Here is a 57,671-nt window from a genome sequence, read left to right on the forward strand (position 1 = left end):
ACCGGCGCGGGCCAGCACGGCGTCGCCACCGCGACCGCCTGCGCCCTGTTCGGCCTGGAGTGCACCATCTACATGGGCGAGATCGACACCCAGCGCCAGGCGCTCAACGTCGCCCGGATGCGGATGCTGGGAGCCGAGGTCGTCCCCGTCGCCTCCGGCAGCCGCACCCTGAAGGACGCCATCAACGAGGCGTTCCGCGACTGGGTCGCCAACGTCGACCGCACCCACTACCTCTTCGGCACCGTCGCCGGCCCCCACCCCTTCCCGGCGCTGGTGCGCGACTTCCACCGCGTCATCGGCGTCGAGGCCCGGCGGCAGATCCTCCAGCGCACCGGGAGGCTGCCGGACGCCGCGCTGGCCTGCGTCGGCGGCGGCTCCAACGCCATCGGCCTGTTCCACGCCTTCATCCCCGACACCTCCGTGCGCCTGATCGGCCTGGAGGCCGCCGGGCACGGCGTGGCCTCCGGCGAGCACGCGGCCACCCTGACGGCCGGCGAGCCGGGCATCCTGCACGGCTCGCGCTCCTACGTCCTGCAGGACGACGAGGGGCAGATCACCGAGCCGTACTCCATCTCCGCCGGACTGGACTACCCCGGCATCGGCCCCGAGCACTCCTACCTCAAGGACATCGGCCGCGGCGAGTACCGCCCGGTCACCGACGACGAGGCGATGCGGGCACTGCGCCTGCTGTCGCAGACCGAGGGCATCATCCCGGCCATCGAGAGCGCGCACGCGCTGGCCGGCGCGCTGGAGGTCGGCCGCGAGCTGGGGCCGGAAGGGCTGCTGCTGGTGAACCTCTCCGGCCGCGGCGACAAGGACATGGACACCGCCGCCCGCTACTTCGGGCTGTACGACGGTGCGGACACCGCGAAGGGGACCGAGTGATGGCGGGCCGGGCGGAACTGCTGGGACGCGTCCTGGCGACGGCGAAGGACGAGGGCCGGGCCGCGCTGGTGGGCTATCTGCCCGCGGGCTTCCCCACCGTGGACGGCGGCATCGCCGCCTGCACCGCCCTGCTGGAGGGCGGCTGCGACATCGTCGAGGTCGGGCTGCCGCACAGCGACCCGGTGCTGGACGGACCGGTCATCCAGACCGCCGACGACATCGCCCTGCGCGGCGGGGTGCGCATCGCCGACGTGCTGCGCACCGTGCGCGAGACGCACGCCGCCACCGGCGCGCCGGTGCTGTGCATGACGTACTGGAACCCCGTCGACCGCTACGGCGCCGAGCGGTTCGCCGCCGAGCTGGCCGAGGCGGGCGGCGCCGGCTGCATCCTGCCCGACCTGCCGGTCGAGGAGTCCGAGGTGTGGCGCAAGGCCGCCGAGCAGCACGGCCTGGCGACCGTCTTCGTGGTCGCCCCCAGCAGCCGCGACGAGCGGCTGGCGAGGATCACCGAGGCCGGCAGCGGCTTCGTCTACGCGGCCTCCCTGATGGGCGTCACCGGCACCCGCGAGTCGGTGGGGCAGGAGGCACAGGAACTGGTGCGCCGCACCCGCGCCACCACCGACCTGCCGGTCTGCGTCGGACTGGGCGTCTCGAACGCGCGGCAGGCCGCGGAGGTGGCGGCCTTCGCGGACGGCGTCATCGTCGGCTCGGCCTTCGTCAAGCGGCTGCTGGACCACGAGGAAGACCCGGACGCCGGCCTGGCCGCGGTCCGCGAGCTCGCGGGCGAGCTGGCCGGGGGCGTACGGCGCCGCGGCTGAGCGGGGCCAAAGAGGCGAACGGCACGAGAACGGGCCCGGGGGCGTACGGCGAACGGCCGCGCGCCCCCGGGCCCGCGCGTTTCCCGGGGGCTCGCGTACCCCCTCGGGGCCGTGCGCCGGTCAGGGAGCGTGCAGCCGCAGCACGGCACGCTCGGACCAGTCGGCCGGAACGCCGCGCAGCGAGACCGCGGTCATGGTGAGGAACGCCAGCGGAACGGTCCAGGCGGCGGGCTGGGCCAGCAGCACGGTCAGCCAGGCCGACGACGGCTGCGTCAGGGCGGACAGCACCGCGGCCCCCGTCGCCGTGACCACCCCGGTGGCCAGCCCGGCCGCCGCGCCCGCGACCGTCAGCCGCGTCCACCAGATGCCCAGCACCAGCAGCGGGCAGAACGTGGAGGCCGCCACCGCGAACGCCCAGCCGACCACCACGTTGATGTCCAGGTGCGCCGCCGGCAGCGACAGCAGCACCGCCACCAGCGCACCCGCCGCCACCGCCAGGCGCAGCCTGGTCACCCCGCCGCCGAACAGATCGTGGGAGAGCCCGCCGGCCAGGGCCAGCAGCAGCCCGGAGGAGGTGGACAGGAACGCGGCGAACGCGCCGGTGGCCACCAGCGCCGTCAGCACGCTCCCCAGCGTCCCCGGCACGGCCACCCCCGGCAGGACGACGGAGACGGTGTCGGTGGCGTTGCTGTGCACCAGGTGCGGGGTCAGCACCCGCCCCAGCAGCCCGTAGACGGCCGGGAACAGGTAGAACAGGCCCAGCAGGCCGATCACCAGCACGGCCACCCGCCGGGCGGCCCGGGCCGTGGGGCTGGTGTGGAAGCGCATGATCACATGGGGCAGCCCGATGGCGCCCAGCGTGGTGGCCAGCAGCACCGACCAGGTGGACAGCAGCGGCATCCCCGCCCCCTGGATGTCGATCAGCGGGCGGGTCCACTCCTCGGCGGCCGGGCCCGTCTCCCGGACCGGCCGCAGCGCCTCGGTGCGCGTGTCCGCGCCGACGTGCACGATCAGGTAGATCGCCGGCACGGCGATGAAGGCCAGCTTGACCAGGTAGTGGAACGCCTGCACGTAGGTGGCCGACCGCATGCCGCCCACCGCGATCGACGCGCTCACCACCAGTCCGGCCAGCACCACGCCCACCCAGTACGGAGTGCCGCTGACCAGGCTCAGGACCACCCCGGCGCCCTTGAACTGCGGCACCAGGTAGAGCCACATGATCACCAGCACGATCACCCCGCACAGCTTGCGGATCGCAGGCGAGCCCAGCCGGTACTCGGCGAAGTCGGGCACCGTGAACGCCCCCGAGCGCCGCATCGGCCCGGCCACCAGTGCCACCACCGCGACATACCCGGCGGTGAAGCCGACGGCGTACCACATCGCCCCGACGCCGTCCTTGAGCATCAGCCCGGCCAGACCGAGCACCGAGGCGGCCGACACGTACTCCCCGGCGATCGCCATGGCGTTCCAGCCGGGGGCGATACGGCGGGAGGCGACGAGGAAGTCCGGGCTGGTGCGGGCGGCGTGGACGCCGTACAGGCCGATGGCCAGGCTGGCGGTCAGGACCAGGCCGATCGCGGTCACGGCGGTCACGGGCCGTCCCCCGTGCCCGCACCCGTACCGGGCACCGCGCCCGTGTCCACGCCCGCGGAGCTCTCCGCGCGCTCGGCGCGGCGCACATGGCACAGGGCGAGCAGCAGCAGCACCGGGTAGGTGGCCACCACCAGCACCAGCCACGACACCGGCACGCCCGCCACGTGGAGCCGGTCCAGCACCGGCAGCGCCGCGATCGTCCCGCTGGAGCCGAACAGCACCGTCCCCAGCAGTGCCACCGTCCGCAGCGCGGTGCGGCGCTGCGCGGCGAACACGGCTCGGGCGGCCTCGGCGTCGGCCGGCGCGGGCAGCGGCAGCAGCTGCGGATGGCGGCGGTGCCCGCGGGCCAGGGCGATACGGGTCTGCGGACTGGTGACCTTCACCCGGCGCGGTCCGCCGAGCTGACCGCCCTTGACCGGGCTCTTCACCGGGCCGCCCGGCCCAGCCGGCCGCTGCGCGCCGCCTCCAGCAACTGCTCCTTCAGGCTCCGGGCATGCCGGCGGCTGACCGGCACGTCACCGGCCGGAGTGCACGCCACCAGCCCCGACGAACTGGTGACCCGCAGGTCGTGGACCCAGCCGACGGCCACCAGATAGCCGCGGTGCACCCGCACGAAGCCCGCCGGAGCCCATATCTCCTCCAGATACGACAGCGACAGCCGGATCAGATGCGTGCCCTGCCCGGTGTGCAGCCGTATGTAGTCGCCGTGCGCCTCCACGAACTGGACGTCGTCGCGCCGCACGAACACCGTCCGGCGGCCGTGGTCGATCTGCACGACCGCCAGCTCGTCGCGCGGCCCCTCCGCGCCCTCCGCGCCGTCCGCGCCGCCGGACGACGCGGCCCGCCGGGAGGTGCCGATCCGGGCCACCGACTCGGCCAGCCGCTCGGGCCGGACGGGCTTGAGCAGGTAGTCCACCGCCCCGATGCCGAACGCCTCGATGGCGTGGGACTCCGAGGCGGTGACGAAGACGATGGAGGGCGGCGCCGAGAGCTGGCTGATGACCCGGGCCACGTCCATGCCGTCCAGCCCCGGCATGGAGATGTCCAGGAAGACGGCGTCGAAGGCGGTCGCGCCCAGCAGCTGCACCGCCCGGGCGCCGCTGTCGGCGGCGTACACCTCGCCGACCTCGGGTGTGTCCGCCAGGAGGTCGGCGAGCTCCTCGCGGGTGGACGCCTCGTCCTCGACGACGAGGACCTGAAGGGCCCGCGGCGCGCTGCTCATTCCGTAACCACTCCTCGCATGAATCGCGGCACCCTGATGGTCACCTTGGTGCCGTTGCCGGGCGCGGTCTCGATGACGAGGCCGTACTCCGGGCCGTACACGGTACGGAGCCGCCGGTCCACGTTGGCCAGACCGACGTTCTTCGCGGGAGGGCCGACTCCGGCGAGGATCGCCCGTGCGAGTTCCGGCTCCATGCCCACGCCGTCGTCCTCGATCTCGATGACGCACAGCGGGCCCTCGCCGAACCCCGAGACGCCGATGTGTCCGGGTCCGGCCTTCTTCTCCAGACCGTGGCGCACGGCATTTTCCACTATGGGCTGGACGACGAGGAAGGGTATGGCGACGGGAAGAATCTCCGGCGCCATCCGGACGGTGATCTCCATCCGGTCGTCGAACCGGGCGCGCTGCAGCTCCAGGTACGTCTGGGTGGCCTGGAGCTCGTCGGCGACCGTCACGTAGTCGCCGGCCGTGGAGAAGCTGTAGCGCAGATAGTCGGCGAAGTCGGTGAGCAGGCGGCGGGCGCGGCCGGGATCGGTGCGGATGTGCGCGGCGATGACGGCCAGGGAGTTGTGGACGAAGTGCGGGGAGATCTGGGCCCGCAGGGTGCGCAGGTCCGCCGCCGCGATCCGGGCGCGGGCGCTGCGCAGCTCGGTGTGGTCCAGCGCCTGCGACACCAGCTCGGCCACCTCGGCCACCTCGGCCTCGTCCAGCGCCCGCTCGTCCGCCGAGCCGCTGACCACCAGGCAGCCCGTCAGCTCGTCCGCCACCAGCAGCGGGGCCGCGCACAGCGGGGACTTGCGGAAGACGGTGCCGTGCTCGTACACCTGGGCGAGTACGGCGTCCAGATCGGTGCCCGGAGGCAGCGCGCCGTGCCGGGCGACGGGCCCGTCGAGATCGGCGAGCACGACGGCCTCGGCGCCCACCAGCCGCCGGATGCGGCGGGCCGCGGCCAGGGCCCGGCTGCCGTGCAGGCCGTCCTGGAGGTCCGCGCCGATCAGCCGCACCTCCCGCAGGACGCCCATGGTCCCGGGCAGGCCGGATCCGGCCGGGCCCGCCCGGCCCGCCCGCCCGCGGCGGGCGCCGATCCACGATCTCCTGGCCACAGTGCGACCGTATAACGCGACAAATGGCGATGGGGAGTCCTTCGAACCTGCTTCGAAGGACTCCCCAAGGGCCCGGTGGCGGGACCGGCGCCATGATGTGGGGGGTCACGCCGGTGCACAAGCACCCGCCACCGGGGGCCCGAAGGGCCCGCCGGGGGGATGGGCGGGCCCGGTCCGGGGTGCGGTCAGTGCTTGGCCGCGCCCTCGGCGCCGGCCCCGGTCAGGGCCCGCACCTGGAGCTCGGCGAAACGCCGCGGGTTGCTCTCGCCCGAGGACAGCGTGCCGACGATCGCGCACAGCAGACCGAGCGGGATGGACACCAGGCCCGGGTTGGTCAGCGGGAACCACGCGATGTCGATGCCCGGGAGCAGCGCCTTCTCGGTGCCGGAGAACACCGGCGAGAAGACCACCAGACCGACCGCGCTGATCAGACCGCCGTAGATACCGGCGACCGCGCCCCGGGTGTTGAACCTCTTCCAGAACAGGCTCAGCAGCAGGGTCGGCAGGTTGGCCGAGGCGGCGATGGCGAAGGCCAGACCGACCAGGAAGGCCACGTTGAGGCTCTGGGCGAAGATCGCCAGGACGATCGACGCGGCGCCGATGCCGAAGGCCGACAGACGGGCGACCTTGATCTCCTCGTGCTCGGACGCCCGGCCCTTGCGCACCACGCTGTTGTAGAAGTCGTGCGCCAGGGACGAGGAGGAGGCGATGACCAGGCCGGCCACCGTGGACAGGATCGCCGCGAAGGCGACGGCCGCGATGACCGCCAGCATCACCGAGCCGAAGAACTCGCCGCCGAAGTGCTCACCGACCTCCCGGGCCAGCTGCGGCGCGGCGGTGTTGCCCGCCGCGTCCTGGGCGGTGATGGCCTCCTTGCCCACCAGGGCCGCGGCGCCGAAGCCCAGGATCAGGGTCATCAGGTAGAACGAGCCGATCAGGCCGATGCCCCAGTTGACGGACTTACGGGCGGCCTTGGAGTCCGGGACGGTGTAGAAGCGGATCAGGATGTGCGGCAGACCCGCGGTGCCCAGCACCAGGGCCAGACCGAGGCTGATCAGGTCGAGCTTGTTCCACATCGTCTGCAGGGCGTCACCGGGCACCTCGACGCCGAACCGCAGCCCCGGTTCCAGGAAGGACTGCCCGGCGCCGCTGGCGTTCGAGGCGTCGCTCATCAGCTCGCCGAAGTCGAAGCCGTAGATGGCCATCACCAGGGCGGCCAGGACGATGGTGCCGCCCATCAGCATGCCGGCCTTGATGATCTGCACCCAGGTGGTGCCCTTCATGCCGCCGAAGGTCACGTACAGGGTCATCAGGATGCCGACGACGACGATGCCCACGATCTTGGCGGTGTCGGCGTCCATGCCCAGGTACGTCTCGCCCGGCTGGATGCCCAGCAGAAGGGCGACGACCGCACCGGCGCCGACCATCTGAGCCAGCAGGTAGAAGATCGACACGGTGATGGTGGACACGGCCGCGGCGGTGCGCACCGGGCGCTGCTGCATCCGGTACGACAGCACGTCCGCCATGGTGAACCGGCCGGAGTTCCTCAGCAGCTCGGCGACCAGTAGCAGGGCCACCAGCCAGGCGACGAGGAAGCCGATGGAGTAGAGGAAACCGTCGTAGCCGAACAGCGCGATCATGCCCGCGATGCCCAGGAAGGAGGCGGCGGACATGTAGTCGCTGCCGATGGCGAAGCCGTTCTGCATACCGGAGAACTCGCGCCCCCCGGAGTGGAAGTCGGCCGCGGACTTCGTCTGGCGACCCGCCCACACCGTGACGCCGAGCGTCACGGCGATCATGACGATGAACACCAGGATGGTCAGGGTGCGGCTGCTGGAGCTGACCTCTTCGGCCGCCAGGAGCACGCTGGAAGCGGCGGTCGTCATGCCCGTCCTCCCGCCCGGCCGGCGGACGCGCCCGCGGGCGCACCGGTCAGTTCGGCCCTCAGGCCGTCCGCGAGCGGGTCGACCTTCCGGTCGGCGTAGCGCGCGTACATGATCGCGATGCCGAAGGTGCTGACGAACTGGAGGATCCCGAACACCAGGGCCACGTTGACATCGCCGAACAGCACCGTGGACATCACGTCACGGGCATAGGCGGACATCAGCACGTACAGCAGGTACCAGGCGAGGAAGCCGACGCTCACCGGGAGCACGAACCTCATCAGGCTCCGCCTGAGCTGGTCGAAACGCGGATCGCCGTGCATGGCCACCATGCGGTCCTCCGCGTCCCCGGCGGGGTCCAGGGTTTGTTGTGGACGGTCTGCGGACACTGCCGCCTCCTTCATCGACACGACGCGATACGACACGACGTACGGGAGCGGAAAAGGAATGCGGGGAACGTAAGGTGCGTCACACTCGCGGTGAAGAAGCTGATCGCGGTGTGCGGCGAACGCCGGATACGCGCGCCGAACGGTAGACCGTCGTGCGCCGAACGGTCGTCTTTCCGCGCCGAGCGGTCACCCCCGCGGGGGGAGCGGCGGTGGAGCGCACGCCGGACGCGGGCCGTCCCCGCACCGCCTCTCGTGCGCGCCGCGGGGCTTCACACCACCCGCACGCGCGTTACGCACCCGTTGCCGGGTGAAGCGGCCCCTTCGGGGCCCGGCACGGTAGCGTTCGTGGGGTCATGGAAACCCTTGCCTTCATCCCCAGCCCGTCGTCGGGCGAGATCGTCATCGGACCGATCCCGCTGCGGGGCTACGCGTTCTGCATCATCCTCGGCGTCTTCGTCGCGGTCTGGCTCGGCGGGAAGCGCTGGGTCGCCCGCGGCGGACAGCCCGGCACGGTCGCCGACATCGCCGTGTGGGCGGTGCCGTTCGGCCTGGTCGGCGGCCGTCTCTACCACGTCGTCACCGACTACCAGTTCTACTTCGGCGAGGGCCGTAACTGGGTCGACGCCTTCAAGATCTGGGAGGGCGGCCTCGGCATCTGGGGAGCGATCGCGCTGGGCGCGGTGGGCGCCTGGATCGCCTGCCGCAGGCGGGGCATCCCGCTGCCCGCCTACGCGGACGCCATCGCGCCCGGCATCGCGCTCGCCCAGGCCATCGGCCGCTGGGGCAACTGGTTCAACCAGGAGCTGTACGGGCGCCCCACGGACCTGCCGTGGGCCGTGGAGATCGACCCGGGGAACCGTCCCCCGGAAACCCCTGAGCTGGCCACTTACCACCCCACCTTCCTGTACGAGTCGCTGTGGTGCGTGGGCGTCGCCCTGCTGGTGATCTGGGCCGACCGCCGCTTCCGCCTCGGCCACGGCCGCGCCTTCGCGCTGTACGTCGCGGCCTACACGGCGGGGCGTTTCTGGATCGAGTACCTGCGCGTCGACGAGGCGCACCAGATCCTGGGCCTGCGCCTGAACAACTGGACCTCGATCGCCGTCTTCCTGGCGGCGGTGGCCTACATCGTCCTCTCGGCCAGGCTCCGTCCGGGGCGTGAGGACGTGGTGGAGCCGGTGGCCCAGAAGACCGGCGGCAGCGCGGATGACAGCACCGACAGCGACAGCACCGACAGTGACATCGACGGCGGCGCCGAGGGATCCGCCGAGGGGTCCGCCGAGGGGGAGAAGGACGCCGCGAAGGGCCCGGAGGCCGGACCGGGGCGCGCGGAGTCCGCCGGGTCCGCACAGACTCCCGAATCCTCCTCCGCCGGCGGGACGTCCGCCTCCACCGCCGGCTGACCCCGGCCACGGGGAGAGAACCGCACCGGCCCCGGCCGCGCCCCTGTGGCGCGGCCGGGGCCTTCCCGTGAGGCGGCGAAAGCCCAGGTCAGCGAGGTAAGTTCGGCCTGCCTTGCTGGAACCGCACCCCGGGGTGGACGTACGGTCGAGACATCGGGCACCAGACGGGGGAAACAGGAGGCGCAGACGGATGTCGTCCATGGCCGGAGACGGGACCGAGATCACCCTGAGGCCCGGAGTTCCGAACTCCGCGCACCGTGACAACCACACCCACCGCGACGTGACCGGCGGCTGGCTGCGTCCGGCCGTCTTCGGGGCGATGGACGGACTGGTCTCCAACCTCGCCCTGATGACGGGCGTCGCCGGCGGCGACGTGGACCGCAACGTGATCATCATCAGCGGTCTGGCCGGACTGGCGGCCGGCGCCTTCTCCATGGCGGCCGGCGAGTACACCTCGGTGGCCTCCCAGCGCGAGCTGGTCCTGGCCGAGCTGGACGTGGAGCGGCGCGAGCTGCGCCGCAACCCCGAGGACGAGCAGCGGGAGCTGGCCGAGCTGTACGTGGGCCGGGGCGTGGAACCCAAGCTGGCGGCGGAGGTCGCCGAGCAGCTGTCCCGGGACCCCGAACAGGCCCTGGAGATCCACGCGCGCGAGGAGCTGGGCGTGGACCCGGGCGAGCTGCCCTCGCCCGCGGTCGCCGCGGTGTCCTCCTTCGGCGCCTTCGCGGTGGGCGCGCTGATACCGGTGCTGCCCTATCTGCTGGGGGCCGCCGCGCTGTGGCCCGCCGTGCTGGTGGCGCTGCTGGGCCTGTTCCTGTGCGGTGTGCTGGTCTCCAAGATCACCGTGCGCCCGTGGTGGTACAGCGGACTGCGGCAGCTCACCCTGGGCGGCGCGGCCGCCGCGGTGACCTACGGGCTCGGTACCCTGTTCGGGGTGGCAGTGGGGTGACGAGTCCGCCGCGCGGGCCCGGACCCGGCCCGGCCCACCCGGTGTGACCTGTTCAACTCCGGAATCCTCCGCTCATCTGTTACCCGCCGGTTTCAGCCGTGTCACCGTTGGGAATGAACAACGAGCGCTTCTGGCAGTGTCGCCGGCGCCGCCCGGATCCACGCAGCGGCCATGCGCCGTATGCCCGATTCGACCCCCATCGCAGGTCCGCATGATGGACCGAGGTGTCCGCCCTTCGGAAGAAACCTCATCATGTAACCTGCACGAAAATTTGTTCCGCAGAGGGCCAACGTCGTCCCTCGGCGCCCTTCGGACCCGGTCCGGAAGGCGCCACCAAGCCCCACGAGACGACGGGAGAGCCGATGCGTGCTGCGCCCCTGACGGCCTACCCTGCCAAGCAGGGAATGTACGACCCGCGCGACGAGCACGACGCCTGCGGCGTCGGCTTCGTGGCCACCCTCACCGGTGAGGCGAGCCACACGCTGGTCGACCAGGCGCTGACCGTCCTGCGGAATCTGGAGCACCGCGGCGCCACCGGCGCCGAGGCCGACTCCGGCGACGGCGCGGGCATCCTGGTCCAGATCCCCGACGCCTTCCTGCGCGAGACCGCGGGCTTCGAGCTGCCCGAGGCGGGCTCGTACGCCGTGGGCATCGCCTTCCTCCCCACCGGCGAGGCCGACAGCGCCGAGGCCACCGCACGCATCGAGGCGATCGCCGCCGAGGAGGGACTGACCGTCCTGGGCTGGCGCGAGGTCCCCGTCACCCCGCAGCTGCTGGGCAACGGCGCCCGCGCCACCATGCCCGCCTTCCGCCAGCTGTTCGTCGCCGACGGTGTGAACACCGGCCTGGCCCTGGACCGCAAGGCGTTCGTGCTGCGCAAGCGGGCAGAGCGCGAGGCCGGCACCTACTTCCCGTCGCTGTCCGCGCGGACGATCGTCTACAAGGGCATGCTGACCACCGGGCAGCTCGAACCCTTCTTCCCCGACCTGTCCGACCGCCGCTTCGCCAGCGCCATAGCCCTGGTCCACTCGCGGTTCTCCACCAACACCTTCCCCAGCTGGCCGCTGGCCCACCCCTACCGCTTCGTCGCCCACAACGGCGAGATCAACACCGTCCGCGGCAACCGCAACTGGATGCGCGCCCGTGAGTCCCAGCTGGTCTCCGACCTCTTCGGCGACAAGGACGCCGGGGACCTCGCGCGGATCTTCCCCGTGTGCACCCCGGACGCCTCCGACTCCGCCTCCTTCGACGAGGTCCTGGAACTGCTCCACCTCGGCGGCCGCTCCCTGCCCCACGCGGTGCTGATGATGGTCCCCGAGGCGTGGGAGAACCACCCCTCCATGGACCCCGCCCGCCGCGCCTTCTACCAGTACCACTCCACGATGATGGAGCCCTGGGACGGACCGGCCTGCGTCACCTTCACCGACGGCACCCGGGTCGGCGCCGTCCTGGACCGCAACGGACTGCGCCCGGGGCGCTACTGGGTCACCGACGACGGCCTGGTCGTCCTCTCCTCCGAGGTCGGCGTCCTGGACATCGACCAGGACAAGGTCGTCCGCAAGGGCCGCCTCCAGCCCGGCCGCATGTTCCTGGTGGACACCGCCGAGCACCGCATCATCGAGGACGACGAGATCAAGGCCTCCCTCTCCGCCGAGCACCCCTACCAGGAGTGGCTCGAGGCCGGGATCATCGAGCTGGAGGACCTGCCCGAGCGCGAGCACATCGTCCACACCCACGCCTCGGTCACCCGCCGCCAGCAGACCTTCGGCTACACCGAGGAGGAACTGCGCGTCCTGCTCGCCCCGATGGCCCGCACCGGCGCCGAGCCGATCGGCTCGATGGGCACCGACTCGCCCATCGCCGCGCTCTCCACGCGCCCGAGGCTGATCTTCGACTACTTCACCCAGCTGTTCGCCCAGGTCACCAACCCGCCGCTGGACGCCATCCGCGAGGAACTGGTCACCTCGCTGATCTCCTCCCTCGGCCCCCAGGGCAACCTGCTGGAGCCCACCGCCGCCTCCTGCCGCAGCGTCACCCTGCCCTTCCCGGTGATCGACAACGACGAACTCGCCAAGCTCGTCCACATCAACGCCGACGGCGACATGCCGGGCATGAAGGCCGTCACCCTCTCCGGTCTCTACCGCGTCGGCGGCGGGGGAGCGGCCCTGGCCGAGCGGATCGACGAGATCTGCGCCGAGGCCGAGACCGCCATCACCGACGGCGCCCGCCTGATCGTCCTGTCCGACCGCCACAGCGACGCCGAGCACGCCCCGATCCCGTCGCTGCTGCTCACCTCCGCCGTCCACCACCACCTCATCCGCACCAAGCAGCGCACCCAGGTGGGCCTGCTGGTCGAGGCCGGAGACGTCCGCGAGGTCCACCACGTCGCCCTGCTCATCGGCTACGGCGCCGCCGCGGTCAACCCCTACCTGGCCATGGAGACCGTCGAGGACCTGGTGCGCGCCGGAACCTTCCTGCCCGCCGGCACCGACCCCGAGACCGCCATCCGCAACCTGATCAAGGCGCTCGGCAAGGGCGTGCTGAAGGTCATGTCCAAGATGGGCATCTCCACCGTCGCCTCCTACCGCGGCGCCCAGGTCTTCGAGGCCGTCGGCCTGGAGCAGGACTTCGTCGACACCTACTTCCACGGCACCGCCACCAAGATCGGCGGCGCCGGCCTGGACGTCGTCGCCAAGGAGGTCGCCGCCCGCCACGCCAAGGCCTACCCGGTCTCCGGCATCGCACCGGCCCACCGCAACCTGGACATCGGCGGCGAGTACCAGTGGCGCCGCGAGGGCGAACCGCACCTGTTCGACCCGGAGACGGTCTTCCGCCTCCAGCACGCCACCCGCACCCGCCGCTACGACATCTTCAAGCAGTACACCCGGCGCGTGGACGAGCAGTCCGAACGCCTGATGACACTGCGCGGCCTGTTCGGCCTCAAGTCCGACCGGCCCTCGATCCCCGTCGAGGAGGTCGAGCCCGTCTCCGAGATCGTCAAGCGGTTCTCCACCGGCGCCATGTCCTACGGCTCCATCTCCCAGGAGGCCCACGAGACCCTCGCCATCGCCATGAACCGGCTGGGCGCGAAGTCCAACACCGGCGAGGGCGGCGAGGACCCCGAGCGGCTGTACGACCCGGCCCGCCGATCCTCGATCAAGCAGGTCGCCTCCGGCCGCTTCGGCGTCACCTCCGAATACCTGGTCAACTCCGACGACATCCAGATCAAGATGGCCCAGGGCGCCAAGCCCGGCGAGGGCGGCCAGCTGCCCGGCCACAAGGTCTACCCGTGGGTCGCCAGGACCCGGCACTCCACCCCCGGCGTCGGACTCATCTCCCCGCCCCCGCACCACGACATCTACTCCATCGAGGACCTCGCCCAGCTCATCCACGACCTGAAGAACGCCAACCCCGGCGCCCGCATCCACGTGAAGCTGGTCTCCGAGGTCGGCGTCGGCACGGTCGCGGCCGGCGTGTCCAAGGCCCACGCCGACGTCGTGCTGATCTCCGGCCACGACGGCGGCACCGGCGCCTCCCCGCTGACCTCCCTCAAGCACGCGGGCGGCCCCTGGGAGCTGGGCCTGGCCGAGACCCAGCAGACCCTGCTGCTCAACGGCCTGCGCGACCGCATCGTCGTCCAGACCGACGGCCAGCTCAAGACCGGCCGCGACGTGGTCATCGCCGCCCTGCTCGGCGCCGAGGAGTACGGCTTCGCCACCGCCCCGCTGGTCGTCTCCGGCTGCGTGATGATGCGCGTGTGCCACCTGGACACCTGCCCCGTGGGCATCGCCACCCAGAACCCGGTGCTGCGCAGCCGCTACAGCGGCAAGGCCGACCACGTGGTGAACTTCTTCGAGTTCATCGCCGAGGAGGTCCGCGAACTCCTGGCCGAACTCGGCTTCCGCACCCTGGACGAGGCCATCGGCCACGCCGAGGTCCTCGACGTCAGCCGCGCGGTCGACCACTGGAAGGCCCAGGGACTCGACCTGGCCCCGCTGCTGCACGTCCCCGAACTGCCCGAGGGCGCCGCCCGCCACCAGGTCGTCCCCCAGGACCACGGCCTGGCCAAGGCTCTGGACAACCAGCTCATCAAGCTCGCCGCCGACGCCCTGTCGGCCGACACCGCCGAGGACGCCCGCCCGGTACGCGCCCAGGTGCCCATCCGCAACATCAACCGCACGGTCGGCACCATGCTCGGCCACGAGGTGACGAGGAAGTTCGGCGGCGCCGGCCTGCCCGACGACACCATCGACATCACCTTCACCGGCTCCGCCGGCCAGTCCTTCGGCGCCTTCCTGCCGCGCGGCATCACCCTCCGCCTGGAGGGCGACGCCAACGACTACGTCGGCAAGGGCCTCTCGGGCGGACGCGTCGTCGTCCGCCCCGACCGCGGCGCCTCCCACCTGGCCGAGTACTCCACCATCGCGGGCAACACCCTCGCCTACGGCGCCACCGGCGGCGAGATGTTCCTGCGCGGCAGCGTCGGCGAACGCTTCTGCGTCCGCAACTCCGGCGCGCTGGTGGTCTCCGAGGGCGTGGGCGACCACGGCTGCGAGTACATGACCGGCGGCACGGCCGTCGTCCTGGGCCGCACCGGCCGCAACTTCGGCGCCGGCATGTCCGGCGGCACCGCGTACGTCATCGACCTCGACGCCGGCGACGTCAACCCCGACGTCGCCGCGGCCGTCGAACCCCTCGACGACACCGACCGGCAGTGGCTGCACGACGTCGTGCGCCGCCACCAGGAGGAGACCGGCTCCACCGTCGCGGGCAAGCTGCTCGCCGACTGGGAGGCCGCCGCCGACCGCTTCAGCAAGATCATCCCCCGCACCTACAAGGCAGTGCTCGCCGCCAAGGACGCCGCCGAGCGAGCCGGACTGTCCCAGGACGAGACCCACGAGAAGATGATGGAGGCGGCGACCAATGGCTGATCCCAAGGGCTTCCTCAACAACGACCGCGAGGTCGCCGAGACCCGCCCCGTACCCGAGCGCGTCAAGGACTGGAACGAGGTCTACGTCCCCGGCTCCCTGCTGCCGATCATCGGCAAGCAGGCCGGCCGGTGCATGGACTGCGGCATCCCGTTCTGCCACAACGGCTGCCCGCTGGGCAACCTCATCCCCGAGTGGAACGACTACGCCTGGCGCGGGGACTGGCAGGCCGCCGGCGAACGGCTGCACGCCACCAACAACTTCCCCGAGTTCACCGGACGGCTGTGCCCGGCCCCGTGTGAGTCCGCCTGTGTGCTGGGCATCAACCAGCCCCCGGTGACCATCAAGAACGTCGAGGTCACCATCATCGACAGGGCCTGGGAAGCCGGCGGCGTCACCCCGCAGCCGCCCGAGCGCCTGTCGGGCAAGACCGTCGCCGTCATCGGCTCCGGCCCCGCCGGCCTGGCCGCCGCCCAGCAGCTCACCCGCGCCGGCCACACGGTCGCCGTCTACGAGCGCGCCGACCGCGTCGGCGGACTGCTGCGCTACGGCATCCCCGAGTTCAAGATGGAGAAGCGCCACATCAACCGCCGCATCGAGCAGATGCGCGCGGAGGGCACCAAGTTCCGCACCGGAGTGGAGATCGGCCGCGACATCGACGCCGCCGACCTGCGCAGGCGCTACGACGCCGTCGTCATCGCCGCAGGCTCCACCACCGCCCGCGACCTGCCCGTCCCCGGCCGCGAACTGAACGGCGTCCACCAGGCGATGGAGTACCTGCCCCTGGCCAACAAGGTCCAGGAAGGCGACTACATCACCCCGCCGATCACCGCCGAGGGCAAGCACGTCGTCGTCATCGGCGGCGGCGACACCGGCGCCGACTGCGTCGGCACCGCCCACCGCCAGGGCGCGGCCTCCGTCACCCAGCTGGAGATCATGCCCCGGCCGAACGACGAACGCGACCCGGTCGACCAGCCCTGGCCCACCTTCCCCATGCTCTACAAGGTCACCTCCGCGCACGAAGAAACCGCGGTGCTGGCCCGGATGAAGGAGGGCGCCGACCCCGGTGAGGGACCCTCCTCGCCGAAGGCGGGCGAGGAGGGACGGATCTACTCCGTCTCCACCACCCACTTCGAGGGCGACGAGGACGGCAACGTCCAGGCCCTGCACCTGGTCGAGGTCGAGTTCATCGACGGCAGGCCGACGCCCAAGCCGGGCACCGAGAAGCGCATCCCGGCCCAGCTCGTCACCCTGGCCATGGGCTTCACCGGCATCGACAAGGACAACGGCCTGGTCGAGCAGTTCGGCCTGGAACTGGACCAGCGCGGCAACGTCGCCCGCGACGCCGACTACGCCACCAACGTAGACGGCGTCTACGTCGCCGGCGACGCCGGCCGCGGCCAGTCCCTGATCGTGTGGGCCATCGCCGAAGGCCGCTCCGCGGCCAGGGCCGTGGACCGCTACCTGACCGGGACCAGCTCCCTGCCGGCCCCGATCAGGCCGACCGACCGCGCACTGACCGTCTGACCCACCCCGACCGTCCGTACGGCGCGGACCGGCCGGCCACCCCGGCCGACCGGCCCGCACCGCCACGGACACACACCCCGCGGCGCCGACCCCCTCCCCGACCGGGGGCCGGCGCCGCGGCACGTCCGCGCACCGGTCAGCCACCCTCCGCCAAGCGCGCCGGGAAACCTCCCGTGGCCACCGGACCCCAGCGCACCGGAGTGATCCGCAACAGCGACTTGCCCTGCCGCACCATCGCCTCGCGGTACTCGTCCCAGTCCGGATGCTCACCCGCGACCGCCCGGTAGTACTCCACCAGCGGCTCCACCGCCTCGGGCACGTCCAGCACCTCGGCGGTGCCGTCCACCTGCACCCACGGACCGTCGAAGTCCTCCGACAGCACGATCACGCTCACGGCCGGATCACGGCGCGCGTTGCGCGCCTTGGCGCGCTCGGGATACGTCGACACCACGATCCGCCCCGCGCCGTCCACCCCGCACGACACCGGCGACCCCTGCGGGGAGCCGTCGGCACGGCGGGTCAGCAGCACCGCCCGGTGGCGAGGGCGCACGAAGTCCAGCAGCTCGTCGAGTCCGACACGGGTGTTGGTGGCGATGGAAGGGCTCATGATTCCGAGCCTATGCCGCACCGCACGGAGCACCGCACCCCCGGCACGCCCCGGCACGCCCCGGCACGCACAGCCCGTATCCGCCCACCGGAACGGGCGGGGAGGCTGAGCCGAAAACGCATAGAGTCGGTGACCATGACGAACAGCGAGATCGACCCGTCGGTGCAGGCAGAGCTCACCCGGCTGCGCGACAGCATCGACAACATCGACGCCGCCGTGGTGCACATGCTCGCCGAGCGGTTCAAGTGCACCCAGCAGGTCGGCCGCCTCAAGGCCGAACACCGACTGCCCCCCGCCGACCCCGCCCGCGAGGCCCAGCAGATCGCCCGGCTGCGCTCACTGGCCGAGAACGCCAAACTCGACCCGGCCTTCGCCGAGAAGCTGCTGAACTTCATCATCGCCGAGGTCATCCGCCACCACGAGACCATCGCCCGCTCCTGACCACTGCCGGCCGCACGGCCCCGGGCCGCACAACCCCGGCCGGAAGGCACGGCACGGGACACCCGGTGCGCCCCGCACGGCCGATACGGCAGCATGAGCGCCATGCCCGCACTGACCCGAGAAGAGGCGCGGAGCCGAGCCCGGCTCATCGACGTCCGGCACTACACCGTCGACCTGGACCTGACCCGGGGCGAAGAGGTCTTCGGCTCCACCACCACCGTCCGCTTCACCACCCGCGAAGCGGGCGACACCTTCGTCGAGGTACGGCCCCGCACCCTCCACCGGGCCGTCCTCGACGGACACGCACTCGACACCGCCCCCCTCACCGACGGGCGCCTGCCGCTGACCGGCCTGAACGCGGGCGAACACGAACTGCGCATCGAGGCCGACATGGCCTACTCGCGCACCGGCGAGGGCATGCACCGCTTCACCGACCCCGCCGACGGCCGCACCTACCTCTACACCATGTGCTTCCAGACCGAAGCCCCCCGCGTCTTCGCCGCCTTCGACCAGCCCGACCTCAAGGCCCCCTTCACCGTCACCGCCACCGCCCCCGAGGAATGGACCGTCCTGGGCAACGGCACCACCCACCGCGTCGAAGGAGAACCCGGCCGCTGGGAGTGCGCCACCACCCCGCCGCTGAGCACCTACCTCATGGCACTGGCCGCCGGCCCCTGGCACTCGGTGCGCACCGAGCACGCCGGCATCCCCTTCGGCCTGCACGTACGCCAGTCCCTCGGCAGCCACCTCGACGACGACGCGCAGGAACTGCTCGACATCACCCGCGCCTGCTTCGACCGCTACCACCAGATCTTCGACGAGCCCTACCCCTTCGACTCCTACGACCAGGCCTTCGTCCCCGAGTTCAACGCCGGCGCCATGGAGAACCCCGGACTGGTCACCTTCCGCGACGAGTACGTCCACCGCTCCGCCGTCACCGACACCCAGCTCCAGAGCCGCGCCGTGACCATCGCCCACGAGATGGCCCACATGTGGTTCGGCGACCTGGTCACCCTGCGCTGGTGGGACGACATCTGGCTCAACGAGTCCTTCGCCGAGTACATGGGCTACCAGATCGTCACCGAGGCCACCTGCTTCACCGGCACCTGGACCGAGTTCGCCGTCGACCGCAAGTCCTGGGGCTACGACGCCGACCAGCGCCCCTCCACCCACCCCGTCGCCCCTGAGCCCCAGGACGTGCCCGACACCGCCACCGCCCTGCTCAACTTCGACGGCATCTCCTACGCCAAGGGCGCCTCCGCACTGCGCCAACTGGTCACCTGGCTCGGCGAGAAGGCGTTCCTCGCCGGCATCAACGACCACTTCGCCCGCCACCGCTTCGGCAACGCCACCCTCGCCGACTTCCTCGACTCCCTCGCCCGCGCCTCCGGCCGTGACGTCCACGCCTGGGCCGACCGCTGGCTGCGCACCACCGGCGTCGACACCCTCACCCCGCACATCACCACCGACGGCCGCCACTGGCGCCTGGAGACCACCCACACCGGCAACCGCCCCCACCGCCTCACCATCGGCCTCTACGACCTCGACGGCACCGAAACAGAAGGCCGCCCGACCCCCCGCGAACCCCTCACCGCCGACCTCCCCGCCGACGACGGCCACACCCTCACCGCCGACGGCCCCCGCCCCGACCTCGTCCTCCTCAACGACCGCGACCTCACCTACGCCAAGGTCCGCCTGGACACCGACTCCTGGCACACCGCGCGACGCGCCCTGGCCCACCTGCCCGACCCGCTCACCCGCGCCACCGTCTGGAACGCCGCACGCGACATGGTCCGCGACGGCGCGCTGCCGCCCGCCGACTACCTGGACACCGCACGCGCCCACCTGCCGTACGAGAAGGACGACGCCATCGTCGCCGGCGTCCTGGACTTCGCCCGCCACGAGATCGCCGACCGCTACCTGCCGCCGGAACAGCGCACCGCCGCCCTGGAGACCCTCACCGACCTCGCCCGCGCCCTGCTGGAGCGCGAACCGGCCGGCGCCGGACGCGACGGGGGAGTACAGCTGACCGCCGTACGCGCCGCCATCGACAGCGCCACCACCCCCGGCGACCTCCACCACTGGTGGACCACCGGCACCCTCCCCGGCGGACGCCCCCTCGACCACGAACTGCGCTGGCGACTTCTGCACCGCCTCGCCGTCCTCGGCGCCGTGAACACCTCCGACATCGGCGCCGCCCACGACGCCGACCCCAGCGCCACCGGCACCGAGGGAGCCGCCCGCTGCCGCGCCGCCCTGCCCGACCCCGCCGCCAAGGAAGCCGCCTGGCAGGCCCTGTTCGACGAGGCCGACACCCTCTCCAACTACCTGCTCAAAGCCACCTTCCAGGGCTTCTGGCACGCAGAGCAGCACAACCTGCTGCGCGACTACGTCCCCCGCTACTTCGAGCAGGCCCCCGCCCTCGCCGCCCGCCGCGGCCCCGCCATCGCCCAGGCACTGGGACGGCACGGCTTCCCCCGCCCCTTCACCGACCCCGGCACCCTGGCCCTGGGGCAGCGGTGCCTGGCCGACGACTCCCTCATCCCCGCCCTGCGCCGCCCCCTCGCCGACGAACTCGACGACCTCGCCCGCGCGTTGCGCGTGCGCGCGGCGCACTGACGCCCGTGGGTGCCGGGGCCCGTCCACGGACGGGCCCCGGCACCCACGGGCTGCTCATCGCATGTCCGCGCAGGGATCGCTTTTCAGAAAATCATCGCGGTACGCGACAATGAACTTCTCCATGCCTTTGGCTCCAGCGGTGTTCTCATTCGCCTTGGCCACGAGAAAAAGGTCTCGGTCGCCCCCCTGATCGGTACACCGCACTGTGGCCACCGCGCCATTCTCCGAGTACACGTAGGAATTGTCCGCAGCCTCATGCGTCGGCTTCACATAGGCGTGTCTGACGGCGAAGCGCCGTGCGGACCAACCTGGTTCCCAGTTGTCACGGCTGATGCGGAAGACATCCTTACCGTCCACCGATACCTCGCAGGTCCAGACGATGAGACCCGCTTCACTCTCCGTCTGTTGAATCCACTTTCCCGGAGGCATGAAGGGGTCGACCAGATCCGTGTCGATATTCACGCCGCACAGAGACTCTGGGAGAGAGTACTCCCTTCGCTGCTCTTCGCTGTCCCCGCAACCAGACAGTGTCAGAAGCGGGACGGCTATCAGTGAGGCGAACGCGCTTCTCGAGCCTTCTCTCCCTGCCCTCATGACGCATCCCCAGAGGCTTCCCACATGGATCCCTCGCCATAACTATTGCCCGCCTGAGTGGTTGCCGCCTCCCTGATGTCCCAGGCGGTTTCGGAATTGATGTCGGAGCGGTCGAGGAGTGCACGCCTGACGATTTCGTCAGTCGCTTCGATGGTGGCGCTTCGAGCCTTGCCGTAGTCGCGGCTGCCCTCCTGTTCCCCTGCGGTCACAATATCCTTCTCGGCGCTCTTCACCACGCTCTCAGTGATGTCCTCGGCTGCCCAGTTAATAGCCTCTCCCGCCACTGGAACCCGGGGCGGAATGAGCGAGGTACCCAACTCGACGACACGGGTGACCCACTTACCTCTGTCCGCCGCTGCCTCGTTGTAATCCTTAGCAGATGCCGAGTGGTAGTCGAGGATGGCGTCTGCCCGGGCCTCGCTCATAATGCCCGCGATCACGGCACCGGGAGCGACCGCATTACTGATCCTCTGATCCATATGCACCGTCGATTCGCTCTCACCATTGACGACGCCGTCCACCAACAGGGTCGTATATGCCTGCTGGGCACTGGTGATCGTGGCGTACGCCTCCGGATCCTGACCCACTTCGGCAAGGAACCGCTGTGCCTGACCGGAGTCGAAGACTGCAGGTTCGCCATGGACGGGGAAGCGCCCCGACAGCGGATCACTCCCATACATCACCCGCTGGAAGTCGCCGATGTACTCCGCCGTGATGTTGCCCAGACTGTCCCGCAGCACATGGAGGGGCCCGGACTTCAGATCCTCGAACTTCTCGTCCTTCAGATTCTCGTTGTGGCGGATCAGCTCGGGATGCTCGCCGAAGTGCGCCACCAGACGCTCGGTGAACTCCGCACGCTCCGAGGTGTGCTCGATCGGCTCCGTCGACTGACTGTCGTACGCGCGCCCGGTCGCCGCCGCCTCCAGCGCGTGCCCCAGCGCGTTCGGCCCGTGCTCGAGAGCGTCCTTCAAACCGTCCGCACCCGGCTTCGCCAGGCTGTCCGGCGGCCACTCGAAGTCCTCCCTGAGGAACTCGTCGAAGTACTGGTAACCCAGCTTCCCGTTCTTGTCGACGATGCCGTCCTCCCGGTACACCGTCGGGTCACCCGTGAAGAACCTCTCCGCGGCCTCCGGGCTGTGCCCCAGCGCCTCCAGCACACTCGTCAGCGGGTCGTAACCGGCCCCGCCCCTGCCCGACGGGTTGTAGCCGAGATCCGCATCGCCCATGCCCGCCGGCCTGTTCGACGTGAACCGCATGGGCTCGTCGTGGTGGAGCTGGGTGATGTGCTCCGCGATGGGGGTGAGGAAGTCCGCGTCGTACTCCCCGTAGCGCATGATCCCGCCGAGAACCTGGTAGCCGTACGGCTGCGGGCCGAACGGGCCCGGCTCCAGATCGAGCTGCTGAGTGCCGAGCCTGCGGAACTCCTCTCCCCACCTGGCAGGCAGGTGCGTCTTGTTGTCCGGGTCGGTGGCGGTGGCCAGCGCGATGCCCATGTTCCGCTGGAGGTCCCGGGACAGCGCCAGCCGCCCCTCGTTCTCCTCCCCGTCCCCCAGGGTGCCGTCGACCGACATCCGGGCGTAGAACCGCAGGGCCTCCTCGGGGCCGCCCAGCCCCCTGTAGAAGGCCGTGGAGAACTCCGGGTCCTCGGCGTTCGCGCCCACCAGGCCGTTGAACTCGCGGTACTGGGCATCCGACATGTCCGGGCCCAGCTTCGCCAGCTTCACGGCGCGCTCGGCCTCGACCTCGTCCAGGGAGCCGTACTGGACGTGCCCGAAGTTGTAGGGATCGCCGCCGTGGACCCTCTTCAGCGCCCGCGCCGCCAGGTCGTCGAGCTCATCGGCCCGCGCGATCAGCCGGTCGATCCGGTCCGCCAGGTCCCTGCCCGCCCGGCGCTGCTCCTCGGAGGGGGCGCTGTTGTCCGGCCGGCGGTCGAGGGAGAAGCCCACCGTCCCGTCGCCGTTGTCCCTCACCCGGATGCCCTGCTCACGGCCTCCCTCGACCTCCTTGATCAGGTCGGCCTGAACGGACTTCAGGTCCGTGTGCACGTCCCTGAGGATGTTCCTGATGCTCCTGGCCTGGGCCGCCGCGTCGTCGAACTCCTTGGCCGTCTTGCGGACGAACGGCTTGGTGACGGTGGCGTTCTCGCCCTTCCAGTCGGTCTTCTCGGCCTTGGCGGCCATACCGGTGCGGGCCTCGTCCGCCAGTTCCCCCAGTTCGGTGACCACCGACTCCCAGTCCGACACCGCGTCCGACAGGCCGGAGAAGGAGAAGCCGTACAGATCGGTGAAGGTCAACTTGGCCATGGTGCCGTTTCCCCGTTCCCCGTGCTTATTTGCAGTAGTGCTCGATCTCCGACACCGACATGGCCGAGCCGTCGCGGTGCCGCATCTGCGCCTCGATCTCCTTGTCCTGCTTGGTGTAGGAATTCGCGCTGTAGTCGAGGTGGTTGGAGATGTGCGCACAGGACTGCAGCAACGTCCTGAGCTGGGAGTCCCACACCCCGACGGTGAGGCCGAGCTCCTCACCCAGGGTGAAGTTGGCGTTCTTCAGAGCGGTGGCGGCACCGTCGCTGGACTCGCGGGCGAGGTCGCCGTCCTTCCGCAGCCGCCCGAACAGTACGTAGGCGTCGTGCCCGATGGCCCCCAACTCGTCCTGGACGGCCGACAGGTCGTGCCCGCCACCCCCGCCGCCACCCGGGTCGGCCACCTCGTTCAGCCGCGTCCCGGCACCGCTGCGCTCCGATGCCTTCGCCACCAGAGCGGCCCACTCCTCGTCGAACGACACACATCCTCCCCCGAGTCGGTCAGTGCACTGCGTAACCAGACGATAACAGCCGGGAGTGGGTGCGAGTACGGCCCGAAGCGCAGGCCCGCACGCGCCGTCGTATGCCGTCGTGGAAAACGGAAATGCTCATCCGAGCAACCTCGCGCCCATTTCACAAGTTGTTAACGGCCCTATATGAAACGGCCGTTGAACAGTTCCCTTCCCACAGTCCCCTACCTGCGGGTAAGTCATAGGCTCACTGCCATGCGCCGCGCGAAAATCGTCTGCACCCTGGGCCCCGCCACCGACTCGTACGAGCAGATCAAAGCGCTCGTCGAAGCCGGAATGGACGTCGCCCGCCTCAACCTCAGCCACGGCGCCCACGCCGAGCACCAGGAGCGCTACCACCGCGTGCGCCGCGCCTCCGAGGAGACCGGCCGCAGCGTCGGCGTCCTCGCGGACCTTCAAGGCCCGAAGATCCGGCTCGGACGATTCCGCGAAGGCCCCGTACTCCTCGAACGCGGCGACGAGTTCACCATCACCACCGAGGACGTCGAGGGCGACCGCGAACAGTGCGGCACCACCTACGAAGGACTCGCCGACGACGTCACACCCGGCGAACTCGTCCTCGTCGACGACGGCCGCGTCACCCTCAAGGTCACCGCCGTCGACGGACCCCGCATCCGCACCGAGGTCACCGAAGGCGGCATGGTCTCCGACCACAAGGGCCTCAACCTCCCCGGCGTCGCCGTCTCCGTGCCCGCCCTCTCCGACAAGGACATCGACGACCTGCGCTGGGCCCTGCGCACCGGCGTGGACCTCATAGCCCTCTCCTTCGTCCGCAGCGCACGCGACATCGCCGACGTCCACCGCGTCATGAAGGAGGAGGAGCGCCACCTCCCCGTCATCGCCAAGATCGAGAAACCCCAGGCGGTGGAGAACCTCCCCGAGATCGTCGACGCCTTCGACGGCCTCATGGTCGCCCGCGGCGACCTCGGCGTCGAGATGCCCCTGGAAACCGTCCCCCTGGTGCAGAAACGCGCCGTCGCCCTCGCCCGGCGCAACGCCAAGCCGGTCATCGTCGCCACCCAGATGCTCGACTCGATGATCGACTCCTCCCGGCCCACCCGCGCCGAGGCCTCCGACGTGGCCAACGCCGTCATGGACGGCACCGACGCCGTGATGCTCTCCGGCGAGACCAGCGTCGGCAATTACCCGACGGAGACGGTCAGGACCATGGGCCGCATCGTCGCCGCCGCCGAGGAGGACATGCTCTCCCAGGGCCTGCGCCCGCTCGCCGAGAGCGCCAAACCCCGCACCCAGGGCGGCGCCGTGGCCCGCGCCGCGGCCGAGATGGGCGACTTCCTCGGCGCCGAGTTCCTCGTCGCCTTCACCCAGTCCGGCGACACCGCCCGCCGCCTGTCCCGCTACCGCTCACCCATCCCCGTCCTCGCCTTCACCCCCGACCCGGCCACCCGCGCCCAGCTCAACCTCACCTGGGGCGTGGAGACCTTCCTCGGGCCCACCGCGCGCAGCACCGACGAGATGGTGGAGCAGGTCGACGAGCGGCTGCTGGAGATGGGGCGCTGTGCCAGGGGCGACAAGGTGATCATCACCGCCGGCTCCCCGCCCGGCGTCTCCGGCACCACCAACATGGTCCGCGTCCACCGCATCGGCGACGGGCACCCCGCCCGCTGACCCGGCCCCGTGCGGCCCGACCGGCCGCCCTCGAACCGGGAGGCCCCGGCCGCCGCCTCGCGCCAGCGGCGGCCGGGGCCTCCCCCGTACCGCCTTTCAGTGCTTCGGCCCGATGTGCGCGTCCATCAGTGCCACGGACGCCCGGCGGGCGACGGAGACGTTGTACGCCCCGGTGGGGCGGCGTACGGCCCGCCACTCGACTCCCAGCCGGTCCAGGGTCTCGCCGTAGACGCGCACGATGTCCCCGGAGGTGTTGGTGAAGAAGTACCGCGGGTACTCGTAACGCTTCCGTACGCCGCCCACGGGACGTGTCGTCCAGTTGGTGATCCGGCAGCCGTCGGAGTGGATGAGCCCCCGGACCAGTTCCCAGGGGTGCTCGTCGGTGACCTCGCACTGCCAGGGCTCCAGAGCGATGCGCCGCTCGTGCTTCCTGCCCGGCCCGTGCTGGGGGAACAGGCAGGGCCAGTGCCGGCTGTAGGAGGTGACCATGACGCACCCCTGCGCCTGTACGAGGTAGGCGCTCCGGTCCGGCAGGACGGCGGTGATCGCCTCGCGGCATGCGGCGATCAGCCCGGGCCAGGCGTCAGCACAGGCGATCCGCAGATAGTGACCGTCGCGCCGGGGGTGCGCGCTGACGCAGCCGTCGCCCAGGTAGAGGCCGAGCAGGTAGGCGTAGGCGGGCCGGTCGGCGGGGAGGGACGGCTCGGATCCACAGCGGAAGCAGTCCGTCTCCCGGGAGATGCCCGGGAGCGGCTGGATGCGTGTCTGCCAGGCGCGGATCGCGGAGCGGGATATTCCGGTCTGCCTGCTGACGGAGTTGAGACTGCGGCCCTGGTCGACGAGGGCGAGGACGCGCTTCCGCGTGGCGAGGCCGTACATGCTCGCGAGCATGTACGCGGAACCTTCTCGATAGGGGCAATCGAAGATTCGTTCACCTTAAAGCGTGAAGATTCCCAAGCGGTGGACGCTTTGGAAAATAAGGCAATGTGCCCCGGGTGGGATTCGAACCCACGCTGTCGGTGGTTTGAGCACCGTGTCTCTCGCCGCTGGACTACCGGGGCTTCCTTCAAAACGAAGGTTAGCGGACGACCGCCGTACCTCAAACATACAGGAGGTAGGTAGGCTCTTGTGGTCCACCTGGCCGGAAAACGAGGAGCCCAGTGAGCACCGCGGACATCCCCGAGCCCATCAGCACCGACGACGGCGCCGACAGCACGGCCGGCGCGGCCGGCGAGCGGGCGCATGTGCCTCCGGAGACGACGCGGGTCGTCATCGCGGAGGACGAGGCGCTGATCCGCCTGGACCTCAAGGAGATGCTGGAGGAGGAGGGCTACACCGTCGTCGGCGAGGCCGGGGACGGGCAGCGGGCCGTGGATCTGGCCCGGGAGCACCGGCCGGATCTGGTGATCATGGATGTGAAGATGCCCGTGCTCGACGGGATCTCGGCGGCCGAGCAGATCGCCGAGGAGTCGATCGCCCCGGTGCTGATGCTGACCGCCTTCTCGCAGCGCGAGCTGGTGGAGCGGGCGCGGGACGCGGGTGCGATGGCGTATCTGGTGAAGCCGTTCAGCAAGAGTGACGTGGTGCCCGCCATCGAGATGGCGGTGTCGCGGTTCAACGAGATGAAGGTGCTCAGCCGGGAGGTCGCCGATCTGGCGCAGCGGCTGGAGACGCGGAAGCTGGTGGACCGGGCCAAGGGGGTGCTGCAGACGCAGTACGGGCTGAGTGAGCCGGCCGCGTTCCGGTGGATCCAGAAGACCTCGATGGACCGCCGGCTGTCGATGCGGCAGGTGGCCGAGGCCGTGATCCAGGACGCGGAGGAGAAGAAGCAGCAGCGGTGACGCCCGTGCGGGGCCGCTTGGTTCCGGCCGGTTCCGGCCGGGGCGTCGCCAGTGCCGGGGCGCGGGGGGCGGGGGGTGGGGCCGTTCGCGGCCCGGCACCGGCCCCGCGTGAGCCGGGGTGTTGGCGGGGGACGGAGGATTGCCGGATCCCCGTGCGGGCCGTGTGCGGTGGCGGGCGGGGCGCGGGGGTGGGCATTTGCGGTCCGGGGTCGAAGAATTCACGAGTCCGACCCCTGATGATCTTTCCCTTTCTGTCCGTTCTCCGGTAAGGAGTGTTCTGTTTCCGGCGCATGGCGCAGGTCACAGGGAGATCACATCTGCCGCTCTCACCTATCTGGTCTGCTTCTGGGGCAATAGATTCCGGGCCACGCCGCACGTACGTACGTGCGGACCGCGACGCCGGAACGGTACGGCGATCGTCGTGATCTGAGCAGGCTCCAGGGGGTTCCACGTGCTCAACAAGACCATCGTCAAGCTGGCCATTCCCATGGCCGTCGGCGCGCTCGCGCTGACCGGTTGCGGCGGAGGGGACAGTGGCAGCGGCGACGCGTACAAGATCGCCTTCCAGGGCCCGCTCTCCGGCGACAACGTGCAGCTCGGCCAGAACATGGAGAACGGCATCAAGCTGGCGATCGACCAGGCGAACGCCGAGGGCGACCTCGGGTTCGAGGTCGAGTACGTGCCGGTCGACGACCAGGGCCTGCCGGACAAGGCGACCACCGCCGCGCAGAAGGCGATCGACGACGAGGACGTCGTCGCGGTGATCGGCCCGGCGTTCTCGGGCCCGGCGGACACCGCCGCCGAGATCTACGGGGCCGCGGGCCTGGTGGCGCTGTCGTCGTCGGCGACGCGCCCGGACCTGACGACCAAGGGCTACGAGACGTTCCTGCGCGCGGTGCCCAACGACAGCGCCCAGGGCGCCGGGATGGCGAAGTACCTGTCGGCCAAGGTCAAGGCCGAGAAGGTCGTGGTGGTCGACGACAAGACCGACTACGGCATCGGCCTGGCGGACGTCGCCGAGAAGGACCTGAAGGCCGCCGGTGTCGAGGTGGTGCGCCAGAGCGTGCCGCAGAAGACGCCGGACTACAGCGCCGCGGCGAAGAACGTCACGAAGAACAAGCCGGACGCGCTGATCTACGCGGGCTACTACCAGGACGCCGGCCCGTTCGCCAAGAAGCTCAAGGAGGCGGGCTTCGACGGTGTGGCGATGTCGGGTGACGGCACCAACGACGCGCAGTTCATACAGCTGGCGGGCGACGCCTCGGACGGCTGGCTGCTGACCTGCCCGTGCACGGACGCCACCAAGGAGGACGCGACGAAGAAGTTCGCCGCGGACTACGAGAAGGAGTTCAAGCAGGCTCCGGGTACGTACTCGGCCGAGTCGTACGACGCCGCGATGATGATCATCGAGGAGATCAAGAAGCTCCACGAGGACGGCGGTGTCGAGCGCCAGGCGCTGGTGGACGCTCTGCGCGCGGCGAAGTACAAGGGTCTGACGAAGGAGTTCTCCTTCGACGACAAGGGTGAGTTCACCAACCAGACCATCTACCTGTACCAGGTCAAGGGCGAGGGCATCGAGTACCAGGGCAGCATCGACGAGCTGGCCGGCTGAGCCGGCCGACGCTTCCGGCCGGCCGGCGCGGTGGGTTCGCTCCCGCGCCGGCCGGTGTGACACCCGGCGGACACCGCCTTCGTACCGGGCGTCCGCCTCCGTGATCCTCGCGCCGCCCGTTCCCCGAGTGCTGAACGCACGGCCGGGCGGCACATTCCCACAAGGAAGACAGTTCGATGTCCCTCAGTGAGTTCTGGGACTTCCTCGTCCTAGGGGTGGTGCTCGGCAGTCTCTACGCCGTCATCGCCATCGGCTACACGCTGGTGTACGGCGTGCTCCAGCTTCTGAACTTCGCGCACAGCGAGGTCTTCATGTTCGGCGGTTACGGGGGCCTGCTGGCCCTGACCGCCCTGATTCCCGAGTCGACGCCCTCCGGCATGGGCTCGGTCGCCTACGTCCTGATCGGCATGCTGGCGGGTGCCGCGCTGGGCGGTGCGGTGGCCTTCGGTCTGGAACGGGTGGCGTACCGGCCGTTGCGCAGGCACCGTGCGCCGCGCCTGGTGTTCCTGATCACCGCGATCGGCGCCTCGTTCTTCCTGTACAACCTGGCGGGCAAGCTGTTCGGCCGCAATCCGCTGCCGATGCCGTCGATGTACGAGAACAAGAAGGTGCTGAGCGTCTTCGGCGCCGAGCTGACGATCACGCAGGTGCTGATCCTGGTGTCGGCGGTGGCGATGATGATCGGCCTGGACTACGTGGTGAACCGCACGAAGATGGGCTCGGGCATCCGCGCGGTGGCGCAGGACCCGGAGGTCGCGTCGCTGATGGGCGTGGACATCGACAAGGTGGTGTCCCGGACGTTCGTGCTCGGCGGTCTGCTGGGCGGTGCGGCCGGCTTCCTGTTCGGCACCAACAGCCAGGTCTGGTACACGATGGGCTTCCTGCCCGGTATCACGGCCTTCGCGGCGGCGGTGCTGGGCGGTATCGGCAATGTGCGCGGCGCGATGCTGGGCGGCCTGATGCTGGGCGTGGTGGAGACCATGACGGTGGGCCTGTGGGGGGATGACTGGCGTTACGTCGGCGCCTTCGTGGTGCTGGTGCTGGTGCTGATGGTCCGTCCGACCGGAATTCTCGGCGAGCGTGTGGGGAGGACGGCGTGAGCATCAAGACATCGGCTGCGGAAGGCGCCGGGCAGGACTCGCCGAAGAGCGCGACGGCGCCGCTGTCGGCGGCGGCCCGGCTGCGGAAGGTGCACTGGTACCAGGAGCCGCGCTGGCGGCGGCTCGGGGCCCTGCTGGCGCTGGCGGTGACGCTCAGGCTGATGACGGGCGAGGAGGGCACCACCCAGGATCTGTTCCTGGCACTGCGCGAGGACTTCACCGGTGTCGGCCTGTGGATCTGGCTGGCGATCGCGTTGGCGGTCTGGGCGGTGCGGGAGTTCCTCACCGATCAGACCTCCCGTGCGGTGGAGGGCACGAAGAAGGTCTCCGCCGGCCCGCTGGAGCAGATCCGGCAGGTGTGGTCGGCCGACAAGCGGGTCCGGATGGGCGTGCTGACGGCCGTGCTGGCGCTGGTGGTGTTCGGGCCGCTGGGGGTCGAGCGGTACTGGCAGCAGGTGCTGGTGGACCAGATCGCGATCTTCGTGCTGCTGGCGATCGGCCTGAACGTGGTGATCGGCTGGGCGGGTCTGCTGGACCTGGGCTTCATCGCGTTCTTCGCGATCGGCGCGTACAGCGCGGCGTACTGGACGGGGGCGCTGCCGGTCCAGCCGCCGGTGGCGCTGAACAACTTCCTGGTGCTGCCGATCGCGGTGCTGACCTGTCTGGTGGCGGGGGTGATCCTGGGTGCTCCGACGCTGCGGTTGCGGGGCGACTACCTGGCGATCGTGACGCTGGGCTTCCACGAGATCGTCTACCTGATGGCGAAGAACGCCGACGGGGTGACGGAGGGCGCGCGCGGTGTGAAGGTCGAGCGGTTCAGCGTCGATGTGGGCTTCTTCTCCTACGAGTGGAAGCTGGACCCGATGCCGTACTACTGGCTGCTGGTCGTCTTCATCGTGCTGGCCATCTTCCTGTTCCTGCGGCTGGAGCACTCCAAGGTGGGCCGGGCGTGGACGGCGATCCGCGAGGACGAGGTGGCCGCGGCGGCCACGGGTGTGCCCACGGTGCGCTACAAGCTGATGGCGTTCGCGATCGGTGCGTCGACCTCCGGTGTGGCCGGGGTGGCGTACGCGAGCAAGGCCGGGTACTTCAATCCGGAGAACTTCGCGATCCTGCTGTCGATCCTGGTGCTGGCCTATGTCATCTTCGGCGGCATGGGGTCGATCCCCGGGGTGCTGTTCGGCGCCGCGTTCCTGGTGTGGCTGCCGGAGTACCTGCGCGAGTGGGTGGATCCCAAGGACCGGTACATGTACCTGGGCGCTCTCCTCGTCATCATGATGATCTACCGGCCGCAGGGCGTGCTGCCCTCCCGCCGCCGCAAGCGTGAGCTGCGGATGGCGGAGGTGGGAGTCGGCGGAGCCGACGCGACCGGCCCGGCGGAAGGCAGGCAGCCGTGACCACCGAGACGGTGAAGAAGGAGCAGGGACCGGCGGGCGGTTCGGCCGGCGCCGGTGAGCTGGTGCTGGAGACGTCGGGCGTGACGCTGCGGTTCGGCGGTCTGACCAGTCTGGACAACGTCGAGCTGCGGATGCGGCGCGGTGAGGTGCTGGCGGTCATCGGGCCCAACGGCGCGGGCAAGACGTCGCTGTTCAACTCGCTGACGGGCGCGTACGTGCCGCAGGAGGGGCGGATCGTCTTCCGTCCGCGCGAGGGCGGTGAGCACTCGCTGCTGGGCGCCAAGCCGCATGTGGTCAGCCAGTGGGGTCTGGCGCGCACGTTCCAGAACATCCGGTTGTTCGGGGCGCTGACCGCGCTGGAGAACGTCAAGATCGCGGCGGAGACGCGGCTGAAGGCCGGCCCGGTGTCGATCATGCTGGGGCTGCCGAACGCGCGGAAGGCGGAGCGGGCCAGTGACCGCCGGGCGCACGAGGTGCTGTCGTACGTCGGTCTGCTGGGGAAGATGAACGAGCTGGCGGGGTCGCTGAGCTACGGCGACCAGCGGCGGCTGGAGATCGCGCGGGCGCTGGCGACGGATCCTCAGGTGCTGCTGCTGGACGAGCCGGCGGCGGGCACCAACCCGACGGAGAAGCTGGAGCTGGAGGAGCTGATCCGGCGGATCAACACCGAGCTGGGTGTGAGCGTGCTGCTGATCGAGCACGACATGCGGCTGGTGATGTCGGTGGCGGACCGGGTGATGGTGCTCAACTTCGGCAAGAAGATCGCCGAGGGTTCGCCGTCGCAGGTGCAGCGGGATCCGGCGGTGATCGAGGCGTACCTGGGCGCGGTGGCCGAGGATGACGGGGCCGCGGTGGCCCCGGCCGCCGCCGAGGGGGCCGGGGCGCAGGAGGACGCCGGGTCCGGAGCCGACACCGACACCGGTTCCGGGGCCGATGCCGGTTCCGGGGCCGATGCCGGGGCGCCGCAGCGGGACACCAAGGAGCACAAGTGAGCGTCACCACGGATCTGAAGAAGGAGCCGCAGGGCGGCGAGCCGGCCGCCCCGGTGGTGCTGGAGCTGCGTGATCTGCGGGTGTTCTACGGCGCCATCGAGGCGCTCAAGGGCGTCAACCTGACGGTTCGCAGCGGGGAGGTGGTCGCGCTGCTCGGCGCCAACGGCGCGGGCAAGACGACCACGCTGCGGACGGCGTCGGGGATGATCGCGCCGCGCGAGGGGCAGGTGCTGCTGCACGGGGAGCGGATCGATGGCATCAAGCCGCACGATCTGGTCCGGTTCGGCATCGGCCACGTCCCCGAGGGGCGCGGGGTGTTCCCGCGGATGACGGTCCGGGAGAACCTCCAGATGGGGGCGTACCGGTTCAAGTCGGTGGACAAGGCCGACATGGACCGGGTGTTCACGCTGTTCCCGCGGCTGGGGGAGCGCAAGAGCCAGCTGGGCGGGACGCTGTCGGGCGGTGAGCAGCAGATGCTGGCGATCGGCCGTGCCCTGATGGGCAAGCCGGAGGTGCTGCTGCTGGACGAGCCGTCGATGGGTCTGGCGCCGCTGATCGTTCAGCAGATCTTCGAGATCGTCAAGGAGATCAACGAGCAGGGCACCACGGTGCTGCTGGTGGAGCAGAACGCCGCGCAGGCGCTCCGGATGGCCGACCGCGGCTATGTGCTGGAGACCGGTGCGGTGGCGATGGAGGGTGGGGCGTCCGAGCTGCTGTCGGACCCGCGGGTGCGGGCGGCCTATCTGGGCGAGGGCGCCTGACGACTCCCCTCATCGGCCGTGGAAACGGCGGTGCCGCGGCGACCAGGAGGTCGCCGCGGCACCGCCGTTTTTGTCTTCGGTCCAAGGGCGGCCGGAGACGGTGCGCCGGTCAGGGCAGGTCGGTGTAGGGGGCGAGGAAGGCGCGGGCGCCGGGCGCGTCGATCCGGTAGGCGACGTTCGTGGCGTAGCAGGGGGAGTCACCGGTGATGGTGGTGCCGACCAGGACGCGTTCGCCGCCGATCTCGGCGAAGTTGGGGCCGCCGGAGTCGCCGTAGCAGGCGCCGCCGTTGCCCTGCGGGGCGGTCATGGCCACGCGTACCCACGCCTCGTTGAGGGCGTTGAAGGAGGTGGGGGCCTTCAGCCGTACGCCGCCGCCGGGGTGGGTGTGGCCGCCGGGGCCGCGCTGGGCCTCCTGGGTGCCGTAGCCGGCGACGGTGAAGCCGGTGCCGTCCAGTGCCCGGGGGCCCATGGTGTCGAGCTGTCCGGCGGTGGGCAGGGTGGCCGGGGTGAAGTCCCAGCGGCCGGCCATCTCGTCGGCGGGGACCTCCACGACGGAGATGTCGCGGGTGTCGGTGGCGGGGCCGGGGTACTGCGGGTGGTTGTGCGCGGTGCCCTCGACGGCGACGGCCGCGGCGACGGCGGCCGGGTCGCCGGGATGCTCCCGTGCGGCCGCGTCGAGGGCGGCCCGTACGTCCTGCTCCAGGGAGACGTGGAAGCGGGCGCCGGCCGGCCAGTCGGTGGTGCAGTGGGCGGCGGTGAGGAAGGTGTCGCGGTCGATCATGGTGCCCGAGCAGAACCAGTCGACGCGGTCGGGGGTGGTGGCGTCCTCGTCGTGGTCGTAGGTGACGACCAGCGCCCCGACCTCGGTCCGCTCCGGGGCGGGGGAGGAGTTGTAGGTGCTGATGGCCGCGGCGGGGAGCGCGGCGGCCATGGCCAGAGCGGCCGCGGCCGTGGTGACGGCGGCGGCGCGCTTCCGGGATGTCAGGCGTGTGGCCCGCACGATCGGTGCCCTTTCGTCCCTGGCCGCCCCGGTGGCGGCCCGGAGAGGTATCAAAGCGCACCGACCGGGCTCTGCAGAACCCCGTGACCTGTGGTTTTTCGGTGAGGGTCGTCAGTTGCCCCAAGCACCGGCGGGTGCGTCGCGCAGCAGGCAGGTGAGCCGGGCGCTGCACACGCGGCGGTCCTGCTCGTCGGTGACGACGACCTCGTAGGTGGCGGTGGACCGGCCGCGGTGCACGGGCGTGGCGGTACCGGTGACGGTGCCGGAGGTCAGTCCGCGGTGGTGGGTGCAGTTGAGGTCCACGCCGACGGCGATCCTGGTGGGGCCGCCGTGGAGCATGGCGCCGACGGAGCCGAGGGTCTCGGCCAGGACGGCGGAGGCGCCGCCGTGCAGCAGCCCGTAGGGCTGGGTGTTGCCCTCGACGGGGAGGGTGCCGACGACCTTCTCGGGGGCGGCGTGGGTGATGACCAGGCCCATGCGCTCGCCGAGGCGGCCGGCCGAGAAGAGGGCGGGCAGGTCGATGCCGAGCCCGGCCCACTGGTCGAGGATCTCCTGGGGGAAGACGGTGCTGGTCGGCTCGCCCATGGGCGCGTGGCTCCGATCGTCGTGCCGGGGCCGGTGGGGCACGGCCGTGCGGCGGGTGATGGATGTGCTCTGCACCGTCTTACTTATCAGAGGGGCCGGCGGGCCCGGGGGCGGGGGTGAGGCGGATCACCACGGACTTGCTGGCGGGGGTGTTGCTGGTCTCGGCGGTGGCGTCGAGGGGGACCAGGACGTTGGTCTCGGGGAAGTAGGCGGCCGCGCAGCCGCGGGCGGTGGGGTAGTGGACGACGCGGAAGCCGGGCGCGGTGCGTTCGCGTCCGTCGTCCCACTCGCTGGTGAGGTCGGCGTAGGAGCCGTCCGGCAGGCCCAGTTCCGCGGCGTCGCGGGGGTGGACGAGGACCACGCGGCGGCCCCCCTTGATGCCGCGGTAGCGGTCGTCGAGGCCGTAGACGGTGGTGTTGTACTGGTCGTGGGAGCGCAGGGTCTGCAGCAGCAGGCGGCCGGGCGGCAGATGCGGCCAGGTCAGCGGCGCGGCGGTGAAGTTGGCTCTTCCGGTGGCGGTGGGGAAGCGGCGCTCGTCGCGTGGGGCGTGGGGCAGGGTGAAGCCGCCGGGGCGGGCGGCGCGGGCGTTGAAGTCGGCGAAGCCGGGGATGGTGCGGGCGATGCGGTCGCGGATCGTGGCGTAGTCGGCCTCGAACTCCTCCCAGGGCACGGGGTGGGCGGGGCCCAGGGCGCGGCGGGCCAGCCGGCAGACGACGGCGGGCTCGGACAGCAGGTGCCCGCTCGCGGGGGCGAGGCGGCCGCGGGAGGCGTGGACGACGCCCATGGAGTCCTCGACGGTGACGAACTGCTCGCCCGATGCCTGTACGTCGCGCTCGGTGCGGCCGAGGACGGGCAGGATCAGGGCGCGGGCGCCGGTGACGCAGTGGGAGCGGTTGAGCTTGGTGGACACGTGCACGGTCAGCCGGGCCCGCCGCATCGCGGCCTCGGTCACCTCGGTGTCGGGGGAGGCGGCGACGAAGTTGCCGCCGAGGGCGAAGAACACCTTCGCCCGCCCGTCGCGCAGGGCGCGGATGGAGTTCACCACGTCCAGGCCGTGCTCGCGCGGCATGGGGACGCCGAACTCCGACTCCAGCGCGTCCAGCAGGGCGCCGGAGGGCTTCTCGACGATGCCCATGGTGCGGTCGCCCTGGACGTTGCTGTGGCCGCGCACCGGGCAGACCCCGGCGCCGGGGCGGCCGACGGCGCCGCGCAGCAGCAGGAGGTTGACGATCTCGCGGATGGTGGGTACGGCGTGCCGGTGCTGGGTCAGGCCCATGGCCCAGCACACCACGGTGCGCTCCGAGGCCAGCACCAGCTCGGCGGCGCGGTCGATGTCGGCCGGGGCGAGCCCGGTGGCACGCAGCACACCGGCGGGGTCGGTGGCGCGGGCCGCGGCGGCGAACTCCTCGTAGCCGTGGGTGTGTTCGCGGACGAAGGCCTCGTCCACCCCGCCGTCGGCCTCCAGCACCCGGCGGCACAGCTCACGGAAGAGGGCCTGGTCGCCGCCGATGCGGATCTGCAGGAACAGGTCGGTCAGCGGTGTGCCGGAACCGGCCAGGCCGCGCAGGGTCTGCGGGTTGTCGAACCGCTCCAGGCCGGCCTCGGGCAGTGGGTTGACGGTGATGATCCGCGCGCCGCCCCGCTTGGCCTTCTCCAGCGCGGAGAGCATCCTGGGGTGGTTGGTGCCCGGGTTCTGCCCGGCGACGATGACCAGATCGGCGCGGTGGAGGTCCTCCAGCAGCACGCTGCCCTTGCCGACGCCGAGGGTCTCGGTCAGCGCGGCGCCGGAGGACTCGTGGCACAGGTTGGAGCAGTCGGGCAGGTTGTTGGTGCCCAGGCAGCGGGCCAGGAGCTGGTAGAGGAAGGCGGCCTCGTTGCTCGTGCGGCCGGAGGTGTAGAAGACGGCCTCGTCGGGGGAGTCCAGGGCGCGCAGTTCGCCGGCGACGATCTCGAAGGCCTCGTCCCAGCCGATCGGCTCGTAGCGGCCGGAGCCCTCGGCCAGGTACATCGGGTGGGTGAGGCGGCCCTGCTGCCCCAGCCAGTACCCGGAGCGCGTCGCCAGGTCGGCCACGGGGTGCTCGGCGAAGAAGGCGGGGGTCACCCGCCGCAGCGTGGCCTCCTCGGCGACGGCCTTGGCGCCGTTCTCGCAGAACTCCGCGGTGTGCCGCCGCTCCGGCTCGGGCCAGGCGCAGCCGGGGCAGTCGAAGCCGTCCTCCTGGTTGACCCTCAGCAGGGTCAGCGCGGTGCGCCGCACCCCCATCTGCTCCCCGGCCATGCGCAGGGAGCGGGCGACGGCGGGCAGCCCGGCGGCGCTTCGGCGCGGGGCGCCGACCCGGGGGGCGTCCTGGACGGGATCGGTGGCGGGCGGCCTGCGTCTCATGGCCGCAGATCCTGCCACGCTCCACCGGGACGCGACAGTGGCTCCAGGGCGGCCCGTGATCCGGTGTCGGTGGTGCGTGGCAGGATCGGGGCGTGGCCAACAAAGCATCGAAAGCGACCGCAGCGAACTCCTCCGAACCGCCCGAGTCCCAGGACCGGCGCCTGCTCCTGCTGGACGGGCACTCCCTCGCCTACCGGGCGTTCTTCGCGTTGCCCGAGGAGAACTTCTCCACCACCACCGGGCAGCCGACGAACGCGATCTACGGTTTCGCCTCGATGCTGGCGAACACGCTGCGCGACGAGGACCCCACCCATCTGGCGGTCGCCTTCGACGTGTCACGCACGACCTGGCGCACCCAGGAGTTCGCCGACTACAAGGCGAACCGCTCCAAGTCCCCGGACGGCTTCAAGGGGCAGGTGGAGCTGATCGGCGAGCTGCTGGACGCGATGGGCGTCCGGCGGTTCGCGGTGGAGGGCTTCGAGGCGGACGACATCATCGCCACCCTGGCCACGCAGGCGGTGGCCGAGGGCTTCCACGTCTCGATCGTCACCGGTGACCGCGACTCCCTCCAGCTCGTCAACGACGCGACGACGGTGCTGTACCCCACGCGGGGAGTGTCGGAGCTGACCCGCTTCACCCCCGGGAAGGTGGAGGAGAAGTACGGCCTGACCCCCGAGCAGTACCCGGACTTCGCGGCCCTGCGCGGCGACCCGTCGGACAACCTGCCCGGCATTCCCGGGGTGGGCGAGAAGACCGCCGCGAAGTGGATCAGGCAGTTCGGCTCCCTCACCGAGCTGCTGGAGCGGGCCGACGAGGTCAAGGGCAAGGTCGGGGAGAAGCTGCGCGACCACCTCGACAGCGTCCGGCTCAACCGGCGGCTGACGGCGCTGGTGTGCGACGTCGAGCTGCCGGCCGGCCCGGCGGACCTGGCGCGGGCGCCGTACGACCGGGGGGCGCTGGAGGTGGTGCTGGACGCGCTGGAGTTCCGCAACACCGGCTTCCGCGACCGGCTGTACGCGGTCGACCCGGGCGCGTCCGGCCAGGAGGAGGCGGCCCCGGCGGACGGCGTGGAGGTCGACGGGGTGGTCGCCGGCGCGGGTGAGCTGGCCCCCTGGCTGGCCGAGCACGCCGCGTCCGGCACCGATCCGCTGGGCGTGGCCACCGTCGACAGCTGGAAGCTGGGCGCGGGAAGCGTCGGCGAGATCGCCCTGGCCACAGGACGGGGGCCGGCGGTGTGGTTCGACCCCGCCCAGCTGGACGAGGCCGACGAGCGGGCGTTCGCGGAGTGGATCGCCGACGGGGACCGGCCGAAGGTCATGCACGACGCCAAGGCGGTGATGCGGGTCTTCGCCGAGCACGGCTGGAGCGTCGCCGGCGTCACGATGGACACCGCGCTGGCCGCCTACCTGGTGCAGCCGGGCCGCCGCTCGTTCGCCCTGGAGGCGCTGTCGGTGGAGTTCCTGGGCCGGGAGCCGGCCCGGCCCGCCGAGAGCAGCGGGCAGCTGGCGCTGGGCGCGGACGAGGAGGCCGAGGCGGACGCGCTGATGGCCCGGGCCCGCACCGCCCTGGACCTGGGCGGGGCGCTGGCCGGGCGGCTGACGGAGGTCGGCGCGTCCGGTCTGCTCCAGGACATCGAGCTGCCGACCTCGGGCCTGCTGGCGCGGATGGAGCGGGCGGGCATCGCCGCGGACCGCGAGTGGCTGGGCCGTATGGAGCAGCAGTTCGCCGCGGCCGTCCAGCAGGCGGTGCGCGAGGCGCACACCTCGGTGGGCCACGAGTTCAACCTCGGCTCGCCCAAGCAGCTGCAGGAGGTGCTCTTCGGCGAGCTGGGCCTGCCGAAGACGAAGCGGACCAAGACCGGTTACACCACGGACGCCGACGCGCTGACCTGGCTGGCGACGCAGACCGAGCACGAGCTGCCGGTGATCATGCTGCGCCACCGCGAGCAGTCCAAGCTGCGCACCACCGTCGAGGGCCTGATCAAGACGATCGCCGCCGACGGCCGCATCCACACCACGTTCAACCAGACGGTCGCCGCCACCGGCAGGCTCTCCTCCACCGACCCCAATCTGCAGAACATCCCGGTGCGCACCGACGAGGGCCGGGCCATTCGCCGGGGCTTCGTGGTCGGCGAGGGCTACGAGTCGCTGCTGACGGCCGACTACAGCCAGATCGAACTGCGGGTGATGGCGCACCTGTCGGAGGACGAGGGCCTGATCGAGGCGTTCACCTCCGGCGAGGACCTGCACACCACCGCCGCCTCCCAGGTCTTCGAGGTCCCCAAGGACCGGGTGGACCCGGAGATGCGCCGCAAGATCAAGGCCATGTCGTACGGGCTGGCCTACGGGCTGTCGGCCTTCGGCCTGTCGCAGCAGCTCGGCATCACCGCCGACGAGGCGCGCAGGCTGATGGACGCCTACTTCGAGCGCTTCGGAGGGGTGCGCGACTACCTGCACCGGGTGGTGGAGGACGCCCGGGCCACCGGCTACACCCACACCATCCTGGGCCGCCGCCGTTACCTGCCCGACCTCAACAGCGACAACCGCCAGCGCCGCGAGATGGCCGAGCGGATGGCGCTCAACGCCCCGATCCAGGGCACCGCCGCGGACATCGTGAAGATCGCGATGCTGAAGGTGGACCGGGCACTGGGCGAGGCGGAGCTGCGCTCGCGCATGCTGCTCCAGGTGCACGACGAGATCGTGCTGGAGGTCGCCCCGGGCGAACGGGAGGCGGTGGAGGAGCTGGTGCGCCGGGAGATGGCCGGAGCCGTCCGGCTGAGGGCGCCGCTGGACGTCTCCGTGGGCTCCGGCGGGAACTGGGAGGACGCCGCCCACTGAGGCGGTCGCGGAGGGCCGTGTGCCGCCCGGGGGCCGGCGCCGGCCCCCGGGCGGCACACGGCGGTGAACGTCCGGTGGAACGGTCGTGTGCGTTGCCGCGTCGTCCTCGGATGTGGTGGATCGGGTGCCGAACTTGCCGTAGTGTCCCGTTCGTTACGCCTCACGAGGGAGGCGGTGCGGCCGGGGCACGGACATGCGGCAGGTGCCGGGGGAACCGGGCACACAGGACGTACACAACCGTACAGAGCGTCTGAGGGACGCCACATCCGGCGGATGCGGCGCGGCAGCGCGTGACATACAGCGTGGAGGGTCTGGCAGATGGCGGCTCGGCGGCTCGTGGGCAGGGTCCGAAGGGGCGTTACCAGCACCGCGGTGGCGGCGGCGGCGATGGCCGCGCTCACCGCGTCCCAGGGGCCCGGCCTGGAACTGGTGCAACCCGGCGGCAGGGAGGCGGCCGGCTCCCCGGAGTCCCCCGACCTTCCCGCCGACGGCAACTCCCCTTACCACACCGAGCTTCCGCCGCTGGTCAAGCCGGACAAGCCCGAATCCTCCAGCGATCTGCCGGACGTCACCGGTCCCGCCGAGTCCGGCATACCCGCCACCGTTCTGGCCGCCTACAAGCGGGCGGAGCGGACCCTGGGCGAGGAGCGGCCCGGCTGCAACCTTCCCTGGCAACTCCTGGCCGCGATAGGCAAGGTGGAGTCCGGGCAGGCGCGCGGCGGAGCCGTGGACGCCCGGGGCACCACCCACAAGCCGATCCTCGGGCCCGCGCTCAACGGTGTGGGCTTCGCGCACATCTCGGACACCGACGGCGGTGCGTACGACGGCGACACCCGCTACGACCGGGCCGTCGGGCCGATGCAGTTCATCCCGTCCACCTGGGCCAACTGGGGCGCGGACGGCAACGGCGACGGCCGTGAGGACCCGAACAACATCTACGACGCCGCCCTCGCCGCGGGGCGCTACCTGTGCGCGGGCGGCAGGAACCTGTCGGACCCGGCCGATCTGGAACGGGCCGTCCTCAGCTACAACCGGTCGCGGGAGTACCTGCGGACGGTGCTGTCCTGGCTGGACTTCTACCGCAAGGGCGTCCACGAGGTGCCCGACGGCGAGGGAACGCTGCCCGACAGCCCCGGCGCGGGCAACGAGTCGCGGCCCGCACGGCCGGGCGGCGAGCCGGCCGGCGGCTCCACCGGGGGACCGGGGGAGAAGGCCGACGACCGCAGGGGCGGCGACGGCGGTGAGAAGGGGGAGGACGGGAAGCCCTCCCCGAAGCCGCCCGTCTCCGAGGACGGTACGGTCACCCCTCTTCCGCCCGACGACTCCGAGAAGCCCGGGGAGGAACCGGACAATCCCGGGGAGCCCGGGGAACCCGGGGAGGACCCGGACGACCCCGGGGAGGGCACGGACGAGCCGGGCAACCCGGAGGAGCCCGGCGAGGAGCCTGAGAAGCCCGGGGAGGAACCGGACAACCCCGAGAAGCCCGGGGAAGAGCCCGAAGAGCCCGGGGAGGAACCGGACAACCCCGAGGAGCCTGGAGAGGAGCCGGAGGAGCCCGAGAACCCGGACGAGCCCGGCTGCCCGGCGGAGCCGGACGACCCCGAGAGCCCGGACGGCCCCGAGAGCCCGGAGGAGCCCGGCGGGAGCACCGAGGAGCCGGCCGACCCGTCCTCCCCCGCCCCGACCGGGGAGCCGGGCGAGGACTCCGAGGACCCGGAGGAATCCGAGAACCCGGACGAGCCCGCCGAGGACCCGGAGAACCCGGAAGACCCGGAGAACCCCTGCGGGGACGAGGAGCCGGAGGACCCGGACGAGCCCGGGGAGCCGGGCGAGGACGGCAGCGGCCAGCAGGACGACGGGGAGCAGACCCCCGCCCCGACCGCCGGCCCCACCGTCCAGGCCCGCCAGGAGGACTGAACCGCCGTGCCGCGGGGTCCGGCGGCCACCGGACCCCGCGGCACGGCGGGCGCCGCTCAGCCTCCCCGCCCGGAAGCCCGCCGCGCCGCGGCGGTCGTACGCCCGGTCGGCCGGGCGGCCGCCGGGTCCTCGGGCCAGGGGTGCTTGGGGTAGCGGCCGCGCAGTTCGGCCCGCACCGAGCGGTAGCCGTCGCGCCAGAACGACGCCAGGTCCGCGGTCACGGCCGCCGGCCGCCCCGCGGGCGACAGCAGATGGACCAGCAGCGGCACCCGGCCGCCCGCCAGGCGGGGCGCCTCCTGCCAGCCGAACAGCTCCTGGAGTTTGACCGCGAGCACCGGCCGCTCCCCGCCGTAGTCCACCCGTACCCGCGAGCCCGAGGGCACCTCGATCCGCTCCGGCGCCAGTTCGTCCAGCCGGGCGGCGTCCCCGAAGGTCCAGGGCAGCAGCGCGTTCAGCAGCCGGCCGGCGTCCGCGTGCTCCAGATCGGCCCGCTGCCGCACCGGGCCCGGCAGCCCGTCCAGCCACTCGTCCGCCCGTGCCAGCAGCGCCTCGTCCGACACGTCCGGCCACGGCTCGCCCAGCTCCCGGTGGAGGAAGGCCAGCCGCTGCCGCAGCGACGCGGCCTCCCGCGTCCAGCGCAGCAGCCCCACGCCCTCGCGCCGCAGCCCCTCCAGCAGGGCCGCACGCACCGGCGCGGGGCCGGGGTCGCGCAGGGGGCGGGAGGACAGTTCGATCGAGCCCAGCCGTTCCACGCGCCGGGCCACCACATCGCGCCGCCCGGCGGACCAGCCGATCTCCTCGGCCTCCGAGTACAGGGCCCCGGCCGCCTCCCGCACCGTCTCCTCGTCGGCCGCCGCGGCCAGCCGTATCCGCGCGGAGGCGGCCCCCACGGGCCGGTCGGCGACGGCGACCGCCAGCCAGGTGGCGTCGCGCAGCCCGGACCCCGGGGCGAGTTCGGCGCGGGTGCCGGAGGCCATCAGATACGCCCGTTCGCCGCGCGAGCGCGCCACCCGCTCGGGGAAGGCCAGCGCCACCACCAGGGCGGCGGCCGCGTCGTCGGCCGCTCCCGCGGACTCCTGCCCGCCGCGCCCGCCGGGCAGGGCGCCCTCCAGCCGGCGCGCCTCCCGGCGCCAGCGGGCGGCGTAGGCGTCCCGGCCCCGGCGCGCGGTGCGCCACACCGCCGCCATCTCGTCGCCGTACTCCCGGGGCGGCTCCTCGCTCAGCAGCGCCACCACCTCGGCCGCCGGCCGCGCCCCCACCCGGGGAGCGGCGTCCAGCAGGGCGCGCGCCAGCCGGGGGTGCAGGCCCAGCGAGGCCATCGCCTTCCCGCGTTCCGTGGCCCGCCCCCGCGCGTCCACGGCGCCGATCGCCCGCAGCACCTCGCGGGCCGCCGCCATCGCGCCCTGCGCGGGCGCGTCGGGCAGCGCCAGTCCACGCGCGTCCGGATCCCCCCAGCAGGCCGCGCGCAGCGCGAAGGCGGTGAGGTCGGCGACGGCGATCTCGGGGGAGGGGAAGCGCGGCAGCCGGTCGTGCTCGGCCTCCGGCCAGCAGCGGTAGACCACCCCCGGCGCCTCACGTCCGGCCCGTCCCGCGCGCTGCCGGGCCGATGCCCGCGAGGCCCGCACCGTCGCCAGCGCGCTCAGCCCCCGGGCGTGGTCGGTGCGCGGCTCGCGGGACAGCCCGGCGTCCACCACCACCCGCACCCCGGGCACCGTCAGGCTGGACTCGGCCACCGCCGTGGCCAGCACCACCCGCCGCCGTCCGGCCGGACCCGCCAGCACCGCGTCCTGGACGGCGGCCGGGGCCCGCCCGTGCACCTGGAGCACCTCGGCGCCGGCACCTGCGTCCAGCAGAGCCGCCACCCGGGCGATCTCCCCGGTCCCCGGCAGGAAGCACAGCACGTCGCCCTCCTCCTCCCGCAGCGCCCGGCGCACCGTGTCCGCGACGTGCTCCAGCAGGGCCGGATCCACCCGCGTGCCGTGGGCGGGGCGCACCGGGCGGGCCGGGGGCGCCCACACCACCCGCACCGGATGGGAGACGCCGGACGCCTCCACCACGGGCGCGTCCAGCAGCCGGGCCCAGGCGCCGGCGTCGGTGGTGGCCGAGGCGGCGACCAGACGCAGTTCCTCCCGCAGCGCGGCGCGTACGTCCAGCAGGAAGGCGGCGGCGGTGTCCGCGTCCAGATGCCGCTCGTGGCACTCGTCCAGCACCACCGTGTCCACCCCGGGCAGCTCCGGGTCCCGCTGGAGCCGCTGGAGCAGCACCCCGGTGGTCACCACCTCCACCAGGCAGCCGGGTCCGACCGCCCGCTCCCCGCGCACGGTGAACCCGACCCTCGCGCCGACGGGCTCGCCCAGCAGCCAGGCCATCCGCCGCGCCGCGGCCCGCACCGCGATCCGGCGCGGTTCGGCGACCAGCACGCGCCGCGCCGCAGCCCCCTCCCGCGGGCCGGCGAGCCCGGCCAGGGCGAGCGGCACCAAGGTGGTCTTGCCGGTGCCCGGCGGGGCGCACAGCACGGCCGCCCCGCGCGTGTCGAGGGCCGCCTCCAGTGCGGGCAGGACGGTGCGTACGGGAAGTCGGCTCAGGGCGTCGGTCCGCAGGGGCATGCCCCCATCCTCGCAGCGCTCCTAAGGCTCCCCGGAAGCTCCTTCCCAGTGCCGCCGGTCCCGCTCGCAGACGAAGATCGCGGTGCCCGGGATCAGCCGGCCGCGCAGCGGCGACCAGCCTCCCCACTCCTGCCGGTTCCACTCGGGCCACTCCGGCTCCACCAGGTCCACCAGGCGGAACCCGGCGGCGGTGAGGTCGCGCACGCGGTCGCCGAGGGTGCGGTGGTGCTCGACGTAGACGGCGCGCCCCCGCTCGTCCTGCTCCACGTAGGGAGTGCGGTCGAAGTAGGAGGCGGCGACCGTCAGCCCCTCCGCACCCGGTTCGTCGGGGAAGGCCCAGCGGACCGGGTGCGTCACGGAGAACACCCACCGGCCGCCCGGCCGCAGGACGCGGCGCACCTCGCGCAGCACCCGCACCGGGTCGGCGACGAAGGGCAGCGCCCCGTACGCGGAGCAGGCCAGGTCGAAGGAGCCGTCGGCGAAGGGCAGTGCCCCGGCGTCGGCCTGCACCAGGGGGAACGCCGGGGCGGCGCCGTCGATGCGCAGTGCGTGCTGGAGCTGCCGGTGCGAGATGTCCAGGGCCACCGGGCGCGCCCCGCGCGCGGCCAGCCAGCGCGAGCACTGCGCCGCCCCGGCGCCGACCTCCAGCACCGAGCGGCCGGCCAGCCGCTCCGCCGGGCCCAGCAGACCGGCCTCCTCCTCGTCCAGGCCCTCCGGGCCCCACACGAAGCGGTCGTCGCCGAGGAAGCCGCCGTGCTCGCGCTGGTAGTCGTCGGCGTTCCGGTCCCACCAGCCGCGGCCGGCCCGGCTGCTCTCGGCGGCGTCCGCGTCGCGGCGGGTGGCCTCCGGCTCTGGTTCGCTGTCCTGGTTCATCTCGCCCGTCGTCGTAGCCTTCGGTTCCGGCGGGGCCGGAAGGGAAACGCCGGGGGGCGGTGCGGGCCTCGAGGAGGCGGGAACGGGACGCGGATCCGGCGACTTGTGCCGGATTTGGGACCAAAGTCCCGTGTGTCCTCGTTCGCGCATTGACCCCGCCCGGCTGCCCCCGTATGCTACAAGTTGCGCTGCGGGCCTGCGCGCCTCGGACGGAGCAGGTCGCGCTCGCATCTGTTGTATGTCCCCTCGGTTGTCGAGGTGCTCGTGGTTTCCCCGGAGATCTTCGGTTGAGCACCTCTCAGGCTGTCCGGCTTCGGCAGTGCGATACGGGCTCTCGGCGTAGCAGTACCTACGACTTCAATGTCCGTACCGGAGCCCTTTTCCACATGACGAGCAGCACCGAGACCACCGTGACCACCCCGCAGGTTGCGGTTAACGACATCGGTTCCGAGGAAGCCTTCCTCGCCGCGATCGACGAGACGATCAAGTACTTCAACGACGGCGACATCGTCGACGGCGTCATCGTGAAGGTCGACCGGGACGAGGTCCTGCTCGACATCGGCTACAAGACCGAAGGCGTCATCCCTTCCCGAGAGCTGTCGATCAAGCACGATGTCGACCCGAACGAGGTCGTCGCCGTCGGTGACGAGATCGAGGCCCTGGTCCTCCAGAAGGAGGACAAGGAGGGCCGCCTGATCCTCTCGAAGAAGCGTGCCCAGTACGAGCGGGCCTGGGGCACCATCGAGAAGATCAAGGAAGAGGACGGCATCGTCACCGGTACCGTCATCGAGGTCGTCAAGGGTGGTCTCATCCTCGACATCGGCCTCCGCGGCTTCCTGCCGGCCTCCCTGGTCGAGATGCGTCGTGTCCGCGACCTCCAGCCGTACGTCGGCAAGGAGCTCGAGGCCAAGATCATCGAGCTGGACAAGAACCGCAACAACGTGGTCCTCTCCCGCCGCGCCTGGCTGGAGCAGACCCAGTCCGAGGTTCGCCAGACCTTCCTCACCACCCTCCAGAAGGGCCAGGTGCGGTCCGGCGTCGTCTCCTCGATCGTCAACTTCGGCGCCTTCGTGGACCTGGGCGGCGTGGACGGTCTGGTCCACGTCTCCGAGCTGTCCTGGAAGCACATCGACCACCCGTCCGAGGTCGTCGAGGTCGGCCAGGAGGTCACGGTCGAGGTCCTGGACGTCGACATGGACCGCGAGCGCGTCTCCCTGTCGCTCAAGGCGACCCAGGAAGACCCGTGGCAGCAGTTCGCCCGGACCCACCAGATCGGCCAGGTCGTGCCCGGCAAGGTCACCAAGCTGGTGCCGTTCGGCGCGTTCGTCCGGGTCGACGAGGGCATCGAGGGCCTGGTCCACATCTCCGAGCTGGCCGAGCGCCACGTGGAGATCCCGGAGCAGGTCGTCCAGGTCAACGACGAGATCTTCGTCAAGGTCATCGACATCGACCTGGAGCGCCGCCGCATCAGCCTCTCGCTGAAGCAGGCCAACGAGTCCTTCGGCGCCGACCCGATGGCGGTCGAGTTCGACCCGACCCTGTACGGCATGGCCGCGTCCTACGACGACCAGGGCAACTACATCTACCCCGAGGGCTTCGACCCGGAGGCCAACGACTGGCTGCCGGGCTACGAGAAGCAGCGCGAGGAGTGGGAGCGCCAGTACGCCGAGGCGCAGCAGCGCTTCGAGCAGCACCAGGCGCAGGTGCTCAAGTCCCGCGAGGCCGACGCCCAGGCGGAGGCCGAGGGTGCCGCCGGCGGTGCCCCGCAGGGCGGCGGCGCCGGCGGTGGCGGCGGCTCGTACTCCTCGGAGTCGGGCGACAACTCCGGCGCCCTGGCGTCGGACGAGGCCCTGGCGGCCCTCCGCGAGAAGCTCGCGGGCGGCCAGAGCTGACCCGCCGGGCCACCGCGGCCGGCAGGCCGGCCCGCGGAGGCCCGCGGTAGCGCATGAAGCATGGCCTCCTCCCCGCCCGGGGAGGGGGCCATGTGGCGTTCCCGCCCCGTCGCGCGGCCCCCGCGGGGGACGCCGGGAGACCCCGGTGCCGGGGAACGCACCGAAGATGACACGATGCGGTGCCGGAGAGGCCTTCCGGTCACCCGGTCAGGGGAATGCGCACGCGGCGGCGGATGTTGCCGACAGACGGAAGCGACACGGAGGAGCGGCGAAGGTGCTGGACCCGCAGGGTTTGTACGCATGGGATCCGACCGGCCTGGCGGAGGCCGAGGCGGTCATCGGCGAGCCGGGCAGTGCAGGGCCCGTCATGCTCTACCACTTCGAGGGCTTCATCGACGCCGGCGAGACCGGCGGGCAGATCGTCGAAGGACTGCTGGACGGCGGCCCGCGCACGACCGTCGCCCGCTTCGACGTGGACCGCCTCGTCGACTACCGCGCCCGCCGGCCGGTGATGACCTTCCGGCGCGACCACTGGGCGTCCTACGACACCCCCCGGCTGGAACTGCGGCTGCTGCGGGACGCCACCGGCACCCCCTTCCTGCTGCTGGCCGGCCCCGAGCCGGACGTGGAGTGGGAGCGGTTCACGGCCGCCGTGCGCGAGATCGTCGAGAGGCTCGGCGTGCGGCTGTCCGTCGGCTTCCACGGCATCCCCATGGGCGTGCCCCACACCCGCCCCGTCGGCCTCACCCCGCACGGCAACCGCCTGGACCTCACCCCCGTGCGCCAGATGCCCTTCGACGAGGCGCAGGTCCCCGGCAGCGCCGCCTCGCTGCTGGAACTGCGGCTGGCCGAGTCCGGCCACGACGTACTGGGCTTCGCCGCGCACGTCCCGCACTACGTGGCCCGCTCCACCTACCCTGAGGCCGCCCTGACCGTGGTCGAGTCGATCACCGCGGCCACCGGGCTGGTGCTGCCGGAGGTCACCCAGGCGCTGCGCGCCGACGCGCACCGCGTGCGGGAGGAGATCGAGCGGCAGCTCGCGGAGGGGGACGGCGAACTGGTCGCGGTCGTCCGGGGTCTGGAGCAGCAGTACGACGCCGTGGCCGGGGCCGAGACCCGCGGCAGCCTGGTCGCCGAACCCGCCGAGCTGCCCTCGGCGGAGGAGCTGGGGGAGGTCTTCGAGCGTTTCCTGGCCGAGCGCGAGAACGGAGACGGGACCGGGGACGGGGAGGCCGGCGGTGCGGGGGACGACGGCGGCCCCCGGCCCTGACCGGGGCTCCGCCCACGCTTGGGTAGGGTGACGGCAGCCGCCGCGGGCGAACCCGTGTGCGGTACGCGGCCCCGCCGCCCGGCGCGGGGCGCGGTGCGGGCACGGACACAGGTGGAGGCGCGGCCATGCTCTCCGTGGGGCTGACAGGCGGAATCGGCGCGGGCAAGAGCGAGGTCTCGCGGCTGCTCGGCGCGTACGGCGCCGTGATCGTCGACGCCGACAAGATCGCCCGCGAGGTCGTCGAGCCGGGCACCGAGGGGCTCGCCGCGGTGGTCGCCGAGTTCGGCGAGGAGGTCCTGGCCCCGGACGGCACCCTGGACCGGCCCGGGCTCGGATCGATCGTCTTCGGCGACCCCGGGAAGCTGAAGGCGCTCAACGCGATCGTCCACCCGCTGGTCGGGGCGCGCTCGGCCGAACTCCAGCGCACGGCCGGCGAGGACGCGGTGGTCGTGCACGACGTGCCGCTGCTGACGGAGAACGGTCTCGCGCCCCTGTACGACCTGGTGGTCGTCGTCGACGCCTCCCCGGCCACCCAGCTCGACCGGCTGGTGCGGCTGCGCGGCATGGACGAGGAGGACGCCCGGGGCCGGATGGCCGCCCAGGCGACGCGCGAGCAGCGGCTGGCGGTCGCGGACATCGTCATCGACAACGACGGCCCGCTGGAGAAGCTGGAGCCCCAGGTCGCCGAGGTCTGGCGGCGGCTGAGGGAACGCGCCGGCGGGCGGGCCTGAGGACGACGGGCCTGAGGACGACGGGCCGGACGCGGCGGGCGGTGGGCGCGGCCGCGGCGGTGTGCTTGACGACTCCCCGTGCCGGGAAGAATCCCCGCACAAGGGCAGCGGGAATATGCCCGCGCGGCGGTGCGTTGCCGTGGCGGTACACCGGGGCGTCCCAGGACGTTCCCGGACGTCCCGCGACGCCCCGGTAAGCACCCCCGTACCCGAAGGACCCGTGATCCCGCGGCCAGTGCGACGCGGCCGATCCCGGTCGAGGAGGCGTCGACGTGCCCGAGACCACGCCCGAGACCCATGTCATCCAGTACCGTGCCGCGGAGCAGCTGCTGGCCGCCCGCGACCCCAGGGGCGCGCTGAAGCTCCTGGAGTCCGTCGTCACGGCCTTCCCGGAGAAGACGTCCGTCCGCCTGCTGCGTGCCCGCGCGTTCTTCCTCAGCGCCCAGCTGCGAGCCGCCGAGGAGGAGTTCCTGGTCGTCCTGGAGCGCGAACCGGACAACTCCTTCGCGCACTTCGCCCTCGGCCGCACCCTGGAGCGCGCGGGCCGCGACGAGGAGGCGCTGCGCCACTTCCGCCTGGCGGCGGCGCTGGACCCCCGGCCGGACTTCTGGGAGGCGGCCCGCTTCGGCGACCGCGCCGCCTGACCGCTGTCTGACCGCCGCGCGGCCCCGCCCGGCGCCTGCCCGGGCGGTTTCCTCCCGTGAGGCCGCACGGGCCGCCCGCCGCGCCCGGCCCCGGGCGCGCCGCCCTGCCGCCTGCCCAGCGCGCGCAACTCCACGCGGTCGGTCAGCTCCACCGGCAGTGGGCACAGCGTCCGGCCGCCCTCGCCGTCCAGCAGCTCCATGTGCGCGACCCCGTCCGGGGCCAGGGTGATACCGCGCACCGGTACCGGCGCCCCCCGGGGCACCAGAGCGGGCAGTACATGCGTCAGGGAACCCTCGCCGTCGATCTCCAGTTCGACTCGTGCGCCGCCCGCGCCGCCCGCGCCGCCCGCGCCGGTCCACACCACCCGCACCGCACCCCCGCCGACGGGCTCCGAGCGGCCGGGGGCGTACAGTCGCCGCAGCAGTTCGCCGTACTCCTGCCTGCCGCCCACCTCGAGGCCGATGGCTCCGAAGTGACTGGTCATGAGGCGCCCCCGTGGGACCGATCGGTTTCGACAGCCACCCACCGTCCTCCACCCGCCGGGGGAGGGCAATCGGATTTCGCCCCGGGCACCGGGGGATGATGGGCTGTGGGCCGCCTCTGTCCGCAGTGACCGGCCCGCCGTGTACACCCGCCCCGATCCCTGGACAGCCCGTGCCGATACCAGTCCTCCGCCCGGTTTCCACCGCCGCCGTCGCGCTGAGCGCCGCCCTGTTCCTGACGGGCTGCGAGACGATCGACCTCGAAGTCCCGCCCCCGGCGACGGAGTCCGGCGCGCCTGCCGGACGCGCCGTCAGCCCGCTGGAGAACGAGGAGGGCACCGAGCCGGGACTGGCGCCGGTCTCCTCCGCCGCGGACCGCGAGAGGGCCCGCGAGATCGTGTCGGAACTGGCGACCAAGGGACGCGGCCCCAGGACGGGGTACGACCGGGACGAGTTCGGCTACGCGTGGATGGACACCGCCGACGGGGTGCCGCTGGCGCGCAACGGCTGCGACACCCGCAACGACCTGCTCGCCCGTGACGGCGAGGAGTTGCGCTTCCGCTCCGGCTCCGACTGCGTGGTCGTCGCCATGACGCTGGCCGACCCCTACACGGGCGAGGAGATCGACTGGAAGAAGCAGGACGCCGCCGAGGTGCAGATCGACCATGTGGTGCCGCTGTCGTACGCCTGGCAGATGGGCGCGTCCCGCTGGCCGGAGGACAAGCGCGAGCGGCTCGCCAACGACCCGCTGAACCTGCTGCCGGTCGAGGGCCGCGCCAACTCGGCCAAGGGCGACTCCGGCCCGGCCTCCTGGCTGCCGCCGAACAAGCCGGTCCGCTGCGCCTACGCGGTGCGCTTCGCGCAGGTGGCCCTGGAATACGAGATGCCGGTCACCGGACCGGACAAGGAGACGATGCTCCGGCAGTGCGGGGGCTGAGCCCCGCCGTGAGGGCGGGCGGCCGGGCCGGGCGGCGGGGCGGGAGGTGGAGAGGGCGCTCTGGTGGAGAGGGCCGGTCTTCCCCAGCATGGGGGTACCGGCAGCATCCGCCGGCACCGTCCCCACCGGGAGGAACCATGAGACGCCCGCCCGTACCCGCGACCGTCCTGGCGTTACTGGCCGCTCTGGTCACCGTGCTCCTCGGCGCGCCCGCGGCCTCCGCCGCCTCCACCACCTCCACCACCTCCACCACTTCCACCACCTCCGCTTCGGCGGCGCCGATCGCCGTCCGCGGCGGCGACGTGCTGTACGACAGTCAGGGCCACCGCTGCATGGTGGCCTTCAACGCCCGCCGCGACACCGCGTACTACGGCCTCGCCGCGGGGCACTGCATGGGTTCGGAGCCCACCACCTGGTACGCCGACGCCGCACGGACCGTGCCGGTCGGCACCACCGCGGCCCGGAGCTTCCCCGGCAACGACTACGGGATCATCCGCTACACCAACACCACCCTGTCCTACCCCGGAGAGGTGAGTCTGGGCGGCGGGGCCGTCCGGGACATCACCGGCGCCGCCTCCCCCCGTGTGGGCCAGTCCGTCTGTCATGTGGGCCGGACCACCGGGCTGCGCTGCGGCACGGTCACCGCGGTCAACGTCACGGTCAGCTACCCCGGCGGCATCGTCTACGGGCTGTTCATGTCGAACGCCTGCTCGGAGCCGGGTGACACCGCAGGCCCCGCCTTCTCCGGCACCACGGCCCTCGGCGTCATCGTGGGCGGCAGCGGCAACTGCGTCTACGGCGGCGCCACGTACTACCAGCCCGTCACCGAGATCCTGGCCGCGTACGGGCTGAGCCTGTACTGAGGCCGGCGGGAGCACCCGGACGGGAGACGCCGGGCTCCCGGAGGCGTACTTGGCAGGGGATGCGACACCTTTTAGCTTGACGGTGTTCATTCAAATCGGAGGTGCCGTCGCAAGCGGTGCCTCCGGCTGCCGAGGAGGACCGTATGTTCGGCTGGAGAAGACCCCAGGCCCGTCGGATCACCGGCATCGCCACCGCCGTGCTGACCCTGGCGGGAGCGCTGTCCCTGGCCGCCCCGGCGGGGGCCGCCGCCGGTGACCGGCAGGGCGCCGGCCCGGAGGCGGCCGTGACCGAACGCCTCGTCGAACGCGGGCGCGCCGAGGCCGAAGTCGCGGCAGCGCACGACGCTACGCGCGTCAACGTCACCCGCGACACGGGAGGATGGGCCTTCGGCACGGCGGTGCTGGCGACCGAACCCGGCTCGCAGCGGATGCCCAGGGGCTGGCTGTTCCTCGCCGAGCGCGAGGGCGGGAGCTGGCGAGTCGCCCTGGAGGGCGAGGAGCGGTTCGCCGAGCTGTCCCGGCGCTCCCCGCTGGTCGACCCCGAGGAGAAGCCCCTGTTCGCCGCGCTCGACGGCAGGCAGGACAGGCAGGACAGGCGGGACAGGCGGGACAGACAGGACCGGGCCCCGGGGGGCAGCGGCCCCGGCGGCGAGGTCGTCGCGTACGGAGCGGGCGACTACCGCACCGGCATGGCGCTGCCGACGACCGTCGGCGCCAACACGGTCATGACCAGCGGCCCCCACGGCTGGAGCGGCAGCGCGGCGCCATGGAGCTCGCTGGACTTCGCCGGGGGCGACGAGGTGGTGCGCGCCGCCCGGCAGGGAACGGCCTACACCATGTGCCGGGGCTGGATACGGGTCGTCCACGACCGCGGCTACGCCACCGACTACTACCACCTGTGGAACAACATCAACACCGACGGCGGCTGGGTCAACACCGGCGCGTTCCTCGGCTACACGGGCACGGACGTCACCTGCGGCGGCGCCGCCTACGGCCGCCACGTCCACTTCGGCCTGATCCAGAACGGCTCGTACATCCCGCTCGCGGGACACAACCTGGGCAAGTGGGTGATCTACAACGGCTCCGCCGCCTACCAGGGCTCGGCGATGCACGGCAGCCGGCGGGTGGGTGCCGGCGGGACCCTGTACAACTACGGCGCGCTGGGTCTGAACCAGGCCGTGATCGACGCCAACGGAGGCGGTCACGTCAACAAACGCACCGGACCGGGCACCGGTCACGCGATCGCGGGCTCGGTCGCCGACGGAGCCACGGTCACCGTCTCCTGCTCCGCCTCCGGCACCTCGCACACCGGCCGCTACGGCACCACGAGCCTGTGGAACAGGCTCAGCGACGGCACCTGGATCAGCGACGCCTATGTGTGGTCGGGCGTCAACGGCCCGATCAGCGGCTGGTGCTGAGACGACTCGCTCGCCTCGCCCGCGCCGCACCGCCTCCGCGCGGTGCGGCGCGGGCGTCCGGCCGCGGTCGTAGACGGCGTACGCCGACAGGAGCCCGGACGGGGAGACGAACTGACCGACTTTCCCCGCGGAAGCGGCCGCATCCCCGCACACCGCCCTCGCCGCGGTGACGGCGAAGGTACCGTGCGTCGCCGAACGAACGGACTGGAGGCGGGGGTCGTGGGCACGACACGGCGAACGGTTGCGGCCGCACTGGCGGCGACCGGTGTGCTGCTGCTGGGCGGATGCGGGCAGACGGACGGCACCGGGGGGCCGGACGGCGCCGCCGCCGGGGAGGCCGGCGCCGGCGGCCGGTCCATCCCCCCGGAGCTGGTGGGCAGTTGGAGCACCGAGCGGTCCACCAACTTCGACACGACCGTCTTCAGCTTCTACGAGGACGGCGTCTACACCCGGGAGACCGGGGCGACTATGGTCACGGGCCGCTACGAGGTCAGGAACAGCACGCTCGTGACCTTCCCCGAGGAGGGGAAACCCAAGGAGTACACCTGGCGGACGGGAGAGGGCGGCTGCCTGCGTCTCGACGGAGTCCGCCACTGCCCGTACTCCTGAACCAGCGGCCCCCGCGGCTCTTGTGGCCTCGTGGCTCTTGTGGCCCCGCGGCCGGTGTGAGCGGTGGTCAGTGGGCCGCGGGCGGCGGCGGGGGCGGCAGGTGGCCGCACAGCCGCGGGCAGACGACCGTCCGTCCGGGCTCCGCCCCGGCCCTGGCCGGCGGGCGCTTGGCGTACCCTCTCCCGGCCGCCGGACGGCACCGCGCCCGCAGGGGGCGCCGGTGGGGGGATCCGTTGAAACAGCAGAGCCTGTGCGGGGACCGGGACAGAAAGCGGGGGGAAGGCAACACGCTCACACCGTATCGGCCCCGGCCCGTTTCCGGGCCTGCCGTGTGAGTACCGGCACACCGGCCGCAGGGCGCACGGGACTTGTGCCGCGTCAGCCGGACGACTGGCCGCCAGGACGCGACTCGCTCGGACGCACGATCACGAACCCCTCGCCGTCCAGCCTGAGTTGCACCGCCTCGCCGGAACCGCCGCGGATCATCGAGCCGAAGCTCTGCGAGCGGTGCAGCGAGGTGTCCAGCCGGGCGCTCCAGCCGACGACCGCGTCGGTGTCCACGAAGACCGGGCTGCCCGGGGAGACGGGGATGACGACGGGGGTGCCCTCGCAGATCACGCCCAGCCTGCCCTGCCCGGTGAAGACGCTGTTGAACAGGCCGCCGCCGGCCATGCCGGCGCCCTTGACCATCCTCACCTCGTACTGGAGGGTCGCGTCGAAGCAGAGGACGTTGCGCCCGTTGACGGTGAGGCTGTCGCCGGGGTCGATGTCGACGAGGAAGCAGTTGGCGGAGTCGTGGGCGAACCAGGCCTCGCCCCGGCCGCGGACGGACATCAGGGCGAGCCCCTCGCCGGTGACGGAGCGTTTGAGGAAGTTCCCCACCCCCTGCCCCTTCCTCTCGAACCTCAGATCTCCCCGGAAGGCGATCATCGCGCCCTGCCGGGCGTAGCACTCGCCGTCCACCACGTACCGGATCGACTGCGGATTCTGCAGGGACATGCCGGGGGCGGTGGCCGGCCGGACCATGTTCTCGGAGGCGAAGAGGTCGCTGCGCATGGGCGTATGCTCCCCGGAGCCCCGCGCCCCGCCAAGACGCCGCGCTCGCCCCGGCCGGCGGACCGCGTGGCGGGGAGCGGAGGCGGCGCCGATAGCGTGTTCCCATGGCGATGGACGGGATGAGGACGGCCGACGGGCTCGAGGACGCTCCGGGAAGCCGGGGGCCGACCGCGACGACACAGGCGCGGGCGGACGAGATGGGCGCCGTGCGGACGGTCTACGCGCCCGATCCGGACGGCGACCCCGACCCCGGAGAGATCGTCTGGACCTGGGTGCCGTACGAGGAGATGGACGGACGGGGCAAGGACCGGCCCGTCCTGGTCGTGGCGCGCGAGGCGGCCGGAACCCTGCTGGCCGTCCAGCTCTCCAGCAGGCGGCGGGACGGCGAGCACGACTGGGTGCCGCTCGGATCCGGTCCCTGGGACCGCTCAGGACGGGACTCGTGGGTGGATCTGGACCGGGTGCTGCGCGTCCATCCGCAGGGGATGCGGCGCGAGGCGTGCGCGCTGGACCGGGCGAGGTTCAACCGGGTCGTGCACAGCCTCCAGCGGCGGTACGGCTGGCGCTGACCCGGGCGCATACTGGCCCGGTACGGCACAACCGACTCACAGCGCTGCCGCGAAGGAGGCCACCGTGGACGGCCGGCTCAGCCCCATGCCCGAGGACTGGAACCGTGCGCTCGCGATCGTCGCGCACCCCGACGACCTGGAGTACGGCGCCGCCGCCGCGATCGCCCGGTGGACCGCCGCCGGCAGGGAGGTCGCCTATCTGATGGTCACCCGGGGCGAGGCCGGGATCGACACCATGGAGCCCGAGCGGGCGGCACGGGTGCGCCAGGCGGAGCAGCGGGCGAGCGCGGCCGTGGTCGGGGTGGAGAAGGTGGAGTTCCTGGACCACCGGGACGGGGTCGTCGAGGAGGGCGTCGCCCTGCGCCGCGACCTGACCGCCGCGATCCGCCGCCACCGGCCCGACCTGCTTGTCACACTCAACCACCACGAGACCTGGGGCGGCGTCAACTGGAACACCCCCGACCACCGGGCCGTCGGCCGTGCGGTGCTGGACGCGGCCGGGGACGCGGGCAACCGCTGGATCTTCACCGACCTGGCGGACCAGGGCCTGGAGCCGTGGGACGGGGTGCGCTGGGTGGCGGTCGCGGGGTCGGCGCAGCCGACGCACGCCGTGGAGGTGGCGCGGGAGGACGTGGACCGGGCCGTCGCCTCCCTCGCCGAGCACCGTGCCTACATCGGGGCGCTCAGCGACAAGGAGCCCGCCGAGTACGCCCGCGAGTTCGTCACCGGTGTGATGGACATGCTCGCCGAACACACCGGCGGGCGGCGGGCCGTGGCCTTCCAGGTGTACCCGAGGGGGTGACCGGGGCGCTTCGGCCCGCGCGCCGAAGCGGCCCGCGCGCCGAAGCGGTGCGGCGACGGGTGCGGTACGGCGGTGGGTGCGGTGCGCCCGTGGGGCCCGGCGTGCCGCCGCGGCGCGGCAGGGACAAAACGTGTCACCGGCCGTCCGGGGCCGGCGGGCGGAACCTCAGGTGCAGGACGAGTGCGACGACCGGCAGGAGCAGGGCCGCTCCCATCGCGTTGAGCCAGCCGTAGCCCGCCTGCGCGACGACCAGGCCGGCGAGCGCGCCGCCCGCCCCGGCCGCGGCGTTCATGGACAGGTCGGACAGCCCTTGGACGGCCGCGCGGGCGCTGTGCGGCACCGAGTCGGTGAGCAGGGTGGAACCGCCCACCAGCCCCGCCGACCAGCCCAGCCCGAGGAGGAACAGGCCCGTGGCGCTCCGGACGTGGTCGCCGTCCGCCGTACCGGCGACCAGCGCCGCGCACGCCAGCACCGCGACGCCGACCAGGACGACGGGGATCCGGCCGATCCGGTCGCACAGCCAGCCCATCAGCGGGGAGAAGGCGTACATGCCCGCGATGTGGATGCTGATCACCAGGCCGATCAGCTCGATGCCCGCGCCGTGGTGGCCGAGGTCGACCGGGGTCATCACCATGATCGAGACCATGGTGGTGTGGGAGCACGCGACGGCCACCAGGGCCAGCCGGGCCCGCGGCGAAGCGGCCACGGCACGGAGCCCGGCACGCAGCGAGCGGCTCTCGGCGGACTGCGGGGCGTGCCCGTCGGCGGCGGCCAGGGAGCGGGCGGTGAGCAGGGGATCCGGCCGCAGCAGGACGAACACCAGCGCCGCGGCCAGCAGGAAGACACCCGCGCCCCACAGGAACGGGCCCGCCGCCTCGGGGACGCCCAGGCCCCGGACGCTCCGCCCGGCCGGGGCGGCGATGTTCGGACCGAGGACCGCGCCGACGGTCGTGGCCCACACCACCGTGGAGATGGCCCGTCCGCGGTGGGCGGGCTCGGCGAGGTCGGCGGCGGCGAAACGGGCCTGGAGGTTGGCGGCGGAACCCGCGCCGAAGGCCGCCGTGCCCAGCAGCAGGAGG

45 protein-coding genes and 1 tRNA gene (2 of these 46 cut by a window edge) are annotated in these 57,671 nt (G+C 72.2%); 27 read left to right on the plus strand and 19 right to left on the minus strand.

Annotation, left to right across the window (positions count from 1 at the left end):
• Together trpB and trpA are read left to right on the plus strand one after the other, a co-directional pair.
• A protein-coding gene (trpB, locus tag CUT83_RS22780; protein WP_101257694.1) for a tryptophan synthase subunit beta crosses the window boundary here: on the plus strand, positions 1-885 show its 3' portion. The gene continues 366 nt to the left of window position 1, outside the view; the window shows 885 of its 1,251 coding nt (coding positions 367-1,251); its start codon lies beyond the left edge, outside the window; its stop codon occupies positions 883-885.
• On the plus strand, positions 885-1,703 hold the full coding sequence (gene trpA / locus CUT83_RS22785) for a tryptophan synthase subunit alpha (protein ID WP_101257695.1): 819 nt from the start codon (positions 885-887) through the stop codon (positions 1,701-1,703). The genes trpB and trpA overlap by 1 nt, the downstream gene beginning before the upstream one ends.
• Before the next feature lie 120 nt (positions 1,704-1,823).
• On the opposite strand, the gene CUT83_RS22790 is transcribed toward trpA, so the two are convergent.
• The 6 genes from CUT83_RS22790 to CUT83_RS22815 form a co-directional block, all read right to left on the minus strand.
• The gene (locus tag CUT83_RS22790) at positions 1,824-3,296 is read right to left on the minus strand and encodes a sodium/solute symporter (RefSeq protein ID WP_101257696.1); all 1,473 of its coding nucleotides are present in this window, start codon (positions 3,294-3,296) and stop codon (positions 1,824-1,826) included.
• Positions 3,293-3,724: a hypothetical protein gene (locus tag CUT83_RS22795; RefSeq protein WP_101257697.1), complete on the minus strand. Its 432-nt coding sequence runs from the start codon at positions 3,722-3,724 to the stop codon at positions 3,293-3,295. The genes CUT83_RS22790 and CUT83_RS22795 overlap by 4 nt, the downstream gene beginning before the upstream one ends.
• Positions 3,721-4,518 (minus strand): LytR/AlgR family response regulator transcription factor, encoded by a 798-nt coding sequence (locus CUT83_RS22800; protein ID WP_101257698.1) that lies wholly within the window; start codon positions 4,516-4,518, stop codon positions 3,721-3,723. Before CUT83_RS22800 ends, CUT83_RS22795 begins: the two co-directional genes overlap by 4 nt.
• Positions 4,515-5,621 (minus strand): sensor histidine kinase, encoded by a 1,107-nt coding sequence (locus CUT83_RS22805; RefSeq protein ID WP_240958012.1) that lies wholly within the window; start codon positions 5,619-5,621, stop codon positions 4,515-4,517. The genes CUT83_RS22800 and CUT83_RS22805 overlap by 4 nt, the downstream gene beginning before the upstream one ends.
• 185 nt (positions 5,622-5,806) lie before the next feature.
• Positions 5,807-7,507 carry a monocarboxylic acid transporter gene (locus tag CUT83_RS22810; protein ID WP_206282643.1) on the minus strand — a complete coding sequence of 567 codons (1,701 nt, stop codon included), beginning with the start codon at positions 7,505-7,507 and terminating at the stop codon, positions 5,807-5,809.
• Entirely contained in the window at positions 7,504-7,893 is a 390-nt protein-coding gene (locus tag CUT83_RS22815; protein WP_240958014.1) for a DUF485 domain-containing protein, read from the minus strand. The genes CUT83_RS22810 and CUT83_RS22815 overlap by 4 nt, the downstream gene beginning before the upstream one ends.
• A gap of 353 nt (positions 7,894-8,246) precedes the next feature.
• Between CUT83_RS22815 and lgt the strand changes: the two genes are divergently transcribed.
• From lgt to CUT83_RS22835, 4 genes are all read left to right on the plus strand, one after another.
• Positions 8,247-9,293: a prolipoprotein diacylglyceryl transferase gene (gene lgt / locus CUT83_RS22820; protein WP_101257700.1), complete on the plus strand. Its 1,047-nt coding sequence runs from the start codon at positions 8,247-8,249 to the stop codon at positions 9,291-9,293.
• A 199-nt stretch (positions 9,294-9,492) separates the two neighbouring features.
• Positions 9,493-10,239: a VIT1/CCC1 transporter family protein gene (locus CUT83_RS22825; protein WP_101257799.1), complete on the plus strand. Its 747-nt coding sequence runs from the start codon at positions 9,493-9,495 to the stop codon at positions 10,237-10,239.
• 362 nt (positions 10,240-10,601) lie between these two features.
• The gene (gltB, locus tag CUT83_RS22830) at positions 10,602-15,170 is read left to right on the plus strand and encodes a glutamate synthase large subunit (RefSeq protein WP_101257701.1); all 4,569 of its coding nucleotides are present in this window, start codon (positions 10,602-10,604) and stop codon (positions 15,168-15,170) included.
• Positions 15,163-16,695, plus strand: coding sequence for a glutamate synthase subunit beta (locus CUT83_RS22835; RefSeq protein WP_101257702.1), 1,533 nt, complete (start codon positions 15,163-15,165; stop codon positions 16,693-16,695). The genes gltB and CUT83_RS22835 overlap by 8 nt, the downstream gene beginning before the upstream one ends.
• Positions 16,696-16,831: 136 nt before the next feature.
• Here CUT83_RS22835 and CUT83_RS22840 read toward each other — a convergent pair whose 3' ends face one another.
• Positions 16,832-17,302 carry a PPOX class F420-dependent oxidoreductase gene (locus CUT83_RS22840; RefSeq protein ID WP_101257703.1) on the minus strand — a complete coding sequence of 157 codons (471 nt, stop codon included), beginning with the start codon at positions 17,300-17,302 and terminating at the stop codon, positions 16,832-16,834.
• A gap of 135 nt (positions 17,303-17,437) precedes the next feature.
• Between CUT83_RS22840 and CUT83_RS22845 the strand changes: the two genes are divergently transcribed.
• Positions 17,438-17,743, plus strand: a complete 306-nt coding sequence (locus CUT83_RS22845; RefSeq protein WP_101257704.1) for a chorismate mutase — start codon at positions 17,438-17,440, stop codon at positions 17,741-17,743.
• Between the two features lie 102 nt (positions 17,744-17,845).
• Positions 17,846-20,362, plus strand: a complete 2,517-nt coding sequence (gene pepN / locus CUT83_RS22850) for an aminopeptidase N (protein ID WP_101257705.1) — start codon at positions 17,846-17,848, stop codon at positions 20,360-20,362.
• Between the two features lie 54 nt (positions 20,363-20,416).
• Here the strand turns inward: pepN and CUT83_RS22855 are convergent, their stop codons facing one another.
• From CUT83_RS22855 to CUT83_RS22865, 3 genes are all read right to left on the minus strand, one after another.
• The gene (locus CUT83_RS22855; RefSeq protein WP_101257706.1) at positions 20,417-20,824 is read right to left on the minus strand and encodes a hypothetical protein; all 408 of its coding nucleotides are present in this window, start codon (positions 20,822-20,824) and stop codon (positions 20,417-20,419) included.
• A 128-nt stretch (positions 20,825-20,952) separates the two neighbouring features.
• Positions 20,953-23,259, minus strand: a complete 2,307-nt coding sequence (locus tag CUT83_RS22860; protein WP_101257707.1) for a DUF6571 family protein — start codon at positions 23,257-23,259, stop codon at positions 20,953-20,955.
• Between the two features lie 25 nt (positions 23,260-23,284).
• Positions 23,285-23,740: a hypothetical protein gene (locus CUT83_RS22865; RefSeq protein WP_101257708.1), complete on the minus strand. Its 456-nt coding sequence runs from the start codon at positions 23,738-23,740 to the stop codon at positions 23,285-23,287.
• Between the two features lie 243 nt (positions 23,741-23,983).
• Between CUT83_RS22865 and pyk the strand changes: the two genes are divergently transcribed.
• Positions 23,984-25,417 carry a pyruvate kinase gene (gene pyk, locus CUT83_RS22870; protein WP_101257709.1) on the plus strand — a complete coding sequence of 478 codons (1,434 nt, stop codon included), beginning with the start codon at positions 23,984-23,986 and terminating at the stop codon, positions 25,415-25,417.
• 96 nt (positions 25,418-25,513) lie between these two features.
• Here pyk and CUT83_RS22875 read toward each other — a convergent pair whose 3' ends face one another.
• Positions 25,514-26,296 (minus strand): helix-turn-helix domain-containing protein, encoded by a 783-nt coding sequence (locus CUT83_RS22875; protein ID WP_101257800.1) that lies wholly within the window; start codon positions 26,294-26,296, stop codon positions 25,514-25,516.
• A 108-nt stretch (positions 26,297-26,404) separates the two neighbouring features.
• Positions 26,405-26,478 (minus strand) — tRNA-Leu (locus tag CUT83_RS22880).
• Between the two features lie 99 nt (positions 26,479-26,577).
• Between CUT83_RS22880 and CUT83_RS22885 the strand changes: the two genes are divergently transcribed.
• The 6 genes from CUT83_RS22885 to CUT83_RS22910 all read left to right on the plus strand — a co-directional run bounded on the left by CUT83_RS22885 (position 26,578) and on the right by CUT83_RS22910 (position 33,120).
• Positions 26,578-27,258: an ANTAR domain-containing response regulator gene (locus tag CUT83_RS22885; protein WP_101257710.1), complete on the plus strand. Its 681-nt coding sequence runs from the start codon at positions 26,578-26,580 to the stop codon at positions 27,256-27,258.
• A 451-nt stretch (positions 27,259-27,709) separates the two neighbouring features.
• Positions 27,710-28,870, plus strand: coding sequence for a branched-chain amino acid ABC transporter substrate-binding protein (locus CUT83_RS22890; protein WP_101257711.1), 1,161 nt, complete (start codon positions 27,710-27,712; stop codon positions 28,868-28,870).
• Positions 28,871-29,046: 176 nt separating this feature from the next.
• Positions 29,047-29,970, plus strand: a complete 924-nt coding sequence (locus tag CUT83_RS22895) for a branched-chain amino acid ABC transporter permease (protein ID WP_101257712.1) — start codon at positions 29,047-29,049, stop codon at positions 29,968-29,970.
• Entirely contained in the window at positions 29,967-31,367 is a 1,401-nt protein-coding gene (locus CUT83_RS22900; protein ID WP_240958015.1) for a branched-chain amino acid ABC transporter permease, read from the plus strand. Before CUT83_RS22895 ends, CUT83_RS22900 begins: the two co-directional genes overlap by 4 nt.
• Positions 31,364-32,359, plus strand: a complete 996-nt coding sequence (locus CUT83_RS22905) for an ABC transporter ATP-binding protein (protein ID WP_240958016.1) — start codon at positions 31,364-31,366, stop codon at positions 32,357-32,359. Before CUT83_RS22900 ends, CUT83_RS22905 begins: the two co-directional genes overlap by 4 nt.
• Positions 32,356-33,120: an ABC transporter ATP-binding protein gene (locus tag CUT83_RS22910; protein ID WP_101257713.1), complete on the plus strand. Its 765-nt coding sequence runs from the start codon at positions 32,356-32,358 to the stop codon at positions 33,118-33,120. Before CUT83_RS22905 ends, CUT83_RS22910 begins: the two co-directional genes overlap by 4 nt.
• A gap of 109 nt (positions 33,121-33,229) precedes the next feature.
• Here the strand turns inward: CUT83_RS22910 and CUT83_RS22915 are convergent, their stop codons facing one another.
• The 3 genes from CUT83_RS22915 to CUT83_RS22925 form a co-directional block, all read right to left on the minus strand.
• Positions 33,230-34,120 (minus strand): trypsin-like serine protease, encoded by an 891-nt coding sequence (locus tag CUT83_RS22915; protein ID WP_241524825.1) that lies wholly within the window; start codon positions 34,118-34,120, stop codon positions 33,230-33,232.
• 111 nt (positions 34,121-34,231) lie between these two features.
• Complete coding sequence (locus CUT83_RS22920) at positions 34,232-34,705, minus strand: PaaI family thioesterase (RefSeq protein WP_101257714.1); 474 nt, start codon at positions 34,703-34,705, stop codon at positions 34,232-34,234.
• 79 nt (positions 34,706-34,784) lie between these two features.
• Positions 34,785-37,085, minus strand: a complete 2,301-nt coding sequence (locus CUT83_RS22925) for an FdhF/YdeP family oxidoreductase (RefSeq protein WP_101257715.1) — start codon at positions 37,083-37,085, stop codon at positions 34,785-34,787.
• 92 nt (positions 37,086-37,177) lie between these two features.
• Here CUT83_RS22925 and polA point away from each other — a divergent pair, with 92 nt between their 5' ends.
• Together polA and CUT83_RS31750 are read left to right on the plus strand one after the other, a co-directional pair.
• Entirely contained in the window at positions 37,178-39,922 is a 2,745-nt protein-coding gene (polA, locus tag CUT83_RS22930) for a DNA polymerase I (protein ID WP_101257716.1), read from the plus strand.
• Between the two features lie 372 nt (positions 39,923-40,294).
• Positions 40,295-41,839: a lytic murein transglycosylase gene (locus tag CUT83_RS31750; RefSeq protein WP_420882434.1), complete on the plus strand. Its 1,545-nt coding sequence runs from the start codon at positions 40,295-40,297 to the stop codon at positions 41,837-41,839.
• A 56-nt stretch (positions 41,840-41,895) separates the two neighbouring features.
• Here CUT83_RS31750 and hrpB read toward each other — a convergent pair whose 3' ends face one another.
• Positions 41,896-44,445, minus strand: a complete 2,550-nt coding sequence (gene hrpB / locus CUT83_RS22940) for an ATP-dependent helicase HrpB (protein WP_101257717.1) — start codon at positions 44,443-44,445, stop codon at positions 41,896-41,898.
• Positions 44,446-44,466: 21 nt separating this feature from the next.
• A complete protein-coding gene (locus CUT83_RS22945) occupies positions 44,467-45,318 on the minus strand; it encodes a class I SAM-dependent methyltransferase (protein WP_101257718.1) in 852 nt (283 codons plus the stop codon).
• 386 nt (positions 45,319-45,704) lie between these two features.
• Here CUT83_RS22945 and rpsA point away from each other — a divergent pair, with 386 nt between their 5' ends.
• The 8 genes from rpsA (at position 45,705) to CUT83_RS22985 (ending at position 54,165) form a co-directional block, all read left to right on the plus strand.
• On the plus strand, positions 45,705-47,210 hold the full coding sequence (gene rpsA, locus CUT83_RS22950; protein WP_101257719.1) for a 30S ribosomal protein S1: 1,506 nt from the start codon (positions 45,705-45,707) through the stop codon (positions 47,208-47,210).
• A 274-nt stretch (positions 47,211-47,484) separates the two neighbouring features.
• The gene (locus CUT83_RS22955; protein WP_101257720.1) at positions 47,485-48,480 is read left to right on the plus strand and encodes a PAC2 family protein; all 996 of its coding nucleotides are present in this window, start codon (positions 47,485-47,487) and stop codon (positions 48,478-48,480) included.
• Positions 48,481-48,605: 125 nt separating this feature from the next.
• Positions 48,606-49,211 carry a dephospho-CoA kinase gene (gene coaE, locus CUT83_RS22960; protein WP_101257721.1) on the plus strand — a complete coding sequence of 202 codons (606 nt, stop codon included), beginning with the start codon at positions 48,606-48,608 and terminating at the stop codon, positions 49,209-49,211.
• A gap of 272 nt (positions 49,212-49,483) precedes the next feature.
• Positions 49,484-49,855 (plus strand): tetratricopeptide repeat protein, encoded by a 372-nt coding sequence (locus CUT83_RS22965; RefSeq protein WP_093848361.1) that lies wholly within the window; start codon positions 49,484-49,486, stop codon positions 49,853-49,855.
• 655 nt (positions 49,856-50,510) lie between these two features.
• On the plus strand, positions 50,511-51,275 hold the full coding sequence (locus CUT83_RS22970; protein ID WP_420882435.1) for an HNH endonuclease family protein: 765 nt from the start codon (positions 50,511-50,513) through the stop codon (positions 51,273-51,275).
• A gap of 137 nt (positions 51,276-51,412) precedes the next feature.
• Complete coding sequence (locus tag CUT83_RS22975) at positions 51,413-52,138, plus strand: S1 family peptidase (protein ID WP_101257722.1); 726 nt, start codon at positions 51,413-51,415, stop codon at positions 52,136-52,138.
• Positions 52,139-52,281: 143 nt separating this feature from the next.
• The gene (locus CUT83_RS30570; RefSeq protein WP_206282644.1) at positions 52,282-53,556 is read left to right on the plus strand and encodes a hypothetical protein; all 1,275 of its coding nucleotides are present in this window, start codon (positions 52,282-52,284) and stop codon (positions 53,554-53,556) included.
• 219 nt (positions 53,557-53,775) lie between these two features.
• Positions 53,776-54,165 (plus strand): hypothetical protein, encoded by a 390-nt coding sequence (locus tag CUT83_RS22985; RefSeq protein WP_101257723.1) that lies wholly within the window; start codon positions 53,776-53,778, stop codon positions 54,163-54,165.
• A gap of 378 nt (positions 54,166-54,543) precedes the next feature.
• Here CUT83_RS22985 and CUT83_RS22990 read toward each other — a convergent pair whose 3' ends face one another.
• Positions 54,544-55,221: an AIM24 family protein gene (locus tag CUT83_RS22990; RefSeq protein WP_101257724.1), complete on the minus strand. Its 678-nt coding sequence runs from the start codon at positions 55,219-55,221 to the stop codon at positions 54,544-54,546.
• 110 nt (positions 55,222-55,331) lie between these two features.
• Between CUT83_RS22990 and CUT83_RS22995 the strand changes: the two genes are divergently transcribed.
• Positions 55,332-55,790: a type II toxin-antitoxin system PemK/MazF family toxin gene (locus tag CUT83_RS22995; RefSeq protein ID WP_240958030.1), complete on the plus strand. Its 459-nt coding sequence runs from the start codon at positions 55,332-55,334 to the stop codon at positions 55,788-55,790.
• A gap of 85 nt (positions 55,791-55,875) precedes the next feature.
• The gene (locus tag CUT83_RS23000) at positions 55,876-56,592 is read left to right on the plus strand and encodes a PIG-L deacetylase family protein (protein WP_101257807.1); all 717 of its coding nucleotides are present in this window, start codon (positions 55,876-55,878) and stop codon (positions 56,590-56,592) included.
• A gap of 133 nt (positions 56,593-56,725) precedes the next feature.
• Here CUT83_RS23000 and CUT83_RS23005 read toward each other — a convergent pair whose 3' ends face one another.
• A protein-coding gene (locus tag CUT83_RS23005) for an MFS transporter (protein WP_240958031.1) crosses the window boundary here: on the minus strand, positions 56,726-57,671 show its 3' portion. Its footprint extends 341 nt past the window's final position; only the last 946 of its 1,287 coding nucleotides appear in the window; its start codon lies off the right edge, out of view; its stop codon occupies positions 56,726-56,728.

Source organism: Streptomyces barkulensis, from assembly GCF_002843305.1.
Classification (GTDB): domain Bacteria; phylum Actinomycetota; class Actinomycetes; order Streptomycetales; family Streptomycetaceae; genus Streptomyces; species Streptomyces barkulensis.

Excerpts from the sequence above, each read along its gene's own strand:
- trpA (WP_101257695.1), top strand. The coding sequence starts at position 885 with ATGGCGGGCCGGGCGGAACTGCTGGGACGCGTCCTGGCGACGGCGAAG.
- CUT83_RS22800 (WP_101257698.1), bottom strand. The coding sequence starts at position 4,518 with ATGAGCAGCGCGCCGCGGGCCCTTCAGGTCCTCGTCGTCGAGGACGAG.
- CUT83_RS22810 (WP_206282643.1), bottom strand. The coding sequence starts at position 7,507 with ATGACGACCGCCGCTTCCAGCGTGCTCCTGGCGGCCGAAGAGGTCAGC.
- lgt (WP_101257700.1), top strand. The coding sequence starts at position 8,247 with ATGGAAACCCTTGCCTTCATCCCCAGCCCGTCGTCGGGCGAGATCGTC.
- CUT83_RS22825 (WP_101257799.1), top strand. The coding sequence starts at position 9,493 with ATGGCCGGAGACGGGACCGAGATCACCCTGAGGCCCGGAGTTCCGAAC.
- gltB (WP_101257701.1), top strand. The coding sequence starts at position 10,602 with ATGCGTGCTGCGCCCCTGACGGCCTACCCTGCCAAGCAGGGAATGTAC.
- CUT83_RS22835 (WP_101257702.1), top strand. The coding sequence starts at position 15,163 with ATGGCTGATCCCAAGGGCTTCCTCAACAACGACCGCGAGGTCGCCGAG.
- CUT83_RS22840 (WP_101257703.1), bottom strand. The coding sequence starts at position 17,302 with ATGAGCCCTTCCATCGCCACCAACACCCGTGTCGGACTCGACGAGCTG.
- CUT83_RS22845 (WP_101257704.1), top strand. The coding sequence starts at position 17,438 with ATGACGAACAGCGAGATCGACCCGTCGGTGCAGGCAGAGCTCACCCGG.
- pepN (WP_101257705.1), top strand. The coding sequence starts at position 17,846 with ATGCCCGCACTGACCCGAGAAGAGGCGCGGAGCCGAGCCCGGCTCATC.
- CUT83_RS22860 (WP_101257707.1), bottom strand. The coding sequence starts at position 23,259 with ATGGCCAAGTTGACCTTCACCGATCTGTACGGCTTCTCCTTCTCCGGC.
- pyk (WP_101257709.1), top strand. The coding sequence starts at position 23,984 with ATGCGCCGCGCGAAAATCGTCTGCACCCTGGGCCCCGCCACCGACTCG.
- CUT83_RS22875 (WP_101257800.1), bottom strand. The coding sequence starts at position 26,296 with ATGTACGGCCTCGCCACGCGGAAGCGCGTCCTCGCCCTCGTCGACCAG.
- CUT83_RS22895 (WP_101257712.1), top strand. The coding sequence starts at position 29,047 with ATGTCCCTCAGTGAGTTCTGGGACTTCCTCGTCCTAGGGGTGGTGCTC.
- CUT83_RS22920 (WP_101257714.1), bottom strand. The coding sequence starts at position 34,705 with ATGGGCGAGCCGACCAGCACCGTCTTCCCCCAGGAGATCCTCGACCAG.
- CUT83_RS22925 (WP_101257715.1), bottom strand. The coding sequence starts at position 37,085 with ATGAGACGCAGGCCGCCCGCCACCGATCCCGTCCAGGACGCCCCCCGG.
- hrpB (WP_101257717.1), bottom strand. The coding sequence starts at position 44,445 with ATGCCCCTGCGGACCGACGCCCTGAGCCGACTTCCCGTACGCACCGTC.
- CUT83_RS22945 (WP_101257718.1), bottom strand. The coding sequence starts at position 45,318 with ATGAACCAGGACAGCGAACCAGAGCCGGAGGCCACCCGCCGCGACGCG.
- rpsA (WP_101257719.1), top strand. The coding sequence starts at position 45,705 with ATGACGAGCAGCACCGAGACCACCGTGACCACCCCGCAGGTTGCGGTT.
- coaE (WP_101257721.1), top strand. The coding sequence starts at position 48,606 with ATGCTCTCCGTGGGGCTGACAGGCGGAATCGGCGCGGGCAAGAGCGAG.
- CUT83_RS22975 (WP_101257722.1), top strand. The coding sequence starts at position 51,413 with ATGAGACGCCCGCCCGTACCCGCGACCGTCCTGGCGTTACTGGCCGCT.
- CUT83_RS30570 (WP_206282644.1), top strand. The coding sequence starts at position 52,282 with ATGTTCGGCTGGAGAAGACCCCAGGCCCGTCGGATCACCGGCATCGCC.
- CUT83_RS22990 (WP_101257724.1), bottom strand. The coding sequence starts at position 55,221 with ATGCGCAGCGACCTCTTCGCCTCCGAGAACATGGTCCGGCCGGCCACC.
- CUT83_RS22995 (WP_240958030.1), top strand. The coding sequence starts at position 55,332 with ATGGACGGGATGAGGACGGCCGACGGGCTCGAGGACGCTCCGGGAAGC.
- CUT83_RS23000 (WP_101257807.1), top strand. The coding sequence starts at position 55,876 with ATGCCCGAGGACTGGAACCGTGCGCTCGCGATCGTCGCGCACCCCGAC.